50 protein-coding genes (2 of these 50 only partly in view) are annotated in these 56,911 nt (G+C 57.4%); 29 read left to right on the top strand and 21 right to left on the bottom strand.

Going from position 1 to position 56,911, the window contains the following annotated elements; translation table 11 throughout:
• The 11 genes from ffh to ACZ5K9_RS00365 all read left to right on the top strand — a co-directional run.
• Positions 1–831, top strand: the 3' portion of a protein-coding gene (gene ffh, locus ACZ5K9_RS00415) for a signal recognition particle protein (protein ID WP_464272468.1). It extends 519 nt beyond the left edge of the window; 831 of the gene's 1,350 nt are visible here — the last part of the coding sequence; the start codon falls outside the window, past its left edge; the stop codon is at positions 829–831.
• A 91-nt stretch (positions 832–922) separates the two neighbouring features.
• Positions 923–1,183, top strand: a complete 261-nt coding sequence (rpsP, locus tag ACZ5K9_RS00410; protein WP_464272467.1) for a 30S ribosomal protein S16 — start codon at positions 923–925, stop codon at positions 1,181–1,183.
• Positions 1,184–1,227: 44 nt separating this feature from the next.
• Entirely contained in the window at positions 1,228–1,461 is a 234-nt protein-coding gene (locus tag ACZ5K9_RS00405) for a KH domain-containing protein (protein ID WP_464272466.1), read from the top strand.
• A gap of 3 nt (positions 1,462–1,464) precedes the next feature.
• Positions 1,465–1,992 carry a ribosome maturation factor RimM gene (rimM, locus tag ACZ5K9_RS00400; RefSeq protein ID WP_464272465.1) on the top strand — a complete coding sequence of 176 codons (528 nt, stop codon included), beginning with the start codon at positions 1,465–1,467 and terminating at the stop codon, positions 1,990–1,992.
• Entirely contained in the window at positions 1,982–2,713 is a 732-nt protein-coding gene (gene trmD / locus ACZ5K9_RS00395; RefSeq protein ID WP_464272464.1) for a tRNA (guanosine(37)-N1)-methyltransferase TrmD, read from the top strand. The genes rimM and trmD overlap by 11 nt, the downstream gene beginning before the upstream one ends.
• On the top strand, positions 2,710–3,309 hold the full coding sequence (locus tag ACZ5K9_RS00390) for an RNA methyltransferase (RefSeq protein ID WP_464272463.1): 600 nt from the start codon (positions 2,710–2,712) through the stop codon (positions 3,307–3,309). Before trmD ends, ACZ5K9_RS00390 begins: the two co-directional genes overlap by 4 nt.
• A gap of 129 nt (positions 3,310–3,438) precedes the next feature.
• Positions 3,439–3,786: a 50S ribosomal protein L19 gene (gene rplS / locus ACZ5K9_RS00385; protein ID WP_464272462.1), complete on the top strand. Its 348-nt coding sequence runs from the start codon at positions 3,439–3,441 to the stop codon at positions 3,784–3,786.
• Positions 3,787–3,865: 79 nt separating this feature from the next.
• The gene (locus ACZ5K9_RS00380; RefSeq protein WP_464272461.1) at positions 3,866–4,537 is read left to right on the top strand and encodes a ribonuclease HII; all 672 of its coding nucleotides are present in this window, start codon (positions 3,866–3,868) and stop codon (positions 4,535–4,537) included.
• The gene (locus ACZ5K9_RS00375; protein ID WP_464272460.1) at positions 4,506–4,877 is read left to right on the top strand and encodes a YraN family protein; all 372 of its coding nucleotides are present in this window, start codon (positions 4,506–4,508) and stop codon (positions 4,875–4,877) included. The genes ACZ5K9_RS00380 and ACZ5K9_RS00375 overlap by 32 nt, the downstream gene beginning before the upstream one ends.
• 15 nt (positions 4,878–4,892) lie before the next feature.
• Positions 4,893–5,789, top strand: coding sequence for a 16S rRNA (cytidine(1402)-2'-O)-methyltransferase (gene rsmI, locus ACZ5K9_RS00370; protein WP_464272459.1), 897 nt, complete (start codon positions 4,893–4,895; stop codon positions 5,787–5,789).
• Positions 5,786–8,296 carry a DUF3536 domain-containing protein gene (locus tag ACZ5K9_RS00365; RefSeq protein WP_464272458.1) on the top strand — a complete coding sequence of 837 codons (2,511 nt, stop codon included), beginning with the start codon at positions 5,786–5,788 and terminating at the stop codon, positions 8,294–8,296. Before rsmI ends, ACZ5K9_RS00365 begins: the two co-directional genes overlap by 4 nt.
• Before the next feature lie 100 nt (positions 8,297–8,396).
• Here ACZ5K9_RS00365 and ACZ5K9_RS00360 read toward each other — a convergent pair whose 3' ends face one another.
• The 7 genes from ACZ5K9_RS00360 to ACZ5K9_RS00330 form a co-directional block, all read right to left on the bottom strand.
• On the bottom strand, positions 8,397–9,368 hold the full coding sequence (locus ACZ5K9_RS00360; RefSeq protein ID WP_464273914.1) for an ABC transporter ATP-binding protein: 972 nt from the start codon (positions 9,366–9,368) through the stop codon (positions 8,397–8,399).
• Positions 9,365–10,342 (bottom strand): ABC transporter ATP-binding protein, encoded by a 978-nt coding sequence (locus tag ACZ5K9_RS00355; RefSeq protein ID WP_464272457.1) that lies wholly within the window; start codon positions 10,340–10,342, stop codon positions 9,365–9,367. The genes ACZ5K9_RS00360 and ACZ5K9_RS00355 overlap by 4 nt, the downstream gene beginning before the upstream one ends.
• Positions 10,339–11,178, bottom strand: coding sequence for an ABC transporter permease (locus ACZ5K9_RS00350; protein WP_464272456.1), 840 nt, complete (start codon positions 11,176–11,178; stop codon positions 10,339–10,341). The genes ACZ5K9_RS00355 and ACZ5K9_RS00350 overlap by 4 nt, the downstream gene beginning before the upstream one ends.
• Entirely contained in the window at positions 11,171–12,181 is a 1,011-nt protein-coding gene (locus tag ACZ5K9_RS00345) for an ABC transporter permease (RefSeq protein WP_464272455.1), read from the bottom strand. The genes ACZ5K9_RS00350 and ACZ5K9_RS00345 overlap by 8 nt, the downstream gene beginning before the upstream one ends.
• Before the next feature lie 15 nt (positions 12,182–12,196).
• A complete protein-coding gene (locus ACZ5K9_RS00340) occupies positions 12,197–13,765 on the bottom strand; it encodes an ABC transporter substrate-binding protein (protein ID WP_464272454.1) in 1,569 nt (522 codons plus the stop codon).
• A 13-nt stretch (positions 13,766–13,778) separates the two neighbouring features.
• Positions 13,779–17,177 (bottom strand): M14 family metallopeptidase, encoded by a 3,399-nt coding sequence (locus tag ACZ5K9_RS00335; RefSeq protein ID WP_464272453.1) that lies wholly within the window; start codon positions 17,175–17,177, stop codon positions 13,779–13,781.
• 384 nt (positions 17,178–17,561) lie between these two features.
• The gene (locus ACZ5K9_RS00330) at positions 17,562–18,797 is read right to left on the bottom strand and encodes an MFS transporter (RefSeq protein WP_464272452.1); all 1,236 of its coding nucleotides are present in this window, start codon (positions 18,795–18,797) and stop codon (positions 17,562–17,564) included.
• Positions 18,798–20,040: 1,243 nt separating this feature from the next.
• Between ACZ5K9_RS00330 and ACZ5K9_RS00325 the strand changes: the two genes are divergently transcribed.
• Complete coding sequence (locus ACZ5K9_RS00325) at positions 20,041–21,447, top strand: hypothetical protein (RefSeq protein WP_464272451.1); 1,407 nt, start codon at positions 20,041–20,043, stop codon at positions 21,445–21,447.
• Between the two features lie 375 nt (positions 21,448–21,822).
• Here ACZ5K9_RS00325 and ACZ5K9_RS00320 read toward each other — a convergent pair whose 3' ends face one another.
• Positions 21,823–22,110: a hypothetical protein gene (locus tag ACZ5K9_RS00320; protein ID WP_464272450.1), complete on the bottom strand. Its 288-nt coding sequence runs from the start codon at positions 22,108–22,110 to the stop codon at positions 21,823–21,825.
• Between the two features lie 523 nt (positions 22,111–22,633).
• On the opposite strand from ACZ5K9_RS00320, the gene ACZ5K9_RS00315 reads away from it, so the two are divergent.
• From ACZ5K9_RS00315 to ACZ5K9_RS00305, 3 genes are read left to right on the top strand one after another with little or no spacing between them, the layout of a single operon-like run.
• Positions 22,634–23,701 (top strand): ABC transporter substrate-binding protein, encoded by a 1,068-nt coding sequence (locus ACZ5K9_RS00315; protein WP_464272449.1) that lies wholly within the window; start codon positions 22,634–22,636, stop codon positions 23,699–23,701.
• A 15-nt stretch (positions 23,702–23,716) separates the two neighbouring features.
• Positions 23,717–26,884: a response regulator gene (locus ACZ5K9_RS00310; RefSeq protein ID WP_464272448.1), complete on the top strand. Its 3,168-nt coding sequence runs from the start codon at positions 23,717–23,719 to the stop codon at positions 26,882–26,884.
• A 17-nt stretch (positions 26,885–26,901) separates the two neighbouring features.
• Positions 26,902–27,822, top strand: coding sequence for a GGDEF domain-containing protein (locus tag ACZ5K9_RS00305; protein WP_464272447.1), 921 nt, complete (start codon positions 26,902–26,904; stop codon positions 27,820–27,822).
• A 167-nt stretch (positions 27,823–27,989) separates the two neighbouring features.
• Here ACZ5K9_RS00305 and ACZ5K9_RS00300 read toward each other — a convergent pair whose 3' ends face one another.
• Together ACZ5K9_RS00300 and ACZ5K9_RS00295 are read right to left on the bottom strand one after the other, a co-directional pair.
• Positions 27,990–28,493, bottom strand: a complete 504-nt coding sequence (locus ACZ5K9_RS00300) for a hypothetical protein (RefSeq protein WP_464272446.1) — start codon at positions 28,491–28,493, stop codon at positions 27,990–27,992.
• An 84-nt stretch (positions 28,494–28,577) separates the two neighbouring features.
• Positions 28,578–29,357 (bottom strand): RNA methyltransferase, encoded by a 780-nt coding sequence (locus ACZ5K9_RS00295; protein ID WP_464272445.1) that lies wholly within the window; start codon positions 29,355–29,357, stop codon positions 28,578–28,580.
• A gap of 128 nt (positions 29,358–29,485) precedes the next feature.
• Here ACZ5K9_RS00295 and amrB point away from each other — a divergent pair, with 128 nt between their 5' ends.
• Together amrB and ACZ5K9_RS00285 are read left to right on the top strand one after the other, a co-directional pair.
• Positions 29,486–30,907, top strand: a complete 1,422-nt coding sequence (gene amrB, locus ACZ5K9_RS00290; protein ID WP_464272444.1) for an AmmeMemoRadiSam system protein B — start codon at positions 29,486–29,488, stop codon at positions 30,905–30,907.
• 89 nt (positions 30,908–30,996) lie between these two features.
• On the top strand, positions 30,997–31,533 hold the full coding sequence (locus ACZ5K9_RS00285; RefSeq protein ID WP_464272443.1) for a hypothetical protein: 537 nt from the start codon (positions 30,997–30,999) through the stop codon (positions 31,531–31,533).
• An 81-nt stretch (positions 31,534–31,614) separates the two neighbouring features.
• Here the strand turns inward: ACZ5K9_RS00285 and ACZ5K9_RS00280 are convergent, their stop codons facing one another.
• On the bottom strand, positions 31,615–32,904 hold the full coding sequence (locus ACZ5K9_RS00280) for an MFS transporter (protein ID WP_464272442.1): 1,290 nt from the start codon (positions 32,902–32,904) through the stop codon (positions 31,615–31,617).
• Between the two features lie 11 nt (positions 32,905–32,915).
• Between ACZ5K9_RS00280 and ACZ5K9_RS00275 the strand changes: the two genes are divergently transcribed.
• On the top strand, positions 32,916–33,755 hold the full coding sequence (locus ACZ5K9_RS00275) for a zinc dependent phospholipase C family protein (RefSeq protein ID WP_464272441.1): 840 nt from the start codon (positions 32,916–32,918) through the stop codon (positions 33,753–33,755).
• A gap of 123 nt (positions 33,756–33,878) precedes the next feature.
• Here the strand turns inward: ACZ5K9_RS00275 and ACZ5K9_RS00270 are convergent, their stop codons facing one another.
• Positions 33,879–34,763 (bottom strand): P-loop NTPase, encoded by an 885-nt coding sequence (locus tag ACZ5K9_RS00270; protein ID WP_464272440.1) that lies wholly within the window; start codon positions 34,761–34,763, stop codon positions 33,879–33,881.
• 123 nt (positions 34,764–34,886) lie between these two features.
• On the opposite strand from ACZ5K9_RS00270, the gene ACZ5K9_RS00265 reads away from it, so the two are divergent.
• Entirely contained in the window at positions 34,887–35,297 is a 411-nt protein-coding gene (locus tag ACZ5K9_RS00265; RefSeq protein ID WP_464272439.1) for a carboxymuconolactone decarboxylase family protein, read from the top strand.
• 324 nt (positions 35,298–35,621) lie between these two features.
• A complete protein-coding gene (locus ACZ5K9_RS00260; protein ID WP_464272438.1) occupies positions 35,622–35,819 on the top strand; it encodes an FmdB family zinc ribbon protein in 198 nt (65 codons plus the stop codon).
• A gap of 351 nt (positions 35,820–36,170) precedes the next feature.
• Here ACZ5K9_RS00260 and ACZ5K9_RS00255 read toward each other — a convergent pair whose 3' ends face one another.
• Positions 36,171–37,463, bottom strand: coding sequence for a D-alanyl-D-alanine carboxypeptidase family protein (locus ACZ5K9_RS00255; RefSeq protein WP_464272437.1), 1,293 nt, complete (start codon positions 37,461–37,463; stop codon positions 36,171–36,173).
• Between the two features lie 287 nt (positions 37,464–37,750).
• Positions 37,751–39,313, bottom strand: coding sequence for a 2-isopropylmalate synthase (locus ACZ5K9_RS00250; protein WP_464272436.1), 1,563 nt, complete (start codon positions 39,311–39,313; stop codon positions 37,751–37,753).
• 330 nt (positions 39,314–39,643) lie between these two features.
• On the opposite strand from ACZ5K9_RS00250, the gene speD reads away from it, so the two are divergent.
• From speD to ACZ5K9_RS00230, 4 genes are all read left to right on the top strand, one after another.
• Positions 39,644–40,024: an adenosylmethionine decarboxylase gene (speD, locus tag ACZ5K9_RS00245; protein WP_464272435.1), complete on the top strand. Its 381-nt coding sequence runs from the start codon at positions 39,644–39,646 to the stop codon at positions 40,022–40,024.
• Positions 40,024–40,941, top strand: coding sequence for a fused MFS/spermidine synthase (locus ACZ5K9_RS00240; protein WP_464272434.1), 918 nt, complete (start codon positions 40,024–40,026; stop codon positions 40,939–40,941). The genes speD and ACZ5K9_RS00240 overlap by 1 nt, the downstream gene beginning before the upstream one ends.
• 92 nt (positions 40,942–41,033) lie before the next feature.
• Entirely contained in the window at positions 41,034–41,414 is a 381-nt protein-coding gene (locus ACZ5K9_RS00235) for an FmdB family zinc ribbon protein (RefSeq protein WP_464272433.1), read from the top strand.
• The gene (locus tag ACZ5K9_RS00230) at positions 41,411–42,340 is read left to right on the top strand and encodes an RluA family pseudouridine synthase (protein WP_464272432.1); all 930 of its coding nucleotides are present in this window, start codon (positions 41,411–41,413) and stop codon (positions 42,338–42,340) included. The genes ACZ5K9_RS00235 and ACZ5K9_RS00230 overlap by 4 nt, the downstream gene beginning before the upstream one ends.
• On the opposite strand, the gene ACZ5K9_RS00225 is transcribed toward ACZ5K9_RS00230, so the two are convergent.
• The 3 genes from ACZ5K9_RS00225 to mutL form a co-directional block, all read right to left on the bottom strand.
• Positions 42,276–44,564, bottom strand: coding sequence for a dynamin family protein (locus tag ACZ5K9_RS00225; RefSeq protein WP_464272431.1), 2,289 nt, complete (start codon positions 44,562–44,564; stop codon positions 42,276–42,278). The two genes, ACZ5K9_RS00230 and ACZ5K9_RS00225, sit on opposite strands and share 65 nt — an antisense overlap.
• An 83-nt stretch (positions 44,565–44,647) precedes the next feature.
• Positions 44,648–45,619: a tRNA (adenosine(37)-N6)-dimethylallyltransferase MiaA gene (gene miaA, locus ACZ5K9_RS00220; RefSeq protein ID WP_464273913.1), complete on the bottom strand. Its 972-nt coding sequence runs from the start codon at positions 45,617–45,619 to the stop codon at positions 44,648–44,650.
• Positions 45,619–47,427 (bottom strand): DNA mismatch repair endonuclease MutL, encoded by a 1,809-nt coding sequence (gene mutL, locus ACZ5K9_RS00215; RefSeq protein ID WP_464272430.1) that lies wholly within the window; start codon positions 47,425–47,427, stop codon positions 45,619–45,621. The genes miaA and mutL overlap by 1 nt, the downstream gene beginning before the upstream one ends.
• Before the next feature lie 119 nt (positions 47,428–47,546).
• On the opposite strand from mutL, the gene ACZ5K9_RS00210 reads away from it, so the two are divergent.
• From ACZ5K9_RS00210 to ACZ5K9_RS00200, 3 genes are all read left to right on the top strand, one after another.
• Positions 47,547–49,019 carry a hypothetical protein gene (locus ACZ5K9_RS00210; RefSeq protein WP_464272429.1) on the top strand — a complete coding sequence of 491 codons (1,473 nt, stop codon included), beginning with the start codon at positions 47,547–47,549 and terminating at the stop codon, positions 49,017–49,019.
• Positions 49,020–49,101: 82 nt separating this feature from the next.
• Positions 49,102–50,124, top strand: a complete 1,023-nt coding sequence (mreB, locus tag ACZ5K9_RS00205) for a rod shape-determining protein MreB (RefSeq protein ID WP_464272428.1) — start codon at positions 49,102–49,104, stop codon at positions 50,122–50,124.
• Between the two features lie 14 nt (positions 50,125–50,138).
• On the top strand, positions 50,139–50,339 hold the full coding sequence (locus ACZ5K9_RS00200; protein WP_464272427.1) for a hypothetical protein: 201 nt from the start codon (positions 50,139–50,141) through the stop codon (positions 50,337–50,339).
• Between the two features lie 156 nt (positions 50,340–50,495).
• On the opposite strand, the gene ACZ5K9_RS00195 is transcribed toward ACZ5K9_RS00200, so the two are convergent.
• Complete coding sequence (locus ACZ5K9_RS00195; RefSeq protein WP_464272426.1) at positions 50,496–50,900, bottom strand: hypothetical protein; 405 nt, start codon at positions 50,898–50,900, stop codon at positions 50,496–50,498.
• A gap of 634 nt (positions 50,901–51,534) precedes the next feature.
• Here ACZ5K9_RS00195 and csx2 point away from each other — a divergent pair.
• Positions 51,535–52,773, top strand: coding sequence for a TIGR02221 family CRISPR-associated protein (csx2, locus tag ACZ5K9_RS00190; RefSeq protein WP_464272425.1), 1,239 nt, complete (start codon positions 51,535–51,537; stop codon positions 52,771–52,773).
• Positions 52,770–53,165 carry a CRISPR-associated protein Csx20 gene (csx20, locus tag ACZ5K9_RS00185; protein WP_464272424.1) on the top strand — a complete coding sequence of 132 codons (396 nt, stop codon included), beginning with the start codon at positions 52,770–52,772 and terminating at the stop codon, positions 53,163–53,165. The genes csx2 and csx20 overlap by 4 nt, the downstream gene beginning before the upstream one ends.
• Positions 53,166–53,441: 276 nt before the next feature.
• Here csx20 and ACZ5K9_RS00180 read toward each other — a convergent pair whose 3' ends face one another.
• The 3 genes in view from ACZ5K9_RS00180 to ACZ5K9_RS00170 are tightly spaced (at most 22 nt apart) and all read right to left on the bottom strand, a layout consistent with a single transcriptional unit that may run on beyond the window.
• Positions 53,442–55,574, bottom strand: a complete 2,133-nt coding sequence (locus ACZ5K9_RS00180) for a S16 family serine protease (protein ID WP_464272423.1) — start codon at positions 55,572–55,574, stop codon at positions 53,442–53,444.
• Positions 55,571–56,713: a hypothetical protein gene (locus ACZ5K9_RS00175; RefSeq protein ID WP_464272422.1), complete on the bottom strand. Its 1,143-nt coding sequence runs from the start codon at positions 56,711–56,713 to the stop codon at positions 55,571–55,573. The genes ACZ5K9_RS00180 and ACZ5K9_RS00175 overlap by 4 nt, the downstream gene beginning before the upstream one ends.
• Before the next feature lie 22 nt (positions 56,714–56,735).
• Positions 56,736–56,911: the 3' end of a hypothetical protein gene (locus ACZ5K9_RS00170; RefSeq protein ID WP_464272421.1), read on the bottom strand. It continues 934 nt past the right edge of the window; the window shows 176 of its 1,110 coding nt (coding positions 935–1,110); the start codon falls outside the window, past its right edge — the gene reads right to left on this strand; its stop codon occupies positions 56,736–56,738.

Genomic DNA, 56,911 nt, shown 5'->3' with positions numbered 1-56,911 from the left:
GCCATGCCTTTTGCCAAAGAACGCCAATGCGATGTGGTCCTGGTGGACACGGCGGGCCGTCTCCACATCGACGCCGACCTCATGGATGAGTTGAAAAGGCTCAAGGGGATTTTGAATCCGAAGGAGATCCTTTTGGTGGCCGATGCCATGACCGGCCAAGATGCTGTGCAGGTTGCCGGCGCTTTCCACGAAGCCATGGAATTGACCGGTGTCATTCTCACCAAACTGGATGGTGACGCTCGAGGGGGTGCGGCCTTATCCATCAAGGCGGTCACGGGATGTCCCATCAAGTTCGTCGGGGTCGGGGAGAAACTGGACGCTCTGGAGGTGTTTCATCCTGACCGGATGAGTTCGCGCATTTTGGGCATGGGCGACGTGCTCAGCATCATCGAAAAAGCCCAAGAAGCGTTCGACGAACAGGAAGCTCTGGATCTCGCCCGGAAGTTTCAGCAGGATTCCTTTACGTTGGAAGACTTTCGTCGGCAGTTGCGCCAAATCAAGAAACTCGGCTCCCTGGAATCCATCCTCAAGATGCTGCCGGGCATGGGGATGCTCAAAGAACTCAAGAAGATGCATATCGATGAAAAGGCTTTGGTGCGCACCGAGGCCATCATCAATTCCATGACCAAGGAGGAGCGCAACGATGCCTCCATCATCAACGCCAGCCGCAAGCGTCGGATCGCCATGGGCAGTGGGACGAGCGTTCAGGAAGTCAACCAGCTGTTGCGGAGTTACGAGGACGCTCGGCGCATGATGCGGCAGATGATGGGCGGGGGCAAAGTGGGCAAGAAGGCGAAGAAAAAGAAGGTCAAGGCATTTTTCTCTTTTTAAGGCTCACCTCTTAGTGTATAGGGCAACAATTTGTTTTGAGCCCGTGTGGGCCGTGAGGTAAAGTGACGAAAACAGGAGGTAGAAAATCATCATGCCGGTTCGTATCCGTTTGGCTCGTCGGGGCAGCAAGAAAAGACCCTTCTATTCCATTGTGGTGGCCCATTCGGAAGCCCCTCGTGACGGTCGGTTCATCGAACGCGTCGGAACTTACAATCCGTTGACCCAACCGGAAACGGTCACCTTTCATACAGAGCGCCTGCGATATTGGCTGGAACAGGGCGTGCAACCGACGAAGACGGTGATGAGCCTCATTCGCAAACATGCGGATCTGGGTGTGCCCAAGGCTTCCTGATGGACCTGAGGGCGGGCGGCGCTGAGTAAACGGGGGGGTGAACCATGCTGAAAGAACTCATTGAGTACATGGCGCGGGCGTTGGTTGATAAGCCGGAACTTGTCCGTGTTTCCGAAATCGAAGGGGAACAAACCTCCGTCATCGAGCTGCGAGTGGCCAAAGAGGACCTAGGGAAAGTCATCGGCAAACAAGGTCGTACAGCCCGAGCTATGCGCACGATCCTCAGTGCCGCATCCACGAAGATTCGCAAACGGGCGGTCTTGGAAATCATCGAATAGGTCATGGGCGCTCCCCGCTGGGTTCCCGTGGGAAAAATCGTCAGGACTCATGGGATTCACGGCGCCGTCGTCATCGCCCCGTATGGCGAAACCCTCAGCCGGCGGCAACCGGGAGAGCGGCTCTTTGTGCAAAATCCGGGGGGTGGACTGCCCCGGCTTTTGTGCATTGCAAAGAAACGGCCGCTGGGCGCCCTCTGGGCCCTGAGCTTTGAAGGGATCGGCGACCTCAATGCGGCGCAGGGTCTCGTGGGGTTGGAAGTTGGGGTGCCCGAAGGCGAGTTGCCTCCATTGCCCGAAGGCGAATACTATCATCATGAGCTGATCGGGCTCCACGTGGTCAAAGAAGACGGCACGATTCTCGGCCGTGTGGTGGGCGTGGTGGAAACAAAAGCCCACGATCTCTATGCGGTGGCCACGGATGCGGGTCACGAGGTGCTGCTGCCCGCCGTGGACGAGATCATCAAGAGGATCGATGTATCCCGCGGGGTCATGGTGGTGGATCCCCCGGAAGGTTTGTTGAATGATCTTTGACATCCTGACCATTTTTCCCGGCATGTTCAAGGGACCTCTCGATGAGAGCATTCTGGGGAAGGCGCAGGCTCGAGGTTTCATCACCCTGCGAGTCCACAACCTCCGAGACTTCGCAACGGATCGGCACCAGATGACCGACGACCGGCCTTTCGGCGGCGGGGAAGGCATGGTCATGAAACCGGAACCCATCGTCCGTGCTCTGGAAGCCCTCGCCCCATGGGGTCCGCCACCCCATGTGGTGTTGATGAGTCCGCAAGGGAAGCTGTTCGACCAAGCCACGGCGCGCCGTTACAGTACCCTGCCCCGCCTGGTGATCGTCTGCGGTCGTTACGAGGGTGTGGATGAACGGGTGGCTCAGCATTTCGTGGACGAAGAAGTCTCCATCGGGGACTACATCCTTACCGGTGGAGAGCTGGCCGCCATGGTTGTGGTCGATGCTGTTTCCCGGTTGATCCCCGGCGTTTTGGGAAATACCGCCTCGCCGGAAGCCGAGTCCTTTCAGGAACCCGTTTTAGAGTATCCCCAGTACACCAGGCCTCAAGAGTTTCGAGGCTACAGGGTCCCAGAAGTGCTCCTTTCCGGGGATCACCAGCGCATCGCCCGGTGGCGCCGTCGCCAGGCTCTCTTAAGAACTCGAGAAAGACGCCCGGATCTTTTCTCCAGGTTGCAACTTTCCGAAGAGGACCAGGCGCTGCTCCGGGAGGACGAGGAGGCGCCATGAGCGAGGCTGGGACGGGAAAGGCCCCAGTGCTTTATTTGGCTTTGGTGCACGCACCGGTGCGAAATCGGCGGGGCGAAGAAATTGCCGCCGCGGTGACAAATCTGGACCTGCATGATTTGGCGCGGCTCGCCTGCACGTATGAACTTCCGGCTTGTTATGTGGTGACACCCCTGAGAGATCAGCAGGATCTAGTCCACCGTCTGATTCATCATTGGCTCCACGGGATCGGAAGTCAACTGCATCCAGACCGGGAACGAGCTTTAAGGCGGCTTCGGATTGTGGCGACCTTGGAAGAGGCCATCGCTGATGTGGAGCGGGAACAGGGACGAGCGCCTTTTTTATGGGCGACATCCGCTCAGGGTACCGGTGCGGATGTCGATCCTGCGGAGGCTCGCGTGATTCTCGAGACCACAGGGCGTCCAGGGATGATGGTCCTTGGCACCGGATGGGGACTGGCCGAGAAGGTCTGGCGGCTCTGCCACGGCACTTTGCGTCCCGTGGAAGGCCGGGGCGATTACAATCATCTTTCGGTGCGATGCGCGGCGGCCATCTTGGTCGATCGGTTTTTTCGCGGGGAAGCTCCGTCGTCATTTTGATGTTTACGGACGGTCAACCTTTGGAGTATGTAAGCACTTTGCCCTTTCCAGGGAGGTACGAAAATCGTCCGCGGCCCAGTCGGCCGCATGATGAAGCTCTGCGAAGTGGAAGACGAGTGGAGGACGGCTATGGGGTTCAATGTGATCCAAAGTCTCGAACGTGATCTCATGCGGGTGGATATCCCGCAATTTCGGGTCGGTGACACGGTCAAGGTGCACGTCAAGATCCGCGAAGGCGACAAGGAGCGCATCCAGGTCTTCGAAGGTGTCGTGATCCGTCGCCATCGGGGCGGCGTGGGCGCGACCTTTACGGTACGGAAAGTCTCCTACGGCATTGGAGTGGAGCGCATTTTCCCGATCCATTCCCCGCAGATCGACAAGATCGAAGTGGTGCGCAAAGGCCGGGTGCGCCGCGCACGGCTCTATTACTTGCGGGAACGTTTGGGCAAGGCGGCCCGCATCAAGGAACGTCGATAATATCTTGTCGGTGCAATTTCCGGCGTGAGAGACCTTCAGCCGAGCCGAGACAAGGCGGCCTGCTTGGGACGGCCTGCGCATGCAAAGGACGTTGTTTGAGACCCCGCCGGCGGACGCGTTGGGTTTTGACCGGGAAATCCGCCGGCGGGGTTTTCGCCTTGTGGCAGGGGTGGATGAAGCGGGGAGGGGACCGCTGGCGGGTCCAGTGGTCGCCGCGGCCGTGATCCTTCCCGACGGCATGGACTTTCCCGGAGTGACGGATTCCAAGAAAGTGCCGCCTCATCGTCGTGAAGAGCTGGCGGCCGTGATCTCCCGACGAGCCGTTTCGGTGGGCATCGGTTGGGCGGACCCCGATGAAATCGACCGAACGAATATCCTTCGCGCCACATTGACGGCCATGGTCCGAGCCATCCATGGGCTTGATATTGCGCCGGATTTTGTGCTCATCGACGGCCCCTATAGACTTCCCATCACCATTCCGCACCGAGGTGTCATCAAAGGGGATGCTCGAAGCCTTTCCATTGCAGCCGCATCCATTGTGGCAAAAGTCCATCGCGATCGTCTTATGGAAGCCTACCATGAGCAGTATCCTGCCTACGGGTTTGACCGACACAAAGGCTACCCCACAGTCCAACATTTGGAGGCGCTTCGGCGTCTAGGTCCTTGTCCTATCCATCGCCGGTCGTTTCAGGGCGTGTGTCTTCCCAAGGATCCGGTCCATGGGCCAGCATCGGGTTCGAACAGGCCGTGACAGTGAAACCGTGGCCTCCGTCTACCTTCAAGAGCGCGGCCTAGAAATCATCGCCAAGAACGTGCGCTGCCCTCTGGGCGAGGTGGACCTTGTCGCTCGGGACGGCTCCATGTATGTCTTTGTGGAGATCCGATCCCATCGACGCGCCCCATGGGTCCCGGAGGAATCCATCACACGCCCTAAAAGGCTCCGGGTGGTGCGCGTCGCCTTGTGGTATCTCAAACGCCATGGCCTCGTGGGGGTTCCCGTTCGTTTTGATGTGGTGGCCGTGAGGTGGCGAGCGGATGAAGCGGAGATTCGCTGGATTCCCGGCGCATTTGACATCGAGGGAGAGCCCTGAACGGGATGGGAGAGAATGAAAGGAAAAGCGACCACATCAACGAAAGAGCCCTGCGGACATCTCTACGTGGTGGCGACTCCCATCGGTAACCTGTCGGATATCACCTTAAGGGCCCTTGAAATCTTGCGAAGCGTGGACGCCGTTGTGGCGGAAGACACCCGGCACACACTGAAGCTTTTGAGCGCGTATCAAATCCGTGTTCCCGTCCACAGCTGCCATGCCCATACGTCCAAAGAAGGTCTCAGAAAGATTGTGGATCTCCTCAAACGCGGCGCACATGTGGCCTTGGTCACCGACGCCGGCACCCCCGGCATCTCCGATCCCGGCGTGGCCTTGATTCAGGAAGCCTTGGCCCACGATGCCCCCGTGATACCGGTCCCGGGTCCGAGCGCTGTGATTACCGCTCTGAGCGTCTCGGGACTGCCGTCCCAGCCTTTTGCTTTCTTAGGCTTTCCGCCCCCAAGAGGCGGCCCCAGGAGCAAATTCTTTCAAGAATTTGGTGCCTTGGGGATGACCTGTGTGCTCTATGAGTCGCCTCGGCGTTTGCCTCGGACCCTGGAAGATATTCTCACGTATTGGGGGGATCGGCAGGTGGCCGTGGCCCGGGAACTCACCAAAGTGCATGAGGAAGTGTTTCGGGGAAAGGTTTCCGAAGCGCTGGAGGTTTACAGGGCGGGGACCCGGGGGGAAGTCACCCTGGTGGTGAGCGGTGCGCCGGCCCAGTCCGCCATGCAGCCGGAAGAGCCGTCATGGCAGGAGGCTCTTGTGACTTATTTGCAAGAGGGGAATTCGGTCAAAGATGCCGTGGAAAAAGTCCATCAGACCTACAAGGTCAGACGCCGAGAGGCCTATCGCACGGCCTTAAAGCTGACATCTCGGGACAACCCATTTCATCAGAGAGGGTCTTCATGAAAGAAAAGCCCAAAGGCGCCCTTCGCTGCATTTGCCTGCACGGGCACTTCTATCAACCGCCCAGAGAAAATCCATGGCTTGATGCCGTGCCCAGGGAGCCCAGTGCCGAACCGGACCACGACTGGAATAGGCGTATCACGAATGAATGTTATCGGCCGAACGCGGCGGCCCGCATTGTGGATCCTCAAAACCGTGTTGTGGCGTTACGGAACAATTACGAATGGCTCAGCTTTGATTTCGGCCCCACCTTGCTGAGCTGGATGGAAAGGCATGAACCGTGGGTGATCGGTCGCCTCGTCGAGGCCGATCGGCGGAGCGCCCAACGTGTGGCCGGGCAGGGGAATGCCATGGCCCATCCTTACAACCACATCATCCTTCCTTTGGCCAACCGCCGGGACAAAGAAACTCAGATCGCTTGGGGGATTGCAGAGTTTCGCCACCGCTATGGGCGCAGTCCTGACGGCATGTGGCTTCCCGAAACGGCTGTGGACAATGAAACCCTCGGCCTTCTGGCGGATGCCGGAATCCGATTTACGGTCCTTGCACCTCATCAGGCAGCGGCCTGGCGACCTGTTGGAGAAGAATCCACCGTGTGGCGACACGTCCGGGACGGCTCCATCCCTTGCGGACGGGCCTACCGGCATCGGTGCCCCAACGGCAAATGGATTCATCTGTTTTTTTATAACAGCCGGATTGCCCGAGGCATCGCCTTTGAGCGGCTTCTGGAACACAGCTCCCGGCTTCTCTCGGCCATACGGGAAGGTTTTGACGGCCCTGAGGTGCCCCCGGGGGAGGCATGGCTTGTCCATGCCGCTACCGACGGGGAATCTTACGGTCACCATTTCAAATTCGGAGACATGGCCCTGGCCGCCGCTTTCCTCGAATTGGAAAAAGATCCGACCGTAGAACTGGTAAATTACGCCACTTTCTTAAACCGATTCCCAGTCAGAGCCGAGGTGGAAATCGTCCCGGAAACGGCGTGGAGCTGTGCCCATGGGATCGGGCGGTGGCGCACCGACTGTGGTTGCCACAGCGGCGCGCACCCTGATTGGCACCAAAAGTGGCGGGAACCTCTCCGGGAAGCCTTGGATATGGTGAGGGATGCCCTGGCCCGGCACTTTGAAATCCAAGTTTCCGAGTGGTTCCGGGATCCATGGGCAGCGCGAAATGATTACATTGCCGTCATTTTGAGAGGGGCAGCGGAGAAAGAAGCGTTTTTCCGAAGACACCAACGCCGGACGCTTCCGTCCGAGGCGAGGCTGCGAATCCTCGAATTGATGGAAATGGAGCGGGAAGCCATGGCCATGTATGCGTCGTGCGGGTGGTTTTTCGATGACATCAGTGGACTGGAAACGCAGCTCATCCTTGCCCACGCCTGCCGCGCCATGGAACTGGCACGAAAGACCGGAGGTCCCGATTTAGAACAAGCCTTTATGAAACAATTGGAACGGGCACCGAGCAATCTGCCGGAAATAGGAGACGGCGCCAGAGTCTACAGACGGTTCGTGATGACCCAAAGGGTATCTCCGGAGCGGGTGTGCGCCGGAGTGACCATGGAAGCGCTGGCGCTTCGAAAGCCCCCGCGTGAACAGGCTCATGCTTTTATCATTCGCCCCCTTCAAGAACATTTTCTCTGTGAATATCCGGTGCCTTGTCAGGTGGGCACCATGGAAGTGGAAGAGGTCAGGACGGAAAGGCGGACAAGGCTCGGCTATGCGGCCATCCATCTTGGGGGGCTCGATCTTCGGGTTTCCGTTCAAGCTCTTGCGCAGGGGACCGATCTTGAGCCTTTGGTAAACAATCTGCGCTCGTGCGCCATGGAAGGAACGGCATCCATGCTGCGCTGTTTGGACGAGTTGCCCCACTGGGAGTCCTATTCCCTTAAAGATATTCCCGAAGATATGCGTATGGGGATCGCCTATAGACTCGCGCGCGACCATTTGCTCTTTTACACGGAATTTCAAAGACGTTTTTTCAATGCGCATCAGGGACTCTTGTGGTCGCTGCGTGAATGGGGCATCGCCTTGCCCGCCGATATCAAGGACTCTGTCCATCGCATCGTGGAACAAGAAATTCTCGAGATGCTGTCTCCCATCCTCATAGGCGGGGACGGCGGGGAAGTGCACTTACGGCAAAACGGGGCTGAGGGGAGCTTCCGACGGCAGACCCTCTTGGCGCGATTGCAGTTCTTGCGCTCATCCTTGGCATCCTGGGGTGTGTCCCAGGATCTTCCCGAAGTGCATCGGGCCTTAACCAGAGCGCTGCGAGGGGAAATGCACCGGATCCTCAGCACGGAGCGGAGCTCGTTGGACCGATTGTGTCTCCTGGTGGAAATCGCCGATGCGCTTCAGATCGCTTTCCGAGATTGGTGGATTCCGACCCTGTGGTGGGATTTGTGCTCCCGCTTGGAAACCACGGAAATATTGGACGGTCAGATGACCTGCCTTCGCACCCTGGAACGCTTGAGTGCCTGCCGCTTTCTTCCCGAAGCCCGTCAGGATTCTTGAGAGGGCTTCCGTACTCGTGCAATTTGTCTCCGTATAGGCTCTGCCTTGTTCATCCAAAGCACGAAACGGCGGCGAAAGGTCGTGCGACACAATTCCTTCATTAGCGTCGATGGCAGGCCACGTGCCGATCTGGGGCAATCTCTTTTAACACCGGCACCTCGTGGCTGCAGACAGCTCCCCTTTCCCGACATCGAGGATGAAACGGGCAGCCGCTGGGTGGTCGAATGGGGCTGGGGATATCCCCTTCTAAGAGGATCCGGTGTTTCCGACCGGCAGCCGTGGGATCAGGTACAGGAGCGGCCGACAACAGGGCTTGGGTATAGGGGTGCAAAGGTTCCTGGAAAAACGGTTCGTTGGGACCGATTTCCACCAGACGTCCCAAATACATGACCCCAATCCGGTGGGCCATATGTTCCACAACGCTGAGGTCGTGGGAGATGAAAAGATAGGTGAGCCCGAGCTGCTCCTGAAGCTCTTCCAAAAGATTGATGACTTGGGCCTGAATGGAAACGTCCAGGGCCGAGACAGGTTCGTCGGCCACCAAGAATACCGGGTTGAGCGCCAGGGCCCGGGCGATGACAATCCGCTGGCGTTGTCCTCCTGAAAATTCATGGGGATAGCGCTCGGCATCTTCGGGCCTCAACCCTACTTGGCAGAGCAAGGACGCGACCTTGTCGCGACGCTCGGCAGCCGAACCCATTTTGTGAATCACCAAAGGCTCTTCGATGAGTCGTCCGATTTTTTTCCGAGGATTCAAGGCCGAATAGGGATCCTGGTAAATGATCTGAGCGCGGCGTCGCAGCTGAAAGATCTGCCGGGAGTCTAAAGATTCCAAATCCTTTCCTTCGAAAAGAACGCGCCCGCTTGTCGGTTCTTCGAGGCGCAGCAGCAGACGGCCTAACGTGGATTTGCCACACCCGCTTTCCCCCACAAGGGCAAAGACCTCGCGACGAGCTATGGCAAAACTCACGCTCTCGACAGCTTTGACCACACCCACTGTGGAGCCGTACCCGACGCGCTGAAGGGGATAATGCTTGCTCAGGTTTTTCGCTTCGCAGATCACATCCTTCATGGCTGTATCACCGGATGCCAGCATCGCACGCGATGCCCCTTGGACAGTTCTGTCCAGTCTGGAACCTCGGTCAAGCACGGTCCTGAGGCTCGTGAGCAGCGATCTTGAAAGGCGCAGCCTGGGGGCAACCGATGCAGGCCGGGTACCGTGCCGGGAATGGGCGTAAGCTTTCCGCGTTGGCCACCGATTTTAGGGAGCGACGCAAAAAGGCCTCGAGTGTAAGGGTGGGCTGGCAAGCGAAAGAGGTCCATGACGCTCGCTTCTTCCACAGCCCTTCCTGCATACATGACCACCACGCGGCTGCACGTTTCGGCGACGACTCCCAGGTCATGGGTGATGAGCACCACGGCCATGTTGATTTCTTTTTTCAGTCGCTGGATCAGATCGAGGATTTGCGCTTGGATGGTCACATCCAGGGCTGTGGTGGGTTCGTCCGCAATGAGGATTTTCGGGCGGCAAGCCAGGGCCATGGCAATCATGGCACGCTGGCACATGCCGCCGGACAACTGGTGCGGGTAAGCATCCACTCTGGATTCAGGATCGGGAATACCCACGAGAGACAGGGCATGAATCGCTTCGCGGTGAGCCTCATCCTTGGTGAGTCCCCTGTGTTTGCGAAGCACCTCTCGAATTTGAAACCCCACCGTATAAACTGGATTCAACGACGTCATGGGCTCCTGGAAGATCATGGAAATCTCGTTTCCTCGAATACGCCTTAGGGCGCTTTCGGGAAGCGACAGGAGGTCAATCCCTTTATACAGCACTTGCCCAGAGGTGATCCTCCCCTGAGGCTTGGGAACAAGCCTCAAGATGGACAGCGCCGTCACACTCTTGCCGCACCCGCTTTCCCCCACGATCCCCAAGGTCTCGCCGTGGTGCAGCTCGAGGTCCAGTCCGTCTACGGCGCGCACGACGCCGCGGCGTGTCACGAATTCGGTACACAGCCCTTGAATTTTCATAAGAACGGCCGTCATCGCGACCTCAAGGACGGATCGAGCACATCGCGCAGCCCGTCTCCGAAGAGATTGAACCCAAGGACCAGCAGCAAGATGGCCAAGCCGGGAAATGCGGCTACGTGGGGCGCCGTTTGGATGTATTGGCGTCCTTCACTGAGCATGGCTCCCCATTCGGGCTGCGGCGGTTGGGCTCCAAGGCCCAGAAAGCCCAGGGCAGCCGCCTGAAGGACGGCGGTTCCCATGCCCAGCGTGGCGTAGACGATGATGGGCGCAAAAGTGTTGGGCAGCACATGCAAGAAAAGCACACGGCCATGGCTTCCGCCGAGATGGCGAATGGCCTGGACGAAAAGCTGTTGTTTGAGAGACAGGACGTTGGAACGCACGATTCTGGCATAATGGGGAATATAGACAAGCCCCACGGCGATCATGGTGTTGGGAAGGCTGGGGCCGAGAACGGCTGTAATGACGATGGCCAAAAGCACGGCGGGGAACGCGAGAAGAACGTCCATGATGCGCATGATGACACTGTCCAACGGGTTTCCGAAATAGCCCGCGACAAGCCCCAAGAAGGTTCCCGGGATGAGGGAGATGCTCACCGAGATCACCCCGATCATGAGGGAGATGCGGCTGCCGTAAATGACCCGGCTCAGAATGTCCCTGCCCAGGCTGTCGGTGCCGAAAAGATGTTTTGACCCGGGCGGTTGCAGTCGTTCCAAGGGGGCCGGCATCAGAGGGTTATAGGGGGCCAAGAGAGGGCCGAACACGGCGAGGATCACGATGCCGGTAATGAGGCATAGGCCGATGGCGGCCGTTCGATGGCGTAAGAGGTCGCTGAGTAGTTCCGGGCTATTCATGGATGCGAATCCTGGGATCCAAAACCACATAGATGAGATCGACCACAAGATTGATCAACGTCATGATGACCGCAAAGATGAGCACGCAGCTCTGGACCGCAGCATAGTCTCGTCCCATGAGAGAATCCACCACGTAACGACCCAGCCCGGGCCAAGAAAAGATGGTCTCCGTCAGAACTGCCCCACTGAGCAACAGTCCCAAGTTCAGGCCAAGCACCGTGATCACGGGAAGCATGGCATTGCGGAGGGCATGGCGGAGAACGACCACCCATTCGTCCATCCCCTTGGCCCGCGCTGTTCGAATGTAGTCTTTGTGGAGAACCTCCAGCATGCTGGATCGGGTGATTCGGGCGACCACGGCCATCGGGATTGTGGCCAAAGTCAATGCGGGCAGGATTAAGTGATGAAGACCGTCCCAAAAAACATTCCAGCGCATGGCAAGTAAAGCGTCCACAAGGATCAAGCCCGTGATGGAGGGGGCGTCCAAGCCCATTGCAAGCCTGCCCATCATGGGGAAAAGGGGGTATTTGACGGCGAAAAAGTAAATGAGCATGAGGCCCAGCCAAAAGATGGGCATGGAAACTCCCACTAAGGCCAAAAACATGGTGGTGTAGTCCAACAGGGAGTATTGACGCACGGCAGAGACCACCCCGGCAGCCATCCCGAAAAGTGTGGCCAGGAACATCGCCGCCAAGGACAGTTCCACAGTGGCGAGGAGTCGAGGGGTGATTTCCTTGAGAACGGGCGTGCCGGTGCGCACAGACATGCCCAAATCGCCTTGCACGGCGGACTTCACGTAAAGCCAGTACTGGACCGCCAAGGAGCGGTCCAGACCCAGCTTATGGCGAAGCCGTGCCAGTTCCTCGGGTGAGGCGTACTCGCCCACGAGGAGCTGCGCGGGGTCGCCCGGGATGAGGCGCAACATGAGAAACACCAACAGCGAAACCCCGAACAAGATCACAACCAGCTGCAGCAGGCGCCGTCCCACGTAGCTCCAAGGCATGACCGGACGCTCCTCCTATTTTTCCTTCCAGACCATCTCGAAGGAATTCAACCCGTTAGGTCGAAGCGGCACGTCGTGCAATTTTTTACTGTAACAGCGGACGATGGTGGAGTGAGCCAGAGGGACCCAAGGGGCTTCCCGATGAAAGATCTCTTGGGCTTTCATGTAAAGCTTGGCGCGCTCCTCTTTGTTAAAGACTTTTTGAGCCTGTTTCACCAGCTCCGTGAATTCGGCATTTTTCCAAAGGGCCACGTTGGCCGCCCCCGGCGTCACCGCCGTATCCGCCGAAAGAAGGCCGTAAAGGAAGTTGTCAGGATCGGCATTGCCCCCGAGCCAGCCCAGCATGCACATGTCATGTTCACCATTGCTGGTGTTTTTGAGGTAGGTGCCCCAGTCGTAGCGGACAATTTTGGCCTTCACGCCAACCGCCGCGAGATAGGCTTGAATCAGTTCGGCGGTCTTGACCGGTTCCGGCATGTAGGCCCGCGATACGGGCATGGCCCACAGTTCCAGTTCCCTGTTGAAATCGAACCCGGCTTCCTGCAGCATCTTTTTGGCTTTTTCCGGGTTGTATTCATAAGGCTGAATACTGTCATTGTAACTCCAGATGGTGGGCGGAAAAGGATTCTTGGCTGGAATGGCCAGTCCCTGAAAGATGGCCTTGATGAGGGTGTCCTTGTCGATGGCATGGCTGATGGCTTGGCGGACACGTGGGTCTTTCAAAGCGGGCTTCTCGGTGTTGAATGCGAGATAGCCCACGTTGATACTCGGCCGCTCGATCACCTTCAGGTTTGGGTCCTTTCTGACTAAAGTGATGGAATCGGGATCGAGATCGTCCGCGATGTCCACAGTGCCCGACTGGAGGGCCATAAGCCGGGCGGAAGGTTCTGGGATGGACTTCAAGATGATCCGGTCCACTTTGGCCTTGTTGCCCCAGTAGTGCTCATTTCGCTCCAGAATGATCTGATCGTCCTTCACCCAGTTGACAAATTTAAACGGACCCGTCCCCACCGGATGCAGGCCGATCTGATCCTTGTATTCGGCCAGAGCCTTCGGGGAGACGATGGGGCAGAGCCACAGGGCGAGGTTGTTGAGGAGCGGTGCGTAGGGCTTTTTGGTGATGAGCTGCACGGTGTACTCATCCACCACCTTGACCTGACCCACCATCCCCAAGGACAGGTTCAGATAGGCCCATTTGCCGTAGCCGTGAAACGGATGGTTCGCATCGATCACGCGGGCAAAAGAATCGTAGACAGCCTGGGCATTGAAGGGGGTCCCGTCGTGGAAGGTCACGCCTTTGCGCAGGTGAAACGTCCACGTCAAGCCGTCCTCGCTCACCTCCCAGGAGGTGGCCAATTGAGGCTCGATGTCCATGGAGTTGTCCCCGAACTTCACCAGGTTTTCATAGATCTGGATGCCTGCCTTGATGGATTCTCCGTCGGTCGCCTGGGCTAAATCCAATGAGACGGAATCCCCGCCTCGGCCCCAAATCAGAGTGCCGCCGGAAACAGCTTGATCCGCCGCTGTGCCCAAACCTGGAAAGAGGAGTACCAAAAAAGCCAAAAGCACCAAGCCCTTCCGCATCGCTTCCTCCTTGTCATTTCGGGTTTGTGGACGGGTATCTCCAGCAAAACCGCACCGTGCGGCCGGAGATTTCCGCTGTTTTGATAACTTCTTGGGCGTTTGACTGCAAGAACTCCAGCAGAGCCGTGAACACTGCCAAATGGCCTCGGACACAGAGGTCAAGCCAGGGTCCCTCCGCCACCTCGTCCGCCACTTCCGTGACCACTTCCAGGCAGGTGATATCCGGCCGTTGGGCGCTGTAGTTGAGTTGGGCCACCCGGGCCACGGGGGGGAGCACGGCCACGGGCCCGTGACCCACAGGAGGGAATATCTCTGGGTTCCAGCTTTCGGCGTATCGTTGATAGCGTCTGCGTATGTCCTCGTTTCTTCGCACAAGTTCCGGGTCGTTCCGCACATGTCTTTCGATGCGCCGAGCAATCTCGAGGGCGAGATGGTGGCGGGGATGGGTGGGTTCGTCGAGGTAAGGGAGATAGACGTACAGGAAGGCTCGAGGAATCCAATGCTCGGCGAAATTTCCGGGGAGGTAGCCGGAAAAGGGTTGGTCCCATTCATGACTGGGAACCCCATGCCCGTCCAAGACCATCTGCGGAAGCCACCGCTCCCAGACGCGGCGCTTGGCTAGGGCTTCAGGAAATCTGGGCCTTTTTGCAAAGTAGTCCTCATAAAACTCGCAGCCCAAGGCGTTGTAACGTGCTGCGTGCAACTTGTGGCCCGGGGCCGTGGGATAAAGACGTTCAAAGGCGGCGATTCCGTCCGCGTTTTCCGCAGGGATCCAGACGAGATTGACCTTGCGCAGGAGCGCTTGTCCCTCTTCTGTGGCCGCCACTGTCCAAGCGAAAAACAAAGCCGCCTCCGTGCTGGACACTTCGTTGGCGTGATGTCGCGCATTGAAGAGTATCGTCGGCTTTAAAAGACGCAGCCGGGCCTGTGAGACGCTCTCCGAAGGATACGGCAGAGTGGCTTCAAGGGACCAAACGGGTCGAGCGTGAAAAGTCCGAGAGGCCTGCCACACCTGCAACGCCGGTGCCTGAGCCAGTCTGTGCGCCCATCGAGTGACCTCTGGAAGGCGCAGAATCCTGTCTGTCGGTGGGGGTTCCGACAGTTCACGCTCGAGGTTCTTTCGTGAAGAACGTTGTCGTCGTGGCGCGGGAAATCGCAAAACGAGCTCCTCGTCGGGGGGGGCGCCTCGATCTCGATCTGGAGATAGGAGCTTTCCTGGAAGGTTTTGGGCAGGGTGGACGTTCGTCGACGGCGAAAAGCTCAACCCCACGTCCCAGTGCTTGGGATGACACCGCAGCCATCGAATGCGGGGTTGATTATCATCGGCTTTGTCGTCGCCCCGGGACGACTCAGGGTTTTGGACCGGTTCATCCGTCCACGATTCCGTAAGCGGGCCGGCGACAAGGCGGGCGTGTGGATTTCGGGCCCGTTTTTTCCACGTCACAAACGGCATCACCTGTCCCAACTGGACAGATCTGGGAAGCCCATGATGCTCGGCAAAATCTTTGAAGGCCTCAAGGAGTGTAAAATAGATGTCTTCGTGGAGCGCCTCCATGGGAGAAAGCCTCTCTTGATCGAGACCCAGAGGGCATTCGGTTTCCTCGATGGCGGCAGTGATGCGAATCTCTTCCCAAAAAGCCCGGAGCTGTGGCCTCTCTCCGAGAGGCAGGCGTCTTTTCATCGCCCGAAACAGTGCCGGCAGCCACCTTCTGCCAAACACCTTCCAGAACACTTCCCGGTCTGTGGGAATGGAATGGTCCAGGAGCACGCGAGACCGGTGAAGCAGGAGGACGCCCGCCGTCGTGGGATGGACCTTTGCGGATGTTGAGATCCGACCGAAATAGGGAAGCGCCGTCCAACGCGGCGTCAGAGCCTCGTCCAAAAGGAGGTCACCCCGGCGGTTCCAGATGCGGATGCGATAGACGCTCTGCTGTTCAGAGTCCAGGCGCACATGAACCTGAGAGACATCCAGTCCCAAGTTCTTGGCCAGAAGATCAGGCCCTGGATAAATTTCCTGGAGCCAACGGGTGCGGGTTTCCATCGCCTCCGGCGTGCCCACAAAGGGCGAGAAGGAAAGCTCTACCCCCTCCACCGGTGAGGTGTTTTCCTTGAGGGCCATGGCGGCGGCAGGAAGCACTTTTTCCAGGAGCCAACAGAGGCCGGGTTTGTAGGCATTATAGACTTCGAGTTGAGGCTCGTAGCCTTTGGCCCTCAGGATTTTTTCCAGGCGCCCTTTGAGCCGCCGGCGAACCGCCGCGGGTTTACTGACAAAGAGGATCCCGGAAAGAGGACCCTGGCCCGCGGGGACTTTCGTCAGCAGTTTTTCCAGGCGGATATGTTCGGCGTTCCACCGACACTCTTTAAGGACTGGGGGGAAAGCGGTCATTTCGCCTGTGGAGGCGGAACAGGTCTTCCGATATGTGACGCGCTGCACCTGGTCACGCAAGGCGACGATGGGTTCGGCTCCGGGACCCGGCTCACGAACCGCCCAGAGCAGCCAGCCAAGAAGAGCCTTTTCCAGAGCCGTTTCAGAACCTTGAAGGATGATATGCCGACCGTTTTCTCCCGTTGTCTCAATACAGGCCGAGGGACATCCGGGGTCTTCCCGAATTTCCAGAACGACTCCGTCATGGCGCATGGGACCGACAAAGATGAAAGGAATCTGGATTTGGGTGGCATGGAGAGAGATACGGGAAAGGGCATGGCAAAGACTTCGCCCGACTCGAGGGGAAAGTCTTTGGGAGGGCAGAACGACGGCCAGACGAAACGAGCGGTGCCTCGGGTCTTCAGGGGAGGTTTCCAAAAACCCGTGGGCGGCGGAAAGGTGCAACAGGTCCGGGGCGTCTTTCGGGGCCGTAGCCTGTGGCCGCATTTCGAAAGGGCAGCAAAGGTCAAGCAGGACGGCTTTGGCTGAAGCGATTCGGTGCGAAAAAAACGGTTGCGTCCCGCCCCCGCGGTTCCACACCTTGAGAAGGGCCGGAGGGGCGGGAATCCATTCCAAAACGGACCAGTCTTCGGGAAGCCTTGGTAGATCGAGCACGTCCGACAGCGCCAAAAGGCGCAAAAAGGATGCCGTCGCTGCCGGTGAACTGGCGACGGCGAGGACGTGCAAGGGAGCTTTCCGAAAAAGGCGGACCGTCGCGACGGGCCGTTTTCCGTCTTTGTCTTGGCGTCCTTGGAGGCGGACCTCCAAGAAAGCTTGTCCTTTTGATGGCTTGCGAAGGCGGACCAAAGGAGCGTCCAAGCGCACCGTCTCAAAAGCCCAGCGGCACGCCAAATGTGCCGCCTCCGCCCACACTGCGCTCCAGCAAAGGTTCCGAGCCAGGACCAGACTGGCAGACACACGGTCGATCAAGCCGTCCCCGTCCGTGTCTTGATAAATGTGCTGTCCTGAAAAAAGCTCTTCCAGCATTTCCAACCTGTGCCGAAAAAAGCGCCTCGAGCGGGAAGGTCCCTTTCCTTTTACCGGACCCGGCTTGCCAAGATCAATGCACCACTCAAAGAACCTACGGGGTCCTGGAGAAGACCCTCGCCGGGGAAGAGAGGGAGAGCGGCTGAACGGACGAGAAAGCGGCTGGTGTGCTCGGAAAACATCTTGGGACCGTCAAAGGAGCCCGTGACGAATCGGTGGAGAAGTTTCCGTGAATTTCGCCTATTGACCATTGTGTGGCCGAAAGTTTGAAAGTGATGCGCCGCGCCCTTGCTTGCCGCCTTGCTCGTCGGCATCCTCACGCGGATGCTGCGGCCGGGAGCAAGTCCAGAGAAGACCCTTGGTGGGGAGCGTTGCGGCACGGATTCAGGTCTCGTCACGGCGCAGGCGCGTCAAATCCACCGTGCCCAGAGCCATGAGGGCGGCGGACAACCCGAACGCAAAAATCGGGGAGACCACCGTCCACAGGATGCCGACCATGGCACTGGAGATAAATTTGGCCGTGCCGTTAACCGTTCCCAGGGATCCGTAACTGAGTCCCAACTGTTCGGAACGGACCATATCCGCCGTCACCGATGGTTCAAGCGCTTCCTGAACCGCCATGTACAGGCCGGCGATGATAAAGATAGCGGCAAGAAACACCGGACTGTTCAGGTGCATCCAGAAAGCTGTCGCGGTCATGACAGCCGTCAAAACGCCGAGGACATAGCCGAAAACCAAGACGGCAAGAGACCCATAGCGGTCCGCAAAGGCTCCGATGGGATAGGAAGCGGCGACTTGAACCACATTGCGCAGCACATAAAAAGATGCGGCCGCCTGGGCGGCGCGCACCGTTCCCATGGAAGGGGTGAGCAACTGCGTGGCCGCCAGAATCAGCAGGCTATGAGAAAAATCGCCGATGCCGAAAATCCCGACGGCTCTCAAGTACCGCTTGAACTTTGGGGGAAGATCTGCCAGTGCCGAGAAAAATCTGAGCTTGGGATTGGGTGATTGTTGCGGGTCCTTGACCAGAACCAGGAAGGAAAGCACCGCCAGGGCTCCGGGAACCAAGGTCCACCAGAAAACGAGACGAAAGGGGTCAGCCGAATCCGTTCCCTTCAAGCCTTGGGCCCAGCCAAGCAAGGCCACCCCTGAGATCGGCCCCACCACAGCGCCTATGGTGTCCATGGCCCGGTGAAATCCAAAGGCCCGGCCTCGCGTTTCCGGAGCAATGGCTTGCGCCACGATGGCATCCCGAAGAGGCCCCCGCAGTCCCTTTCCGAACCAGGAAAGCACCCGACCGGTCAGAATCAGGTACCACCCGCCGGCCAGGGCGATCAAAGCTTGCCCGAAAGGTGTCAGGCCGTAGCCGACGAGCACGAGAAGTTTCCGATGACCCAGCTTATCTGCGATGTATCCTGAGGCCATCTTCGTGAAACTTGCTACGGCATCGGCGATGCCTTCTATGGTTCCCAAAAATGCGGCGGGCAGTCCAAGGACTGCGAAAAAACCTGGGAGAATCACTGTGGTCGTTTCATAGCAAAAGTCGCCCAAGGCGCTGGTCAGACCTGCGCCGCCGACGGTGCGATTGAGCCATGAACGGGCTTGTCTTTGAGATGACACGGCGCTCTCCTGCAAGGCGGTAATTTGAGGGGGAGAATCTTTCCTTATGCGGTTTTTCATCATCCGGGTCGAGTCACAGGCGAGGCGTGCGCGTGGAGCACGCCCTCGGCCTGTAGCAAACCTCAGAACGGATTCCTGACCAGGTCGGCATTCTAGAAAAGAATTTTTTGCCAGCGTGAGCCTCCACCTCAAGCGGGTTTTCCCGGCACTCGTTGCCAACCTTGGTGCACGCCCAACAGCACAAGGCCTCTAGCGCAATTCGCTCATCAGGGGAACAACGACGCTCATGTGACCACATTTGTGTCCCATTGACTCTAGCTTGGCGAACCCCGAAGGCACCTTTGATGTCCTTCCCAATAGCTGGCGTTTCTTTTCCGACCAGGACATTTCGGCTTTCCAGGAAAAAGAAGTCGGCTTGAAAGCCGCTTAATCTGGTCTTTGGCCATGGAGCCCCGATGGCCTACACTCTTGGAGCGATCTGTGGGAGGATAGCCCCGAATGCGGGGGAAAGCCAGGTTCATTGTTTTTGGGCGGGAGGGGGTTCATGCCCTCAGCCTGATTGACGAAGCTTTGCAGATCCGCCGGGAAAGACTTCTCGAGCGCCCTTGGTCTCGTAGGGGATGCGCAGGCGTGGATGCCACCACCACATGGACCTGCATCTGTCCAGAAGGGACGTGCCCCGGCATTTTCGCACAGTCTGTAGGTTATTTGTCCCATAACGGCAATGTTTGCAAGGCTGAAGGGGCAAGAATCGCTGAAGACTCTCGAGGATGTCATAACAATCGTCATGTGAACATTTCTTTTGAGATCACGAGGTGATAAAAATTAAACGTTTATGCTGCACAACCCACAGGTCTCCGACCGGAGAAAGTGAATTGTGTGTTTTCTCCTGAATCCGTGCGATCGCGTCGATCCGTGAAACTGTCTTTACGAAGATCTCGTGGGCCGTTCTTCCGACATCGCAACCGATGCCCCTTCCAGGTGAAAATGTGATGGGAGATCCTACGGTATAAAGGAGACGTAAACTCCACATGAAATCTTTGGTGACATGGTTTTGTGCTTAGATTCACTCACACGGATTAAGAAAAATTGGCAAAAAGTGATATGAAAAGGAGGGATGTTCGGTTCAAGATCTTTCAGCCAGGCCTGGTACCAGATGAATGAACCAAGTCGCTGTGTCGCATAAGTGAAATGGAGTCGAAAAGACCGACGGTGACAATCGGAAATAAAGGAGGCGGATATAATGAATTCTGGACAGCATAGTAGTCTCTCACCTTTATTCCGTTCAGTTATTTTCATACTATCTCTGTTTTTCTTTGTCTGTAAACCTATGTTAGGCAATGGGAGCACGGTGTTGCCTCTTTCACAATGTGCAAATATATCCAAGGAAGATATCTGGAGCCCTAAGCTCGCCGGCGACGAATTTCAATTCGGCGGCACTGACCGGCATGCCGTTTATTGGCGGCTTGCGTTGCCGGTTATCGACCCAAGTCAATATCCAGACGCTTATTTCGAGCTCAGGGGCGAGTTCCCTCACGCCTCATATTTTTCTTTTCACGTCAACGCCCGAAACACGAAGTTTATCGATAAATTGACCGACTTCGAAATCGTCCCTGAGCCTGGCTCTAAAAATCCGTTTCAAGGGGACGGTCAATACAGACCTGGAAATGTTTACAGGGTAAAGATAGTGAACAAACAAATGCCAGGACAGGGAAGAGAAATCAATACACTTTATCTGAAGAGCTCTCAGATACAGGAAGAAAAGTATGTTATAATTATGTATCGCATTTATGAACCTGTCGATAACAAAGATGGGACATTTTCACTGCCAGAAGTTTTTTTTATATGGCCTCAGCAGACGCAAGATTCTATACCTTCAGACGTCTGTGGCCACTTTCAACCTAGAGGAGCGGTACCGGAGTTTCTTTTTTCTCTGGAGAAACGACTCGACAAAAGGTCTCAAAGGCTGGAACAACGCACAGGTCGCTCGACCCCCTTTTACCGTCCCCCCAACCCTGTAGAGTTTATTGTTGGGGATAATTATTTGGGCATGATTCGCCACGCATTCCCCATAGTTCCTGATTTTCTTGCGAAGGAACATCCAACGGGGGCAAATATGGATACCCGGTATCTGGCGGGTTTTCTGGATCCCTCCTTTGAGGCAGCGGTTTTGCGCTTTCGGCCCCCGACTGTAAAGGAGCAGGTGCGTTATTGGTCTGTGGGAATTTACCAGCCTTTTAACGGTCTGATGTACGCGCGGGCGGTTGTGAGTCATAAGGAGTTACAACGAGATCCTGACGGCTATATCACCATTGTTTTCACCGCAGAAAAGGACAAACGGGCATCACTTTTCGATCCCATTTCCCGGCAACCCTCAGGCGGAAAATATAATTGGCTTCCCTATGGGGGGAGTTATCCTCTTGTGTGGTTCAGGTACCTTGTACCGACTCCAAGCTTCGAAGAATCCCTTCTCAATTATAAAGGCCCTCCTTATGATGCGCTTGCTGTGTGCCGCCACATGAAAAGTTACTACCCGTCGGTCCGCTACATGACCTTAAAAGAGTTGGACGCTCATCTACGGTCTGAAACCCTTTCAATTGCGGTCCCCAAGGAAAGCTGCAATTACCGTTCTGAACAGAGGACACCTTGATGCCGGTTTGGACGAGAAAGGGGTCGACGCTCACAGGGATGCCGCTGTCTTGGGACGTGTGATCTCCTTGAAATAGAGCCGCTTCTGTGAAGGCTCCATGGCGTGGAGTCATTTTTCAATGAGAGCCTGACTTATGGTTCGGATCTCGTGGGCTTGTTTCAATAAGGCCGGTTGGGGAGCGGGTTCCGTCGTTTCTGGAGACAGAGGTGTCCATGGCACGTGGCCCCATTCAGATGGAGAATGGAATTGTGATACTCCTTAAACCATGAGATTACGTCGATGCATGAAACTGTCTTACCGAAGATATCATTTTGAATTGACGTTTTTTAAAGCTGGAGGTCTGCCACCAAATTTTCATCTGGCAGGGGCAACGACTCAGATGTTGGAAGGTCGGCCTACGCCGTTTCGATCTACGGATTCAGGTTGATCGTGATGCCACACCCCATCCGCCGCAGTGTTGTCCTCGTCGGGGCGGCCCCGTGGTCGTCCTGATACCGGGCTGAGCCCCAATCCCATGAACCGCACCGACCCCGGGCAGCCACGGGGGACTGCCTTTACGGGGTTGTCGTCGAGGCCGGTATCGCTACCCCAATATGACCCCAAAACAACAGAGCAATAGTGGGAAGGGCACGGATTCAAGATACTTTCAATGATCCGGCCCATCTCCCAACTCCTTGAAGAAACAGGGATAACATCTCCATTTTGTTTCAGAAAGTTATGCGCCAATGGCCGCCGTGAGAATTCTCTCGAGAAACAGCGTCGACGGACGAACGAGAGCAACTCAACAGAGAGTTCGGGGAGGAGAGGGGTTTCGATAGGGGCAGGTACCCGTTGTGGCGTCACTGAGAAAGGCCCAGCAACCAGTGGTTTAGAGAGCATCGGCTGGGAGTGACGTGGAGGGATTATCGAGTAAACGGGTTCGGCGTATGGAAGATGCACTTTCATCGGGATAAACACCGTTTGTCGAATACGGCTTCTAAAAATAACAGAACACGGATAGAGGAAGATGGTCAAAAAAGTAAAGTATTTTGCCAAATTTGCCGATTGATTAACCAACCCGGGAAAATGAAACAAACCCGTTTGGTAAGATCAGGATGAGGGGGAAAAACACCGCCGTGGAAAGGTTGTGCGGCCGATGGCGCTCTTAAAGAGGCCAGCATTTTTCTTAGCGGTGCTAGGAGTTTGTTTGGCGCTTCAGGGTTGTCCCTCTGAGGACCCTGTTCGATTGGGTTTTGTGGGGCCCTTGACCGGGCGGTTTTCAGAGCTCGGGGTTCATGGGAGAAACGGGGCCATTCTGGCTTTGGAAACGGTCAATGCGAATGGGGGGGTGAATGGGCGGCGTGTGGACCTCGTTGTTGAAAACGATCAAGGCACCGTCAACGGCGCTCTGGACGCGGTTAGACGACTGATAGCACAGGATATCCATGTTTTTCTCGGGCCCATGACGAGTACGCAGGCCGCGGCGGTGCTCCCAGCCGTAGAGGAGGCGGGAGGGGTGTGCGTCAGTCCCACGGCGTCCTCCCAGACGCTCGATGGCAAAAAAGACGCTCTGTATCGTCTAGCGCCATCAGACCGTTTTCAGGCTGAGGTGTTGGCGAAACGCATGGTTTCGGACCGGCGCATCAAGACGTTATTGATCCTCTGGGACGAGGACAACGAAGCTTTCTCCAAGGTGTACGCGGAGAGCGTCGCCCAGGCCTTCAGCCGTCAAGGGGGTATTGTTGTCGGACAATATGCGTTTCGATCTTCATCTCAGGGCTTCTGGAATCGACTGACGGTGCCTATCGGCCACATCGGCCCGGATGGGCTGCTGGTGGTGGCGTCGGCAAAGGATACCGCGTCCTGGTGCCAGAGCCTGGCCAGGCAGGGTGTGCGAGTGGCGGTGTTTGCTTCCTTTTGGGCCCGATCACCTGACCTGCTCCTCTATGGCGGTCGCACTGTGGAGGGCGTGGAAGTGGTCGGGCCCATGGATTTCGGTGCGGTGTCACCGATGATGCAAAATTTTGTGGAGGCGTATCGCCGACGGTTCGGAAAAGATCCCAATCACGCTGCCGTGTTCGCCTATGAAGCGGTACTCCTGATCCAGCACGCTCTGGCCCAATCCCTCGCCTCCCATCGTCCCCTTCGGGACACCCTCATTGCAGATTACAACATTGTCGGCCCCACGGGGCCGTTGAAACTGACCGACTGCGGAGATCGAATCCTTCCGTGCGTTGTGGAGACAGTTTCAGGAGGCCGCTTTGTCGCTGAATGACGCAGGAGCAAGGGGATGAAAAGCGCACCATTGGCGTCTATTGTCCGATCGCAGATGGGTCCCAAGATCTTTGGCTTAGGCCTCACAGTGGTCTTCATCGGAGCCCTAATAGTGGCCTCACAGCAGATCCAGACAGTCCGTCATCACCACCGGCAGATGATTCGTCCATTCATGTCCTCGTTTGCGGCTTATCTTAATCACGCAACAGTTATTTTGAACATTTTCGCATCCGTGGATTTTTGGAAGCCACGCCACGGACCCGGTTTTTCCCTCCCGGTGCAGCAGTCTATATCCCCTTACTTCGATCGCATAGTCATTGCCGATGCCACGGGCCTTGTCGTGGCATCTTTTCCCCATGGGGCCGAAGGGACGGATATTTCTGGATTCCTCACCGGCATGTTGGCTGATCCGTCCCGGCGCATGGAGGTTTTCGGCCCGTATGTGTCGGGAGAGTCGGGAAAGACAACCATACACATTGCAGTCAGGGTACCGTCCGGCGGCTACGCGTTGGGAGAATTAGACCCTTCGGAGCTTCAGCGCTATGTGGATTCCTTGGTAGATGCGGACGGTTCCCAAGACTTGGCTTTCGTCCTCGACCGTTACGGCAACGTGCTGGCTCATCCGGAACGGGATCTCATGGCCCAGCAGGCCAACGTGGGACATCTCGACTTCGTGCGCCGGGTTGTGTCGGACAAAAAGAACGTTGTGACGGTGATGCGGCTCGGGATGACGTGGCATCTACTTACGGCGGGGTTTATGGAAGATCAAGGTTGGATCGTCTGTGTCGCCACTCCCATGGAGCGCATCCTGGCTCCCGTGGCTCGGACGTCGGCGGTCGCCGTGGCACTGCTTTTTCTTTCTGTGCTCATCATGCTCTCATCGGCCAGAAAACAGGTGGATCGGGTGGTGAGGAAACCCCTGGAACGGTTCTCTCAGGCCTTGGAACAAGTTGCCAGTGGCCAAGAGGCCGCCGTGAACCGCTTGGAGCCGTGTGGTGTGGCCGAACTGGATGGTGTGATCGGGGCCATGAAACAGATGGCCGATACCGTGGCCGCGCGAGAACAGGAACTGCGCGTGGCCTTACAGGCTCTTGAGCAAAGCAACGAGCAGTTGGAGGAAGCCATTGCGCAGGCGAATCGGTTGGCCATGGAGGCTGAAGTGGCGAACCAAGCCAAAAGCTTGTTTCTCGCGAACATGAGCCATGAAATCCGCACGCCCATGAACGGCATCTTGGGAATGAACCGCCTCCTTCAGGACACTCCTTTGAATCCCATCCAAAGAGAATATGTGGAAATCGTTCAAAAGAGCGCCGAAGCCTTGCTTGCGCTTCTCAATGATATTTTGGATTTTTCGAAAATCGAAGCGGGGAAGATAGAGCTTGAGCACGTCGATTTCGATCTTCGGGCTACGGTCGAGAGCGTTGTGGAAACCTTGGCGGTGAAAGCCCATGAAAAGGGCTTGGAACTGGCGTGCTTGGTGGATCACCGCGTTCCGCGGCACCTTCGGGGCGACCCCACCCGGTTGCGTCAGATCCTCCTGAACCTTGTGGGGAACGCCTTAAAGTTCACGGAAAAAGGCGAAGTGTTTTTAACTGTCGTTCAGGCTGACTTTCCCAAGGCTTCATCGGGGAAGGTCACCGTGCGTTTCGCTGTTCGGGACACGGGGATAGGGATTCCCAAAGATCGGCTTGATTCCGTTTTCCAGTCCTTCTCCCAGGGGGATTCATCCATCACGAGAAAGTACGGCGGGACCGGGCTTGGCTTGACCATTTCCAAGAGGCTTGTGGAAATGATGGGAGGAGTCATGGGGGTGGAAAGCGAGCTGGGCAAAGGATCCACGTTTTGGTTGACCGTACCCCTGCAAGTGGGTGAGGAAAAATCCCTGGAAACGAAGCCTCGCCTGGACCAAGCCCTATTGAGTCGAGTGCATACAACACGAGTTTTGGTCGTTGACGACAACGCCACCAACCGGTTCGTCGTCACGGAGATGCTGCGGCTGTGGGGCTACAGTTATGACGAAGCCTGTGACGGACCATCGGCCTTGCAGAAGCTCAAGACGGCCCGCAAGGCCGGTGCACCTTTTTCGGTGGTTGTTTTGGACATGCAGATGCCCGGAATGGACGGAGAGACCGTGGCCCGGGAAATTCATGACGATCCCGAACTGTCTGAGACCCGATGCCTTCTGCTGACCTCAATGGTGTCGCCGGGCTTGCTGGAAAGACTGAAAAAAGAGGGACTCTTTCAAAAAATCTTGACCAAACCCGTTCGCTATTCCAAACTTTATAACACCTTGTTGTCTTGTCTCGAACTTGGTGACATTGACGCTCCCGAGCGGCCCGAAACGACGGAATCGATCGAGCCATCGGCACATGGAGTGCAACTGAAGGTTCTTTTGGCCGAAGACAACCCGGTCAATCAAAAAGTCGCAGTGGGCTGCCTTTCCAAACTGGGCTGCGACGTCGATGTTGTCGGGACGGGCAAAGAGGCGCTTGAGGCGCTCCAGCGGCAATCTTACGACCTGGTGTTCATGGACGTCCAGATGCCCGTTCTGGACGGGCTGGAAGCGACCCGGATGATCCGAAAAGGCCTTGTCCAGGTGCAAAATCCTCATGTGCCCATCATCGCCATGACGGCCCATGCGCTCCAAGGTGATCGACAAATGTGCCTCAGTGCGGGCATGGACGACTATGTCTCCAAACCGATCCGCTTGGAAGACCTCCAAGCCGTGATCCAACGACAGCTCCATTGCCGCGACCGAGGGGAATTTGCCCCCGATCCCCAAGCCGCCCTTGCACCTTCCGGCGTGGCCGCGTGCGGAAACGCCGAACGCGATGTCTTTGATTGGGACGAACTCGTGGACCGTTTAGCGGGCGACATGGATCTTTCGTGGGAGGTTCTCTCCGAATTTGTTGAGGAGCTGCCGCGGCGCCTTGCGGAAATCGAAGAGTCTTTATGCGCGGGGGACTGGGCTTTAACGAGGCGTTTGGCCCACACTTTAAAAGGGGCTGCAGCTAACCTCTCGGCCCATCGCCTCAGTGAATCGGCTCTGGCCTTGGAGCGGGCTGCGCAGGACGGCAATACAAAAGAGATCGAAGAACTTTATGCCGTCTTGAGAGAACAAGCGGACCGACTGGCCGCAGCTGTGCATGGCGTAGGGGCATCCTCCGAGGCGGTAAGCTTCTAGATGGAGGGAAAGGGGGCATGAGGGTCTTGGTCGCGGATGATGACATGACCACTCGCAAAATGTTGGCGGCCATGTTGTGCAAATGGGGATACGACGTTTTGGCGGTGGATTCCGGAACCGCCGCATGGGAAGCCCTTCAAAGAGACGATTCACCACGGCTGGCTGTGCTTGATTGGGTCATGCCCGGAATGGACGGAGTGGAAATCTGCCAGAAGGTGCGTCAGGTCATTCCCAAGGACCGCTACCTTTACTTAATCCTGCTGACGGCCAAGACCAGCCGCCAAGAGATCGTCTCGGGTTTGGAGGCTGGCGCTGACGATTATATGATCAAGCCGTTTGATCCCAGCGAGCTCCAAGTCCGCGTGGGGATCGGACGACGCATTATCTCTCTCCATGAGGAACTCGTGGCAGCGCGGGAAGCCCTGCGTTTTCAGGCGACGCGGGATCCCTTGACTGGGGCGTTGAACCGCGGCGCTGTTCTCCAAAGGTTGTCGGAGGAATTGGACAGGGCCTCAAGAGATGAGCACCCAGTGAGTCTGCTCATGATGGATATCGACCACTTCAAGAAAATCAATGACACTTATGGACACCTCGTGGGGGATAAAGTCCTGAAAGAAACGGTCAGACGCATTCAGGGCGTGATTCGATCCTATGACATCGTCGGGCGATTTGGGGGAGAGGAGTTCCTGGTGGTCTTGCCACACGCGGGCGAAGAGATCGGCGTGAGCGTGGCGGAAAGAATTCGGGCGGCCGTTTCCGCGGAACCCATTATGGATGGAGCGGCATGCGTTTCCGTGACCCTGAGTGCGGGCGTGGCGACAGCCCCTAAGACCAAGGCCGTGGATATTCTCATCCAAGCCGCCGATGAGGCTCTTTACCAAGCCAAGCGAACGGGACGAAACCGGGTGTGTACGGCTTCGGTTCTGCAAGCTGCCTGATTAGGGGTCGCGCCGACGGGGGCTTGGCGTCCAACAAGGATTTTCTGTGTTGAAGACGGAACTGTGAGCCCCCCGGCGGATGGCCGCAACTCGCGGGAAAGAAAAAAACCCGGGCCGAGCCGTCGGCGCCGGGTTTTTTCTTTCCCGATTTTCGAGAGAAATCGCGATCAGTGGCCGGAAGGGCTTTTCCCGCCTCCTTCAACAACGGTCATCCATTTTTCCATCGCCTCAACGCGGGCGTCGTATCCTTGAATGCCCAAGAGTCGAGCGCCCTGGAAATTGGGGAGCACGGTTTTGTAAACTCCCGCCAGTTCCTTTTCCTTTTGAGCCACGGCGGCCACGCCTTCCCGGGCGGCTGTTTCCAGAATGGGCCGAAGGGCGTTCAGGGCTTCTTCCGGACTAGTGAAAGGTTTTCCGACCAAAGCGCGGGCGCCGTCAGCGTTAGCGGGGATAAAGCCGTAGCCCGGCACGGCCGAGCCGATAAAACCCCACAACCGGCCCTGACAAAGCCCCAGGCCGCCTTTTTCCGCCCGAAAATAATAGCGAGACGGGGTCGCAAACAAGACGAGTGAACCGACAATGAGAATTCCAACGAGGATCGCGAAGCCTTTGAAGAGGAGATTGCGGTTGATTCCAGAGACTACAATGCGCTTGTCGCCCGTGCCCTGCATAGCCGTCCTCCGTGTTCTGAGCCTTACCGCCATAATGGATGGAGCCGAAAACGCAAGCCAATCTAGTCAAGGTGCCAGGTCCAGTCAAACACTTTGTCCCGCTCCCATCGTTTTTCTTAAAGCTTCCGAGGCCATCTTTTCGCCGTACCAATCGATTTGTCGGCAGATGCCTCGGATGATCTTCACCTCACGAGCCTGCAGGCCGATGCGGCTGAAAAATCGGCGCAGGCTCCGCATCCAATAATCGGGATTTTCCGGGTTAACGAAGTGGATCTTGGCCAGCGTCTCGCGCAAATGCTCGTACATGGCTTCCAGTTCATAGCTCGTCGCCAGTTTAGGCGTAAAAGTCGCCGGGGGTTCTTCGAGAGCGCGGAAGATTTCATAAGCCATGATCATGACGGCTTGAGCCAGGTTAAGGGATGCAAAATCCTTTGATGTGGGAATGGTGACCAGCGCATGGCAGAATTTCAATTCCCGGTTGGCGAGCCCGCGATTTTCAGGGCCGAAGAGAATGGCCGTTTGGTTGTGCCGGCTGATCTCAACGACTTTGCGGGCCATTTCCCGGGGATCCATCACCGTAGGTCGGTGTGAACCTGTTCTGGCCGTGGTTCCGATGATATATTGAAACGGCGCCAGCGCCTCACGCAAATCTTCATAAACCTCCATGTCCGCCACCACATCCTCGGCGGCATGAGTGGCCATCTTGAGGATCCTGGTGAGGTCGCAGTCCAGCGGGTCGACGACGATGAGGCGGCGGATCCCCATGTTTTTTGCCGCTCGAGCGGCGGCCCCGATGTTTTCCGGAAAATGGGGGCGGTGCAAGACGACGGCGATATTGTCTAATACGGCGCGCGAGGGTTCCATAGTTTGGTGCTTCGCTCCCCTTGCAACGGAAAAGGATTTGAAAAGGGTTTTCTCAAACGAAATCCCATTATAAGTTTTCGGCGCGAGGATGCAAATGCGCTATGGGTCCATCCACGAAGGGGGAGGCCATGGGATCGGGAAAAATACGGGAGTCCGTGATTGCCGGGACTTGGTATCCTGCCAACGCTGACAAGCTTCGCAAGGAAATCCAAGGATATTTGAAGAATGCGTCCGTCACCGCATTGTCGGGTCGTCTGGTGGGATTGGTCGCCCCGCATGCGGGCTACATGTATTCAGGGCCCGTTGCGGCCTATGCCTACAAGATGTTGGAAGGCAAGTCCGTCAAGCGCGTTCTGATCATGGCGCCGAGCCACCGAGCCTATTTCAACGGCGCAAGCGTGGACGATGTGGGAGGTTATCGGACGCCTTTGGGTGTGGTGCCGGTGGATCGACCTCTGGCAGAGCGGCTCATGGCCCATACGGACGTTTTTTCCCATGTCCCCCAAGCTCACGCGCAGGAGCATTCTCTGGAAATCCAGCTTCCGTTCCTCCAAGTGGTCCTTGGGGACTTTCACCTGACCCCCGTGCTGATTGGGGATACCAGTCTCGACGGATGCCGGACCATTGCCCGAATCGTCGCGGAAGCCATTGGAGAGGACCAGGTTTTATTGATCGCCAGCACAGATCTTTCCCATTACTACGCCTACCAAGAAGCGAAGAAGTTGGATGCTCGGGTGATCGAACTCGTGGACCGATTCGATCCCGAAGGACTCTTCGACGCATTACGCCGGCGCGAATGCGAAGCATGCGGCGGGGGGCCGTTGGTGACCACGCTGCTTGCCGCTCGACAATTGGGGGCGACCACCGCTCGGGTGCTGCACTATGCCAACTCGGGGGACGTCACGGGGGATGTGCGCGGCGTGGTGGGCTACATGGCGGCCGCCCTGGTCGATAACCCCGGAAAGACCCAAAAGGAGATCCAGGGGAGAGCCACTGAGCAGAAAAGTGGGGAGGTGAGCCTTTCCGAGGAGCATAAGACGATCCTGCGCAATATCGCTCTCCAAGCCATCCGGTGGAAGCTCTTGGGGACCCCGGAGCCGGTCTATGAGGGGGAGGCGCCCGAACTATGGGAAAAGCGGGGGGCTTTCGTCACGCTGCACAAGCAGGGAACGCTTCGGGGCTGCATCGGCTATGTGGAACCCATCAAACCGCTCTGGGAAACCGTCAAAGACGCCGCTGTGCAGGCCGCCTTTTCCGACCCGCGGTTCCCCCCGCTTCGTGCCGATGAGCTGGATGCGCTCCATTTGGAGATTTCAGCATTAAGTCCCTTAGAGCGGATTCAAGATCCCATGGACTTTACCATCGGCCGCCATGGCCTTGTGGTGCGCAAAAGCTACCACAGCGGATTGCTCTTACCCCAAGTCGCCTCGGAACACGGTTGGAGTAAGGAAGAGTTTTTAAATTGGACATGTAAAAAAGCCGGCCTGGCCCCTAAAAGTTGGAAGCAGCGGGAAGTGGAAGTCTATCGATTTTCCGCTGAAGTGTTTTAGAAAGGCGTTTTTTCTCTCGGAGATGACCTCCATATCCAGCATGATCGTGGGAGGGTCCTGAGGGAAATCAGCGGTGAAAGGAGGTGGCTGTGGGGGAGGTTATCGCGCTGCATGAAAGGCGGCGCAGAATTCGAGCTCGTCGTGCCTTTTCTCTCTGGGAAAAGCATTTCCATCGACTCTTCGATGAGAGTACGGCGGTGCGGGATTTGCCGGATGCGGTTTTGGCCGTCCTGATTCAGCCGGGAGAACAATCTACCCGACTGTTGCAGTCCTTGGTGGTGAAGATTTTAACAGGGGATGAAGCGGCAGATTTGGAGGGACTGCCTCCGAGCCGGAAAATTCAGGCCATCGACGTGACCCTGCTTCTGGTAGATCAAATTCGCTTTGAATGCATGCGAAGGTTGGGATGGGTGGAGTCGGATCCTCGTGCGGAGATTCCCATTGTCGATCTTTTGGATCAGTATGTGAGCGGCGAAGTTACCGGTCCGCAGTTCACGCCCGGAATCCACCCCCATCACCCCTTGTATGCCGAATATCAAAAGACCTTCGCCGGCGACCAAGGAGCTTTCGTGAGAAAACTGATTCCTCGGGCCATTGAAGAATTCTTCCGGCGAACCAAGAGTTGAAAGGATGTCCATTAGGGAGCTCGGCACCCAACGTTTTCGCCCTAAAAGGACGTCACGGCTTTCAACATGATCGATCATGGGCTAATGGCCTTCGGGTTTTAGGGCGAGCAGAATGGCGGCGCCGATGAGGAAAAAAAGGAGCAAGGAAAGAATGGCGGGCCGCGGTGTGCCGAAAAAATCCCTCAACACTCCGAAAACAAAGGGACCGAGGATCGCCGAGAATTTCCCTCCAATGGCGAAGAATCCGAAAAATTCCGCACTCTTTTCCTTCGGGATCATCCGGGCAAAAAGAGAGCGGCTGAGGGACTGGCTGCCCCCGAGGACAAAACCGACAACCCCGGCGAGGATCCAAAAATGGGCAGCCGATCGCATCCAGTAGGCGAAGAGCACGACGCCGCACCAGATGAGCAGACTGTGGACAAGGACGCGTCGCGTGCCGAACTTTTCAGCGGCTCTGGCCAGGAGGGCGGCCCCTGGGAACGCAATCCACTGGGTGAGGAGGAAAGCGCCGGTCAGGGACGGTGTGGACAAGCCGAGCTCCGTCGCGCCGTAGACGGAGGCCATGGTGATCACCGTTTGGATGCCGTTGTTGTAAAAGAAGTAAGCGATCACCATTGCCGCCGCTCGGCCGTGGGAACGGAGATCCCTCCACAGGGCCATGGTGGATGGCTGCCTCAGGGGCTCGACCTCTGGGGCGCGGGGGGGATTGGACGGGAGCCACAGGACACAGGGCAGCGTAAAGACGGCCCACCACAGGCCCACGGTAAAGAAGGCAAACCGGACGACCGGCTCGGTGGCGTCCAGGCCGATCCACCGAGGCTGGTGAAGCCACACCAAGTGGACGGCCAGCAACAGTCCGCCTCCCACATAGCCGTAGGCATAACCCAGGCCGGAGAGCCAATCTTGCTGATGTTCGGGAACGATGTGAGGAAGAAAAGCGTTGTAGAAAATTTCGCTTGCTGAAAAGCAGGCATAGGCCACGATAAACACAAGAAGAGCCCGGAAGACGGTGCCGGGCCGGGCGGAAGCCAACACAGTTGTTGCCGCGGCTCCGCAGAATGCCAAAACAAGGAAAAACGGCTTTCGCTTTCCATGCATGTCCGCCCATCGACCAATCCACGGTGCGATGACGGCAACACAAAGAAGGGACGTGGAGACGGTATAACCCCACAGGGAGGCCGCCTGGGTTTGCCAACGAAAAGGCCCGACACCGATGGGTATCCCGTCGGGGGGCATGACAACCTTGGCGAAGTAGACGGGGAAAAGCACGGCAAGGATACTTGTGGCGAAAGCGGAATTGGCCCAGTCGTATAGACACCAGGCGCCTTGCGCCTTGGTTTCGGGAAGCAGTCGCCGCATCAGCGTTTTCAAGGAAGGCCCTCATGCCCAAAGAACGTTTTCACATGCTTCTCGCCAGGGAAGCCGCCCGCCTTGTTTGTTCACAAGACCCGCTGAATCTGGACGGTGAATCCTACCTGCTGGGATCCATCATGCCGGACACCCTGTTCTACGACGTGCCTCATATGCGGCTGTCGCGATTAGGCCGGCGGCTTCACCGGTTCCAGGGCGATCCCGGGGCGTTGGCGTGTCGTCGATTCCTGGATCAACTCGATCCGCAAGATACGAAAGCCCGCTCTTGGACCCTAGGCATGTTAACACATTTCATCGCCGATGCCTTCTGGCATGGATTGGTGAACCATTACAGCGTGCCGCCGTTTTGGCCGTGCCGGTACTACCGGCTCAAGGCTAGTTCCTGCCATTTCTGGCTGGAAAGCCAATTGGAAGCCCATTGGATTCCTCTCGTGGGCACGCGGGACGGTTTCCGCAAGATCCTCCACCGAATCCGCACCGTGCTCTGGCGCCGGCATCCCGGGCCGGTTCTCTTCAAGAACTTCGTTCAATCGACCTTGGACGTCGCTGGACCGTCGGAAAAAGCCCTCAGAAAATGCCTCTTTTGGCAGGCAACTTTGCTGGGTCTCTTTTCGGATCCGCCGGGTGACGGGCTCCATGAGCGATTGCTCCACAGCCGCTGGGGACGTCCCTTGGGGGCGCTCCTTGTGCCCAGGGCGTCACGTCTCCCGGAACTTATGGCAACGGCGCCGGACCTTCCCGAGTTCCATTTGGGATTGCATCCCTTTGATGGAAAACTCCTTGCACGGTCCGTGTTCGCCATCGCGGTCAACCTCAGGGATGCCCGTCGAGCGGACGCTCTGGGGACCTGAAGTCTTGGAGGGTATTTCTGAGAGAGGGCCCGCGTGGCTCAGGCCCGGCCGGCGGCTTCGTGGCCCGCCCTTTGGCGGTGTTGTCTCGAGTGACCTACGGGCGGGCCCGTCGAGGACGGTGTCCTAATGAACGGCCTGGCTGTCGGCATGGACGCTCTCTATCGGCTCGAACCGGGCAATCAACCGATCGACCACGGCCTGAACCGCCTTGATGAACGGTGATGCCGCTTGGGGGTCTTCCATCACCGGCTTGCCTTGGTCGCCCCCGGAAACCACCGCCGGGTCGAAAGGCAAAGATCCCAAAAACTCGATGCCCATGAGTTCGGCGGTTTTCTTGCCGCCGCCCGTGCTGAAGATGGGGATGAACTGCCGGCAATGGGGGCAGTAGAGCCCGGACATGTTCTCTACCAAGCCGGCGATCTCCAGCTGGACCTTCTTGCAGAAATTGATGGATTTCCGAACATCGGCTAAAGCGACCTCCTGCGGCGTGGTGACAATCACAGCTTTGGCATCGGGGATGATTCGAGCGATGCTCAACGGTTCGTCGCCCGTGCCCGGAGGGCAGTCCACCACGAGAAAATCCAGATCGTTCCAGGTGCAGTCACTGATGAACTGCTGGATCACACCATGTTTCAGTGGCCCACGCCAGATGACGGCGGAATCTGTGTCTTCCAGCATGGACTCGATGGAGACGACCTTCAAATTGGGGCTGTATTCGTGGGGGAGGATTTCCTGGTCCTGCGAAACCCGAAGGAGCCCGTGGAGTCCCAACATCTTGGGGATACTCGGTCCGTGGAGGTCGATGTCCATCAAACCCACTTGATAACCTTTGTGAGACAAAGCCAGGGCGAGGTAGACGGCCACACTGCTCTTGCCCACACCCCCTTTGCCGCTCATGACAATGATTTTGTTCTTGATCCGTGCGAGCTTGCACGCCAGGATCTCGTCTTTGGAGCTCTTCTTTCGGCTTTCGCACGTGGAACAGGATTTGCCATCGCACGTACCCATAGCGTATTCTCCTTATTTGCAAGGGATCTGGAAACCGGCGCTAAAGTAAAGTGAGCCGTCGGGATTGTCAACGCACACGGAGGACCCCGCGGGGATTCCCCGCAATAAGAAGGAGGCACCACAATGTTGGAAAAAACTTTGGTGGAACAAACCAAGCAAACGGCGGCGAAACTGTTTTCCGGGCCGGTGCGGCTGAAAGTTCCTTATGAATTGTGGAAGGAATTCGATCCGGGACTGGCCAGAGATCTTTCCCTTTTCATCACCGGCAACTTGTATTCCCGAACCGTCCTGTCCCTCCCCGAAAGACAAATGGTGGCGGTGGCCGCTTTAGCCGCACTGCAAAAGCCCGACGAACTGCGCATCCACCTCCACGGAGCGCTCAACGTGGGGGTGAAACCACGCCAATTGGCGGAGGCCATCTTCCAAGTTGGGGTTTATGCCGGATTTCCCGCGGTCAATGCAGCCCTTGCTGTGCTCAAAGATGTGCTGCTGGAACGGGGTCAATGGCCCTCGACTTCCGGTGAGAACTCCTGAGATGGGCTTCTGGAGTTTGTCCCGTGCTTGAGGCCCAAGGCACGAGTGATGCCGGTCCTTGGGGAACCTGAACACACGGTTCTTCTGAACATCCGGTCTGGCGTGTCACCTCGCCCGCTCACAGGGTGTACGGCCCGACGGCCCAAGAAAGGCGGGTCCGGGCGATCATCGGAGCGGCGAGGGTGGAAAGTGAGCAGCGCCGGACGACTGTTCGCGGGCACATTCTCAGGACGCTCGGTTGCATCATCGTTTTGAATGACTACATTACGCGCGGTCGTCCTCACCATGAGGAAAAGATTTCGAGTTCCAGTGGAGGTTGTTCTCATGCCGATTTACGAATACCGATGTGAGCAGTGCCGGTACGAATTTGAAAGCTTTGTGTGGTCGCGGAACGATGAAGACGGAATCACATGTCCTCGGTGTGGATCCCGGGACATCAAAAAGCTGCTCTCCTCCTTTGCCAGCAAATCGCCGCTTTCCAGCGTATTGGGGAGCGGATGCGGTACCGGGGGATTCAGCTGAGCACAGTAATTCGGGCCGGTAGGTTATCGGTCGAACGAAACGCTCCCACCGGAAACAAAAGGTGGGGAAAGGTGATTCCATGGACACTGATCTCTTGTGGGTAGCCGGTGCTTTCGTCCTTTGGATCGTCCTCAACAAATGGATTTTGCCGAAATTTGGCATCCAGACGTGAATGTCGGATGCTTGCGAGATAGGTCAATCTCGCACGAAAGAAAAAGAGAACTCGGGCCCGTAGGGGAGGCGCAGCGGAAGACGCTGTCAACGCAAGGGGCCGGTGACAATCCATAACCCTATGAAATCCCGGACAAAGTTAGTCCAGTCTGCTGAGCGCCACGCTCCCGCGGTTTTGTGTCAGCCAAGGGAGCGACGTTTTTTGCTGAGGTTTTTCAGGCGCAGGATCCCAGCCGCAACGGCAAGGCACCCGACGAGCCCACCCAACACGTAGGCGAAGGGTTTCCAAATTTGATGCCACGGGTATTCAGCCAACAGCAAGATGGAGTGCCAGACGCGGACAAAGAAATTGGCTTGGGGAATATCCGTGTTGCTCACAAGATCCACGACCGCCAGGGTCGTCTCCCCTGCCTTCAGGAAGGCGCGTCCGAGAGGCTGTCCCTTTTCGATCGGGGCGGTGATTGCCGCAGGGACGTCCATGACCCACTGCACCCCTTGGGCTTTCTCCTTTTTGACCACTACCGGGGTGGTTTCCTTGAAATAGAGGGAAGCTTGCCGGACAGCCCCTTTCCACACCTTGACCACCGCCGCCGGTTGGTTCGGATTGGGTGGGGGGATAAAAGCGTAAAGCCTATAGCCGTGATTCAGCAGCGCGAGCGCCTCTTTTTCCCTGACGCCGGGATTCGGTGCCCCCATGACCACGGCAAGTAACCTGAGTCCGTTGCGCTGTGCCGTGGCCATGAGATGGTAGCCGGCGTCGGCCACGAAACCTGTTTTCAGCCCGTCAACGGAGGTGTCTTTGAGAAGGAGGCGGTTTCGATTGGGCTGGGTGATGTCGTGGTAGGTGTATTCCGTCATGGAATGGAAGCGGAGGCTCTGGGGAAATCGGCGCAAATACGCCGTGGCCAGGGCGGCCATATCCCGCGCTGTGGTCACCTGTCCCGCAGCAGGCAACCCGTGGGGATTGAGAAAACGGGAGCGGGTCATTCCCAGTTCGTGAGCTTTTTGGTTCATGGCGCCGACAAAGGCCTCTAACGAGCCATAGATGTGTTCGGCAACCGCCACGCAGGCATCGTTTCCGGAAACGACCGCGATGCCTTTGATAAGCTCTTCGAGAGGAATCTTATTGCCCAATTCTACAAACATCTTGGACCCGCCGGTCTGCCAGGCCGATTTGCTGATATAGACGGGGTCGGTCAGCTTGACATCGCCTTTCTCTAGGGCCTCGAAAACCAAGTAAAGGGTCAGGACCTTGGTGAAGGAAGCCGGAGCGATGGGAGCGTCGGGATTCTGTTCCAGAAGGGTTTCTCCGTGAGTGACATCGACGAGCATGGCCGAAGTGGCGTTGACGGTCAGAGGAGAGTCCCCGGCGCTGAACGCCGAGGTGGCGGCGACGAAAACGGACACAAGGATCCAGACCAAAAAGCCAGGGTGGATGGCCTTGAGAGAACGCACAGGGCCGTTTGGCATCATGAGCAATGTCTCCTCCTCGAGATCCATTGGATTCGGCGAGTCTTCGGTAGAGCGTCGTGAGCCGCGACACTCTTAGCAGTCCGAAGGGTCAAATTCAAGGGGCAGGGGGCAAAGCTTTCTGGAGATGCTCAAAAGTTTGTCCCAGAACTCCACGTCCTGGCTTAACCACAGCAAATCGTGTTCAACGGCGTTAGCGGAGGCTCCACGACAAGAGGTGCCGCCCGGGTTTTTGCCCGGGCGGGTGTATCTTCGGCTATGGACAATCCGATAGGCTGGTCAGGACGGACCTACAGGCGGGGTTGCCAACTTTCCAGGTCGGTAAATTCGGACACCGAAGGTTCTTTCGGTTTTTGCTCCAACTTGTTCAAAGCGCTGATAAAGGCTTTGGCGCTGGCCAAAACAATGTCTGTGGCCACTCCTCGGCCTTGAACCATTTGCCCGCTTTCTTCCAGGTGCACGTTCACTTCGCCCAACGCGTCTGTTCCCGACGTGACCGCATTGACTTCGTAACGGACCAGCTTGGGAAGCCGCTGCGTCATCTTGCAAATGGTCTTGAAGGCGGCATCCACGGGTCCCTGACCGAATCCGGCGTCTTGGCGCACCTGGCCGTCGATTTCCAGTTGGACCGTGGCGTTGGGCACCGAGATGGACCCAGCCGAAACGTTCAGGTACAGCAGCCGGTACCTTTGCGGCGGGGCGAGGAGCGTTTCATCCAGGAGGTTCTCGAGGTCCGACATGTAGAGATGCTCTTTGCGTTCGGCCAGCTCCATGTACGCCTGATGACATTGCCGGATGGCGTCATCGTCCACCGCTAGTCCCATCTGATGGAGCCGTTGGCGGAAGGCTTCCAAAGGCATGTCTTTGGCGATGGGTTGAGCTGCCTCCTCCAATCCAAGCTGACAAGGATCCATAATCTGATATGGAGGTTGGGCGGATTCGTCACCGAGCTGGGGTACAGTCGTCTCATAGATGAAGGCATGGGCACCTACCACCGGCTTATGCACCTGAAGAGTAATGCCGGTGAGACGTTTGACCAAACGGCACGTGGGGCCAATCTGTGTCGTATCCGCTGAGATCTCCAAGGGATATTGGTCTTGCCGCGTTTTGAGGATCGCGATGAGTTCCTCGAGTGGCGTATTACCGGCGCGTTCGCCGATGCCGTTGATCGTCCCGTGGATTTGTGTCGCACCGGCTTCAATCGCCGCTAAGGAATTGGCCAACGCAAGCCCGAGGTCGTTGTGGCAGTGAATGCTCAACTCGATTTCAGACTGGTCGCCGAGGGCCGCTTTCACAGACCGGAAGAGTTTTGCGACTTCAGACGGCGTGGCATAGCCGACCGTATCTGCAATGTTGATCACCGTGGCCCCGGCATCCGCGGCGGCTTTGACCATGGCGATGACATCCTCCGTGGAGGCACGGAAAGCGTCCACCAAGGAGAATTCAACTTCTGCGGACTTCTCTTTGGCCAAACGCACGGCCTTGTGGGCGAGCTCTAAGGAGGCCTGGAAGTCCCGCTTGAGGTAATGCTTGCGATAAAAGGGCGATACTGGAACGAAGGTATGAAGCCGAGGCCGTGCACATGAGTCGAGGGCACGCATGGCGACATCGAAATCCACCGGATTCGTCGCCCGGGCTAAGGCGGCAACAACCGGTCCGGAAACCGTTTGCCCCACCTTCCGAACCGCTTCAAACTGCGCTTCTGACGCCGCAGGAAAACCGGCTTCGATGACATCCACACCCAGTCGAGCCAATTGGACGGCCAAGCGAACCTTTTCGGGAACGGTGAGCATGGTTCCGGGTGATTTTTCCCCATCGCGCAAGGTCGTGTCAAACAGGCGAATGGCGGGCATCGGTTTCCTCCTCATCCAGATGGTGGGTGGCCTCCTTGTGCAGGTCACATGTCATAGCTCGACCGATAGTGGCAGCCCCAGAGCGCTTTTGTCAACATGTTTGCGAACATGAAAAAATGTTACTCCGGGAATGGTTGGCGCACTAGATTTCGGTTGCATTTGGAAATTATGTGTGTATAGTGTGCGCGTTTAACGCGCCTCCGTTTATGGCGTTTGGCTGGAAGCATGCGGTTAAGAGCCGAGTGCGGTTCCCCCCCATGAATTGGAGGTTTTTTGTTTTGTTAACCCTCAACAAAGGGATTCCCATGACGTGAGGAAGCGAAAAAGAAAATGAAATCACTCGGAAAACACCTCATCGTGGAGCTCTATGACTGCGACTTTGACCTCATCAACGATGTCTCCCAGGTGGAGAAAATCTTGGTTGAGGCGGTCGCCATCTCTAAGGCCACCATTGTTCAACCCGTTTTTCATCAGTTTTCGCCACACGGTGTGAGCGGCGTGGTTGTGATCGCCGAGTCGCATTTCACCATTCACACGTGGCCCGAGTACGGCTATTGTGCTTTGGACATCTTCACGTGCGGCGAGCTGATCGACTCGGATGCTTCCTTAAACTACCTGCAGAAGGCATTCAAGGCAGGCAGCCTCTCCGTCATGGAGATTAAGCGAGGGGTGTTGAATCTGCCGGCGGATCGATTGAGACACAAGCCGTGATGGAAAAACATCAGGGCCGTTTGTGGTTTCGCGAACTGGCAAGCAGCGGGGAGGAAACCGCCTATGCGTGCCGGGGAGTGCTCTACCACGGGCGGTCCCGATATCAGCAGATCGACATCGTCGACACGGAGATGCACGGCGTTGTCCTCTTTCTTGACGGGGTGGTGCAGTCGGCACAGAAGGACGAGTTCATCTATCATGAGGTGCTTGTGCATCCCGCCGTGTGGAGCCACCCTGCGCCCCGAAGCGTGCTCATTATCGGGGGAGGCGAAGGGGCCACGTTACGTGAGGTGTGTCGCCATAAAGAAGTCCAGCGCGTTGTGATGGTCGAAATTGATGGGGAGCTGGTGGACATCTGCAAACGCCTGCTTCCCCAATGGCATCAGGGCGCCTTTGACGATCCTCGGGTCGAGTTGGTCATTGGCGATGGCAGGGCCTTTGTGGATGACGCTGAGGAACTCTTCGACGTCGCGGTGCTGGATCTCAGCGATCCCATGGATCAGAGTCCGGCGGCCCTGTTGTTTACCAAGGAATTTTACGAGAAGGTGGCCGCCCGATTGACTCCTTTGGGATGTCTCGCTGTGCAAGGGGAATGCATCAGCCCGCAAAAGGTGGCTGCGCACGCCCGCATTGTCAACACACTCAAGCGCGTTTTTCCTGTCGTCCATCCGTGTCCCTACAGCCTCCACAGTTTTCATCGGCCCGATGCCCACATCTTCGCCACGAAAAACCCTCGATGGTCCATCGCCGCCGTGGTCGAACGAGCCCGATCCACCGGGCTGGCGCTGCGATATCTAAGTCCGACCATGATCGAAACCCTTTTTGCCGTTCCTCCCTATCTTGAAGAGGCCTACGCCGTTCATTGTGAACCGTTGACGGACGCCGGACACCACCTGAGCACCGAAGACCTCTTGTAGAAGACGACTCAGCCCGGTCGTGGCCTCTGAGGAATCCCGGGGAGACACCTCCCCCGGGACAAGGCTCAATGCAGGATGGAAGGAGGACTCTGATGCCTATTTACGAGTATGTGTGTTTACGCTGCGGAAAGAAAACCGAGGTGATCACCTTCCGCGTCTCCGAAGAGATCCACGCCCGGTGCCGCCATTGCGACGCCGAAGAGCTGAAACGCATACCGTCCCGGGTGCGGGTACGCCTTTCGGAAGAAACGCGATTGGAACGGCTTGCGGACCCTTCCAGATTCGGGGCTTTGGATGAGAACGATCCCAAGAGTATGGCCAAGTTCATGAAGGCCATGACCCACGAGATGGGCGATGATTTTGATGAGGATGTGGACGCCCTGATGGAAGAGGCTATGGAAGAGGAAGCTTCCTCCAAGGAAGAATCCGCCGGGGAGTCCTCCGGCGACGCCGCTGATGAAGACGGTCTGTGACCCCTCGTATGCCCGCGATCCGAGCCCCCACATACTGGAACACTGTGGTTTTGTCCCATCAAGACGGGTGGAGTCTCTTGGAATTGATCCACCATGAATGTCTCATGGAGGCTCGGGAGGCTCGGGATTTGGTGGAGTTTGGATCGGTCCATGTGGGGGGACGGGTGGTCCGCAACCCGGCTCATCCGGTGCGGATCGGCGATGAGGTCCGCATATACTGGCCATGGTCTGGGATTCGTCGGTTTTACGAACTGGATCCCGCCCGCATCCTTTTCCGGGATGCGTGGATCCTGGCTTATGACAAAGAAGCCGGGATTCCCACCCAACCCATGCCTGCCGATGCATACAACAACGTGTTTGAAGCGGCCAAGCGCTGGCTGGCCAAAGAAGGGGCCGAGGATCCCTATGTGGGGCTTCACCATCGGCTGGACCGGGAAACCAGCGGGGTCTTGGTGATGACGATTTCCCGCGGAGCCAACAAAGCCCTCGGCCGCGCCTTTTCGGAGCATCGGGTGGAAAAGGACTACCTGGCTTGGGTTCTTGGAGTGCCCGAATGGGATGAGAAGCTCGTGCGTGCGGCCATCGGACGGGGGCAGGGAAAATATCGCGCGTCGTCACATGTTCCGGGAAAGTCCGCCGAAACACTCATCAGGGTTGTATATCGCAGCTCGGATCGCAGTCTCGTGCATGCCGTACCGCGCACAGGACGCACTCACCAAATCCGGCTTCACCTCGCCCATGTGGGTTTTCCCATTCTGGGCGACCGCATTTATGGCGGGCCGAATGCCGCCGGTGCCGCCCCTCGACTCCTTTTGCACGCATGGCAGTTGAAATTTCCCCATCCCAACACCGGACAATGGATCAATCTTCAAGCCCCTCTTCCCGACGGGTGGCCTCCTGGGCCGGATCCAGCCATTCCAGGCTAAGCGCCCGCCGCAAGTCCTCGATTTCGGCGAGTTGGCCTTCCGCGGATGCAGCAATGTGCTCCAGCAGCGCGAGAGCGCGGCTGCGCTTGTCTTCCTCCATTTTGCCTTGCTGTAAGAGGTGTCGAAAATCCATGTGAGCCATGCGTGCTCTGACGTGAAAGCCTTCAAAAAGCTGGGCGAGGGCGACATCCAACAACTTGTGGAGGTACTGGTAGCGGAAGTTCTGACGGTAATCGCGAAAGGCATAGATCAGTTCGGCTCGTGTTTCCTCTTTCACCACCTTGACGGCTTCCAGAAACGTCTCGCTGTGGTCTTCCAAAGTCTCCTGGACGTGCCTTCTTCCCAGGCGTTTTTTCAAGGAGGAAAGGAATCGATTCAGGCGCCCCAGCCCGAACTTCATGAGAAGCACACCTCGACCCAGGGCGTTCTCATCCAAAAAGCCGCTGAACGCGGGAGGGGAAATATGCTCCCACTGAATCCATTCTTGCTTTGGGCTTTCGCCCGACTCAGGCACCGTGACACCCAGCGTCTGCAGGGACCGGTGATATTCTTCCAGGGCACTCAAGAACAAGGACCAAAAAGCTTGCGAGGCTTCATGGAGCCGTTGTTTGAGATAGCTTTCCTGTTCTTTGGCGAATCGGATCGTTTCCACGTTGATTCGATCCACGAGAAACACGGAAAGGGAGCGGCGAAACTCCATATAAAAACTGTGGAGCTGGCGGACGACCTTGCGAGGATCCCCCAAGTCTTTGGCAGAAGAAGGCTCCACCGGGTAGTGGTCCACCAGGCGCAGGGTCTCCTGCACCACCGGCCCCGAGGAGAGGTCAAAAAATGTTCCGACCGCTTTGTCCAAGTCGCTTTTCAGACTTTCTCGCAATCCCCCGATGGCGTTTTCCAGTGTGCTCAAGGTCCCGATGAGCTCTTCCTGCCTGCGCTGAAGGTGTTTTGCGGATTGTTCCAGATGGTTCAGATCTTTTCCGAGAAGCTGCTTTTTCGTCCGGCATGTTTCCCCCAGGGTTTGCGCGACGACGGCCAATCGGCCGACTCCCGTGCTGAAAAGGACCCGGGTGCGTTGCGCTCCCACGCGTTCGGCGAGTTCTCTTTTTAAGTCGTCAAAGCCCAGAGCGTGCGGGAACCGAAGAGAACCATCCTCCCGCCACATCTGCAAACGCAGGGCTTCCCGGGAAGACGGCTGAGGCGGGTCCTCCTCCAAGAGGTGATACAAAGCTGAGAAGGCATACACGCGAGGGTTTGGGACGGTCCAACTCAGTTCCTTGGAGAATCGATCGACGGACGCGTGAATGTCGTCCTTATCGCGGTGCGTGTCCAGGTCGAGGTTGAGCACGAACAATGTCTGGGGGATCATGCGCAGGGTTTTGATAAACTCCAGGAGTTTCAGATCCGCGTGCCGAAGTCCTGTGCGGCTGCTGACCACGTACACGATGAGATGGCTTTTCAGAAGGTACTGCTGGAGGAGCGCGAAGTGGAGAGGATTTGGGGAGTCGCTCCCCTGACAATCGGCGATTTCCACGTGGTCACCGATCCACGGCGCCGGGAAGTGGATTTCCACGTCCTTGAGATAGACCGCGCAGGATTCCACACCCACGAAATCTTGATGCCGATCCACGGAATTCTCGTCGAAGGTGAGTCTTCGGGGCTGGTCCCTCAAAAGGTCCCGGACCTTGGGAAACCCCTCCAGGTAGGCGTGTGCCATGATAAAGGGAGCATTTAACGAACCACGGTTGGACTGCAATTCTCTCTGGACTTCCGCCAGTTTTTTTCGAAGACGATCTCTATGGGCTTTTTTCGTGAGATCCCAGCTGGTGGTGAGCGAATGATCGCCTTCTGTCATGGGCAGCATGGATACGGCCCCGGTGATTTCCTGGTGGACTTCGCCCCAACTCTTGAATTCGATCCAGCCGCCTCGAACTTCGTTGGATCGGATGCGGGTGATGAACGATGTGATGATCCCCGCGCCCCTTTTCAACAGATCCCCCCCCAACAGGGCGTTGATCAGGGTGCTTTTTCCGGACTTGACGGATCCGGCGACGGCGATGCGCACGAGAGGGTCTTGCAAGGCCCGGCGGACAAGATCCAAATGATCCCGCCAAAGGTTCTCTTGAGCCGTGTCGGTCAGTCCTGCCTCCGCCAGTCCGTCCACGGCCTGGCGAAGCGTATGCTCCCTCAGTTCAATGCTTTTCTTGAATGCTTGATAATCGTTCATGGGACTCCAAGGTCGTTTGCCAAAAGCTTGAATCTCTTCATGGGCGCGGTAGGCCAAGGCCGCGGCATGCTAGCCCATTTCGCTTACAGCGTAAACCGTCTTCTGGCGTCCTCCAGCGCTCTAAGGATCTCCTGGATGATTTTTCCGCCGTCTTGTGCCGGAAACCATCGAAACTCAGGATCTCCCTGAAACCAGGTGATCTGCCTCTTGGCATAGCGGCGTGTGTCTCTTTGCATGAGCCGGACCGCCTCATGGAGAGGCACTGCGCCCGAGAGGTACAGACACATGTGCCGATATCCCAAGGACTGCATGGATTTCAGAGAGCAGGAGTAGCCCTGAGACAAAAGCCATTGGACCTCGTCGAGAAGACCGTGATCCATCATCTCAAGCACGCGCCGATCGATGCGGGCATAAAGATCGGTGCGTTCTCGGATAAGGGCGATCTTGAGGGTTCGATACACGCAGGTCTGAAATCCGTGACGGGCCTGCCAGTGGGATAGGGGGACACCCGTGGTGCGGAACACCTCCAAGGCCCGAAGAATCCGTTGGCGGTCGTTGGGGTGGATCCGCGCGGCGCCGCGGGGATCCACCCGGAGGAGCTCGGCGTAAAGATACGGCAGTCCGTGGTTTTCCAGCTCTTGCGCAAGGGTCTTCCGAACTTCCGGGTCCGCCGACGGACCGGCGCAGAGTCCCCGGGTGAGGGCCTTCATGTAGAGCCCCGTGCCGCCCACCACCAGGGGGATTTTCCCTTGACGGTGGAGGTCATCGATAATGGGTCTCGCCTGATCCGCGAAGATGGCCGCGTCGTAGTGTTCGTCGGGATCCACCACGTCGAGCAGATGATGGCGGATGCGGGCGCGTTCTTCGGCGGACGGCTTGGCCGTGCCGATGTCCATATACCGGTAAACTTGCATGGAGTCGGCGTTGATGATTTCGGTCCGCAGTCTTTCGGCAAGATCCAGAGACAGAGCCGTTTTCCCGACTGCCGTGGGACCGGCGATCAAGATAAGTGGTGGACCCGTATGAGGCGGCGAGGATTCCGGTGGGCTGGGCATCATCGGTGAAAGCAGCGCCGGATTTGATCCAAGGTGATTTTCCACCACAAGGGTCTGCCGTGAGGGCACGTGGCGGAAAGACGGAGGGTGTCCAATTCGGCAAGGAGTTGTCGAATCTCTTCCAGGCTCAGCCGTTGTCCCGCGCGGACCGAGGAGTGGCAGGCGGCCGTATGGGCCAGATGTTCCAAGAGTTCAAGCCGTGGCGACCGTTCCTCATTGGGGGTCTTTTCCGCAAGACGGCGGAGCAGGGCGACGGGATCCGTGTGCTGGAGCGTGGAAGGCATGGCATGAATGACGAAGGACCCGGAGCCGGACAGGGCCACGTCGAAGCCCAGGGACCGGAGCTCGGGCAGCCACTGCTTTAGGGCATCCGCCTCGAGCGGCGGAAGGTCCAAAGCCACCGGTGGGGCGAGCCTTTGCGATTCGTGGGATCGACTGCGGGATGCCAACCGCTCGAAACAGATGCGTTCGTGGGCCGCATGCTGGTCAATGAGGATTAAACCATCAGGAGCTTCGAGGAGGATATAGGTGCATGCGAGTTGCCCCAAGACCTTCAGGGAAGCAAAACCGGCGAGCCCCGAAGAGTGCGGATGGGTTTCTGGGAACGGCGGCTCCTGAGTGCCGAAACGCTCCGGAGAGCTTTGCGGCCAAACCCGCTGGACCGGCTCCCATCGCTCTTGGGGCGCCGGGGTCTCGGATGGTGTGTCCTCTTGGAGAGGCTGTAACCCGGAGAGGCCTTCCCGAGCATAAGCGGTTTTGTCCGAAGAGCGAGGGGCTGCGTCCGGGACGAAAAAGGCCCGGCTCCAGGAGGCCTTTTTCATCGCCGATGCCAAAGCCTGCGACGTGGCTTCCCGGACGAGTTCGAGAACCAGTGAGGGGTCCCGGAATCGCACCTCTCGTTTTGTGGGATGGACGTTGACGTCCACAAGGCGAGGAGGCACATCGAGAAAAAGGACCACAAAGGGGTAAGTCCCTTTGGGCAGCAGGGTGTCATAGGCGCTCAGGACACCGTGGGTGAGCAGCGCGTCTTTGACGGGTCTTTTGTTGACGAAAAGGAAAAGGCTTCTCGTGTTCGCCCGCTGAAGCTCGGGAGGACCCACAAGGCCGCGCACCGCTCCGTGTCCGGTGGGATAATCCACCGGGATCAGCGTCTTGGCCAGGGGAGCGCCGAAGACTTGGTAGGTGCGCTCGTGCAGGGAGCCGGCTTTAGGAAATTCGTGCACCGTGCGCTCGTGATGGACGAGCTGCCATGAGATTTCCGGGTGCGCCAATGCCAATCGAAGAAACATGTCGGAGATGTGCGCGGCTTCGGTTTCCACGGTCCGAAGGAACTTTCTTCTCGCCGGCACGTTGTAGAAGAGATCGCGAACGGTGACTCCGGTTCCCACAGGACACCCGGTTTCTTCCACCGAGCGGACGATGCCTCCTTCCACAACAATGCGCGTCCCTAAATCCGCCCCCTTTTCCCGTGTGGTCATTTCGAAGCGGCTGACGGCGGCGATGCTGGGAAGCGCCTCGCCGCGAAAACCCATTGACTGCACGCTCATGAGATCTTCCAGTGAGGCGATCTTGCTTGTGGCGTGCTTTTCCAAAGCCAGCAGCGCATCGTCGGGGCTCATCCCTTCCCCGTCGTCCACCACCCGCACGAGGGATCGTCCTCCCTTGTGAAGCGCGACACGGATGCGTGTGGAACCCGCATCCAGGCTGTTTTCCACCAGTTCTTTCACCACGGCGGCCGGCCGTTCCACGACCTCGCCTGCGGCGATCTGATTACACACATGGTCGGAAAGCACTCTGATCTTGCCCATACCCATTGCCGTATTGACAGAGGAATGACGTTTCCTCCAGTATGAACGTCGCCGCGACGGATCGATTCGGTGCGTCGGGTCACAGGAGGGATCCCATCCACGATGAAAGGGCCTTGGCGATGATGCCCATCTTCCAGTCGGTGGTCAACTGGCTCAGCAACGTGCTGGATGCCTACACGGTGGCGTTTTTCGTGCTCGATCCGCTCAAGAACAGCTTCAGGCTGGCGACGTGCCAGTCCTTGAGCAAGCACCTCCAAAGAACCCTGAGTCTGCCCAAAGACGGCAGCGGTATCCTCTCGCAAGTGCACAAGGTCGGACATACAGTGCATTTGGGCAAGGTGGAAGTGGAGGGACTTGCCGGATCACTTCCTTTTTATCGTGAGGGCGAAGAAGGGATCAAGGGGCTTTTCGTGACGCCGGTCGCCGGCGAAGAGGGACTGCTCTATGTCGACACCAAGCGTCACTGGGGCTTTAACGACAAACAGCAAAAGTGGATCCACGAAGCGGCTCTGATTTTGGAGCAGCTGCTGGACCAACACCACCGGCTCCAGGAAAGGGAGAGCTTTTCCCGGATCTTGACCCTGTGGCACGAGTTGACGGAAGCCTGGGAGAAGGCGCAAAGCCGCAGCGAAGCGGCTCAAGCGCTGGTGCAGGGCTGCGCGTCGTACACTCGTGCGGATTTCGCCTTTCTTGTCTCTCGGGGGTGCATGGACAAAGGCTATCGCATTCACGCCGCGGCCGGCAAAGTCCCTCAGCGGCTCATGCAAACCATAATCCCTCGGGAGAGTCGAGGCCTGGTCATCGAAGCTCTGGAAGGCTCCACGCCACTGTTCATTCCCGTCTTGAACCCAGACTCCCCTGACCATTACCTCTTTTTCCCCGAGGAGCACCTCCCGCATCAAGGATCTTTGTGGGTGCTCCAGGGCGGGACGCCCGAATTGGGCCTTCGAGGGTTGGCCGTCCTCACCAAAAAACGGCTTACTCTGACCCAAGATGACAGGGTCGCTGTGGAAAAAAGCTTCCGGATCTTCGAGGCTTTTGACGAGCGGTGGCAGTACCGACAGAGCTACGAAGAGTGGACGTGCAGGGACGGGTCGAGCGGCTTCTTGCGGCGTCAAGCGTTCATGGAGCAGGTCAAGGAGGCGGTGGACCTGGCGGTGCACAACAGCGACCCCCTCTCTTTGGTGATTATGCAATATGAGCCGTGGCAATACGCTCAGGCGGTCATTCCCCCGTCAGAGATGGACGTGTGGGAAAAAGCTTTGATGGACAGCCTAAGGGTCCATGTGCCGCCGGGCATTCTCGTGGGCCGCTTGGCTCAGAACCGGTGCGGCCTGATGGCTCTCGGGTGGGAACTCCGCGATCTGCTCACCCTGGCGGGAACCCTTGAGCAAGTGTGCCGCCGCTTACCCGGCCCGAAAAGAAAGAAATTGCAGCTGAAAACGTTTATCGGGGCGTCCCAGATGCCTCAAGACGGGGTCAGCTTTGACGAGCTGTGGATGGTTGCCTGCCGCCGGCTCTTTGAAACCCTGCACGGCACCCCGAAAGAGCCGTCCCCATCTTCGGCATCTCAGGAGAAAATTTCAAATTGACCTGCCTAAACCTTATGACTAGACTCGAGGCAGTGGTCGCGACGGTGAAGATCAGAACTGCCGGAGTCGAGAAAGGGCATTGATGCTGGAAAGGCTTCTGGGTTTTCTCTCCAAAGACCTCGCCATGGATTTGGGGACCGCCAACACGCTCATTTACCTCAGAGGCAAAGGGATCGTACTGAATGAACCTTCTGTGGTGGCCATTGACAGGGACAACCACAGGGTGGTGGCCGTCGGCAAAGAAGCCAAAGGACTCATGGGGAGAACCTCCGAAAAGGTGCTGGCCATCCGGCCGTTGAAAGACGGCGTCATCGCCGATTTCGAAGTGACCAGCGTCATGATCAAAACCTTTCTCTCCCGGGTGCTTTCGCGCCGGCCCTTGGTCAAACCCAAATTGGTGGTGGCCGTGCCTACGGGAATCACCTCGGTGGAGAAAAGGGCGGTCATCGAGGCGGCGGAACAGGCGGGGGCAGGGCGGGTCAATCTCATTGAAGAACCCATGGCGGCGGCCATCGGGACGGGGCTTCCTGTGGATCAGCCCGTCGGGAGCATGGTGGTGGACATCGGGGGCGGCACCACGGAAGTGGCGGTGATTTCCATGTTTGCCGTGGCCTACAGCGAATCGGTGCGCGTGGCCGGTGACGAAGCCAACGAAGCCATCGTGCGCTACGTCCAGCGGGAAAGGCAGATGATCATCAGCGAGGTGTTGGCCGAGAACATCAAGATCCAAATCGGTTCGGCCATTCCTTTAGAAAAGCCCATGAAGCTGGAAATTCCCGGGAAGGACCTGGTTTCGGGGATTCCCAAGACCTTCACGCTGACCGATGAAGAAGTCCGATTTGCCATTCAAGAGCCGATCCACGCCATCGTGGAGTCGGTTCGCCGCGCTTTGGAAAAGACACCGCCGGAACTCGCCGCAGACATCGGCCAAAGTGGGATCTGGTTGGCGGGCGGTGGGGCGCTCATCAAAGGGTTAGACCGTCTTCTGGAACAGGAAACCGGACTGAAAGTGAACATCTCCGACGATCCCTTGACCGCGGTGGTGCGCGGTGCGGGGTCGGTCATCGAACACTTCGGGTATTTCCGTGATGTCTTCGTGAACTAAAAGGAGCATCTTTCATGGAAAGAGTGTTCACGGCATCGGAAGTTCAAGACAAGATGGACTGTTACGGAGAGTTCAACCGGAATGACAAGATCTGTGTCGGATATTGTGCTTTGAACGTCACCTGCGCCATTCTCAAAGCCCGTGGAACAGACACCATCGGCGTGCGGTTAGTGGACGGTGCCCAGATGCCGGGATGCCGGTCGGAATTGCCTTAAGGTTCCAGCTTTCCTCAACCTTTCTGGCGACCTTTCACTCCGAATCCTTTGCCACGGCCCCCTTGAGGCCGCCTCCGGCATGCGTGCTTTCCCACAGGAGGGGCCGAAAGACTCTTTGGGGCTCACGGACCAAGCCTTGCCCAAGGCGAAGCGGCTTCACGCATTGTTCGTGGGGTCGGGCGGCCGGACAAGGCGCAGATGAGGTTTTTTCTCCTCTTCGGCCAACATTTCAAGAAGATCCCTCAGGGATTGCCGGGCTTCTCGAACGGATTCAAGATAGAGGGCCCGCTTGCGGTGGTGTTCGGCCTCTTCTTTTTTTAGCTCTGAGCGCACGCGTCGAAGCTTGTGGTAGGGAAGCAGCGTTTTCCAGAAAGAGACATTGAGGGGCCGCCCGTAGATTTCTTCCAGCTGCACGCAGAGTTCTTCGGCGCCTCGGTCTTTGAGGAAACGTTCCAAGTCGAAAAGTTCATCCTCGGGAACATAGTAAGGGGACGCCTCCCAGGCCGCCACCTCTTCCTGCAGGGCTTTGAATAAACTCGATGCGTCGTGCTTCTCATTCATGGGGGTTTCCTTTCCCCGACCGTGATTCTGGACTCGGCCCGTTTGCGGGCCAAACGACCTGCCACGGTTAATTTAAGAAACCAGAAGGGAAAAATCGACCCGGGCATAGAATGCCGCTTGTGGAAATATGAAGGAACATCAACCTGTGCGGCGGCTCCGGGGCGGCGGCTCAGCTCGATCGGCCGTTTATGCTCTCTGGTGATCTTTGCGTTCCCGCTTTTCCAATCGTTTTTCTCACTCGACGGAGTTCACGTCCTTCGAGAAGCTGCATTTCCCCCCGGGTGAAGCTCTTCTCGGGATCGAACCAAGACCGTCCGATCATTCCGGGCCCATTTTCAGACGGACGTTCTATGCAGGGTCAGCTTGATGCAGGTCGCCGAAAACACTGGGATAAAGTCCACAGTTTGTAAAAATGGTTCCGGGTGCCGTAGTGTCTTGCTAGACCGGGTTGGGTGGGTGGGATTTGAATCACGCTGTGTCGGACAACGAAATCACGGGCCACAGTAAAAACCGAGGGAGGTTTTATGGCGAGGGTTTTCATCAGTGCTTTGGGCACCAACAGGTATGTTCCGTGCTTTTACGTCATTGATGAAAAAAATCGGAAAGCCCGGTGCCCTTCATCCAGGAGGCGCTTTTGGCGCAATGGTGTGTTTCCTGGACCGCGGAAGATCGAGTGGTCATCTTGTGCACGGCGCATGCGGAAAAGAAAAACTGGCTCGACGGCGACAACTTCGAAAAGGGCCTGCGCTCCCGCATCGAGGCACTGAACCTTCCTGCGTCCGTGACGATGCAAAGCATCCCCGAAGGGCAAAACGAAAAGGAAATCATGGATATTTTCATGATTTCCATGGATGTCCTTCGTCCCGGCGACCGCGTCTTTCTGGACGTGACCCATTCCTTTCGATCTCTTCCGCTGCTTCAGACGGTGATTCTCAACTATGCCAAAGTGCTCAAGGACATCCGTGTGGAACGTATTGTCTACGGCGCCTTTGAAGCTTTGGGAACCGTGAAAGAAGTGGAACAGAAGCCGGAGGAAGATCGAGTCGCCCCGGTCTTCGACCTCACTCCTTATGATGTCCTTCTGGATTGGGCTCGGGCGGTGGATATTTTTCAGAAAGCCGGCCGCCCGCAGGAAATCAAGCGGCTGATCGGACGGAATCTGGGCGCGGTGTTCAGCAAACGGGAAAACAACGACGAACGAGACCTGGCAACCGCCTTGTCCGCCTTGAACAGTCGGCTTGAGAGCCTTTGCCTTGATTTGGCCGCTGCCCGAGGGCCCAACCTCCTTAAACCCCGGAATCTTGATGAAGAACTGTATGTGCTCACAAACCAGCGGCTGATTCCACCACTCACACCTCTTCTGGAAATCCTCCGCCGTAAGCTTCAAAGGTTGAACAGTCCCGACCCGACGACCAAGGGATTTGAAGCGGCGGCGTGGTTCGTGGAACACGAACTGATCCCCCAGGCGTATGTCTTGATCAGGGAAAACATCCTCAGCGCCCTCTGTCGGTGGGCGGGCCATGACCCACTGGATGAAAAAATGCGGGAAAACTTCTGGAGCGCCCTTTTGCATGTGCTGGCCACAGGGAAATCTGAAGAAAGCTGGGAAGGTCGGCTGGCCGAACGGCGGGACGAAGCCCGTCGTGTCATCGAAGTCGGTGGGGAGCCCCTGAAGACGCTCGCTAAGGAATTTGATAGGCTGAGGAATCACAGGAACGACCTGATGCATGCAGGCTGGAAAAAGAGCGCGTCATCAGCACCCAGGCTTCTCGGATTCCTTAAAGACAATGGGCTGAAATCCCTCCGCGATGCATGGGAAGCTTTCAAGGCCCACGCCCCTTCAAACCCTTTCGGTGAGAGGACAAGGCCATGAGGCGGCAAGCCTTTCTTCTTCTCTCACACAATCTCACACTCGATCAAGAAGACGAGTTAACGCGGATTTGGCACGCTTCCCAAGTGTGCGGGATGCCCGAACCAGTGAGAAAGCGCTGGAAAGAGGTTCCACCTGAAACGGACTCCGTTCGGGAATGGATTCGGCCTGTGCTGGAATGGCTGGAAAGCGAAGCCGCTTCGGGCGACCTCGTGATTGTCCAAGGGGACTACGGTGCCACGTGCCTTGTCGTTTCGTGGGCTTTCCGCAAGGGGCTTGTTCCCGTGTATGCCACGACCAACCGGGTGATGGAAGAAACGGTGCAACCGGACGGGAGCGTGGTCCAAAAACGGATTTTTCGACACGTGAGATTTCGGCGTTATGAGTTCGTGTAGCGTCCATTGGTCACCGTGTCCGGCCATCGGCGGTCCCACGCTTTTGGTGATGCGGAACGCAGCGTTCATTGAAATGACGAAGCGGCGTCTTTTGCTGTTTCCACCCGATTTTTCAACGAATAGTTCGCGACAGGAGGCCTCAGAAACCGCCATCATTCGGATATCTTCTTGGAATTCTTATATAGTCATCCAGACTCCGGCGATGCCGCAATGGACGAATTCGCCCATATTCCACGGGCGATTCAACGGGGGACGGTAGTTCCTTAGGCTTTGCCCTCAGCGATAGGTGAAAGGAAACCACCGGGCCGGATGGGCGGCGATGCTTTCCAGAACCGCCTGCCAGGTCGTTTTCGAAAAAAGGTCCGCAAAATGCGGCATGTGGAGGCGGCTTCCGGAGATTTCTGCCAGGACGTCTTGAACGACCTCGTCCAGGACCGTGGAGGCGGCGAGTCCTTCACGGAACAGCCAGGCGGCATGGAGTAAGGCCATGGGGCGAGCCGTCAGGCCCAGCCTCCGGCACAATGCAAGGCCTTTGTGCCAGGCATCCCTCTTGGCTTCATTTTCCGGAAGCCGGCGGCCCACGTTCCACAGCCAGAGCTGCCATGGGTGTTCCGTAAGTGATCGCTTGAGGTGGTTGCGGCACCAAGCCTCGTAGTGCGGCAAGCGAAGATCCGTGTCGGCCAGAAACCGAGCCAGCGCCGCGTGTTGATACCGGTTCAGCGCGGCAGGGTTCACCTCTTCTAGGGGTGATCCGAGATAATTTTCAAGCGCCGCCTGCGCCTCGTCGGCCTTGTCGGCATCCAGAAAGGCGCAGACCAGGTAATGGTACTGTCGACGACAATCTTTTTCCAGTTCGGGCACCTTCAATCCCCCAAAGGCTTCCTTGGCCGACGACACCGAACGTTGACACTCCTCAAGGTACATGGGACCGCAGAAGCCGTAATTTTGGGCGATGGTTCCGTAGAGCTTTCCCAAACTGGGTCGAGCCGGCTTGATGCCGTTGATGGCCTGGGTCTCCCGGACGGACTCCAATTTGTCTCGCATTTCCGTGAGCCATTCCGGGAGCTCCGGACAAAAGCGATACAGGGCGTGGTATTCTGTCACGAAGCGCCGATTGCAGAAATCGGCGATGCGGTCGATGCCTTCCGGATAAGCCGAGAGGCGTTCCATGGGGTAGCTTCGGCAATAGTCGGCCCAACGGAGAGCTTCATCGGCGTCTCCTTTTTGGACAGCCACAGCCCAGCGCAGGTGAGCCAGTCGAAACGAAGTGAAGAACGCCTGTCCGGCCATCTCCTGAAGTTCCTTCGGGCCGATGGGGGCAAGCAGGGTCTCCATCCAGCCCAGATCCACGGAGGCCCCGGAAAAAAGCCGCTCCATGGATTCCGTGAACCTTTCGGCATCTCGCGGATTTTGCATCACCTTCCGCACCGTTCGGGCATAGGTGTCGGGAAAACCGCTCCAGCCCCGAAGACGCGGGTCCAGAGAACGCAATCCCGCGGCCAAATCTTCGGGCGACCGCAACCGCTCCAAATCTCTCAAGGATGCTTTTTCTGCTCCTGTTTCTTCCAGTTCCCAGAGAAATTCCGCCGCTTGAAGGTCTTTAACCTCAAGGAGTTGCAGTCCGGCAGACGGCGGACACGTGTCTGCCGATCCCCACGGGCAGAACATCACCCGAAAGCCCGCTCTCGCGGCCGCTTTGGCTTTTTCCTTGACGAAACCTACGGGAAGAATGTTCCCTTCATGATCCACATCCCCCGTGGCCGCCACACGGCGGGTCCTTTGGGGCGCAGGATTTCCTAAATGAGCCTCCCAGGCTCCAAGATAGGCCGGCAAGGCCCAGGAAGGCCCCTGAATGGAGACGTTCGGTGGGAGCGGCGGCACAAGAGCCAAAAAAGCCATGGCCTTCTGCGTTCTTTCCCGAAAGAGCCTGTGGGCTCTTTCCAAAGCCGCCCGTGCCGTCGGTTCCAGGGTTGCCACCGGCGAAAAGGCCGCATGGAATGAGGGGCTGTCAGGAATGGCGCCGATCAGAGCCCAGAAAATGTGCGCCTTTGGTCCTCGGGCCGTCGGGAGAGCCGCCAGAGCCCAGCCGGCCCGTCGGACGTGTTCCCAATCCAAATCAAAGCCCAATTCGGAGAGCGTCACGAACCGTTGGACAAGGTCCAAAAAGTCCTCGGCTCCCGGTTCCCATTTTCGGCCCAGTGCCGCCGACACGGCGGCCTTCAGTAAACACCGCCACAAAGGGGGATCCAGGCGCCTTTGCAGCCCTGTCAGGACGGCTTCGGCGTCGTTCAGGTTTTGGGGGAACCGGAAAGCCCACGGATTTTGCCACTGGGACGTCCGTTCTTGGAGATGTCCCCACTGGTGCCAGACCCACATTTCCTGTAAAGACCAGGAAGATGGAACACTCATCGATCCGCCACGAGAATGTGAAGACCTTTTAGGGAATCTGGAGATTTCCGGAATCTCGGGAAAAGCAGCCGGAAATAACCGGTCTTTGTGTCCAGCGACGTTTCCTGAGGCCAGATGTCCCGGCCTGAAATCATCCATACGGCGTGAATCTCCGCGGCATCGGAAAGGTCCTTGTGCACCTTTCCTCCCACAAGAAATCCCTGCGCCGTGCGCTGGAATACGGTAATTTCCGCGGTGGCGGCTTCAAGGACGGGGGGGGCTTCGCCAAAACGCACTATCCTCAAGGGAAAGGTTTCCTCGGCGGCGGCCGCCAGGGGCAGGTGGTCCTCGGTCCACGGTGCAGTAAGGAGCGTTTTTAAGGAGGGTTCGGCTCGAGAATCCAACTGAAGCCATCGGGCGAAGGCTTGATGAAAAACTTGAGGATCGCCGAGAAAGGATTCCAGACCCGATCGTTCGGAATCCCCCTGAAAAACCATGAGGTCTTCCAGGGCGCGCTGGGCAAAATAAGAGGCGACTTCCACTTCAAGGCGGCGAAACGCCGAGATGAATGACGCTTCCGGGCTTTGATCCGGAATGCCCGCCGGAAACGATGCGGGCCAAGCCCCGGAATTGTGCTTCACGAGATGAAACACCCGTTCCGGCACCGTAAGGATGCGACGACCCATGTGGCTGCGATGGCAAGCGAAAGTGTTCCATGATTCGGCGAAGACACCGGGCGCCACTTCCACATCCCCAGGACCGGCAAGGTCGGGAAAGTCGTGGACAAGCGCGACCCGAAAGGCCGACGAGGATTCTTCCAAAGACTCTAGGACAACAACGGGCGGGGCGTTGTAAAAACGTCCTTTGGGGCCCCAGTCGGAAAGATCGGACCGGAGGAGGACCAAATCCCCTGGTTTTGGGATTTCTGAAACCTCGACGGCGGCCGACATGGAAAGTGCCCGAAGCTCAGGGATCGGCGAGCCGGCCGCCTTGAGGGCTTCACGCTCATCGGGGCACCAGGGGCATGTCTGGAGGTGGCGGGCGAGCGTTTCCGGGATGGGGTCATTGAGGAGCAAGGCTTCGGGAGGGCAGCCCCGCACCCGAAGAGCCTCCTCCCAGGCGAGGCGCAAGGTTGCTATGTCGTGGAGACTTTGGGACATGGACACTTTCCCTTTATGAGGGTCAATCTGATTTGGCGGAACCTTTCAATAAATGTTTACGGCTTTCCCAGTCGGATTTACAGGCGTGCAAGAGTTCGTAAAGGAAATCCGCGGCGAGGTCACGATCTTCATCCCAGGAAGGCAAGCCTGACCAAAGCAGGCAAAAATCGTGAATTCTGAGGGTGAGCTGTTCCAGAA

It is taken from the genome of Desulfosoma profundi (assembly GCF_055387865.1).
Note: the sequence above shows the minus strand (reverse complement) of the source record. Positions and strands in the feature narration are given on the sequence as shown.

What these genes read in the sequence shown, in the direction of transcription:
- rpsP (WP_464272467.1), top strand. Translation starts at nt 923, where the DNA reads ATGCCGGTTCGTATCCGTTTGGCTCGTCGGGGCAGCAAGAAAAGACCC.
- ACZ5K9_RS00405 (WP_464272466.1), top strand. Translation starts at nt 1,228, where the DNA reads ATGCTGAAAGAACTCATTGAGTACATGGCGCGGGCGTTGGTTGATAAG.
- rimM (WP_464272465.1), top strand. Translation starts at nt 1,465, where the DNA reads ATGGGCGCTCCCCGCTGGGTTCCCGTGGGAAAAATCGTCAGGACTCAT.
- trmD (WP_464272464.1), top strand. Translation starts at nt 1,982, where the DNA reads ATGATCTTTGACATCCTGACCATTTTTCCCGGCATGTTCAAGGGACCT.
- ACZ5K9_RS00390 (WP_464272463.1), top strand. Translation starts at nt 2,710, where the DNA reads ATGAGCGAGGCTGGGACGGGAAAGGCCCCAGTGCTTTATTTGGCTTTG.
- rplS (WP_464272462.1), top strand. Translation starts at nt 3,439, where the DNA reads ATGGGGTTCAATGTGATCCAAAGTCTCGAACGTGATCTCATGCGGGTG.
- ACZ5K9_RS00380 (WP_464272461.1), top strand. Translation starts at nt 3,866, where the DNA reads ATGCAAAGGACGTTGTTTGAGACCCCGCCGGCGGACGCGTTGGGTTTT.
- ACZ5K9_RS00375 (WP_464272460.1), top strand. Translation starts at nt 4,506, where the DNA reads ATGGGCCAGCATCGGGTTCGAACAGGCCGTGACAGTGAAACCGTGGCC.
- rsmI (WP_464272459.1), top strand. Translation starts at nt 4,893, where the DNA reads ATGAAAGGAAAAGCGACCACATCAACGAAAGAGCCCTGCGGACATCTC.
- ACZ5K9_RS00365 (WP_464272458.1), top strand. Translation starts at nt 5,786, where the DNA reads ATGAAAGAAAAGCCCAAAGGCGCCCTTCGCTGCATTTGCCTGCACGGG.
- ACZ5K9_RS00360 (WP_464273914.1), bottom strand. Translation starts at nt 9,368, where the DNA reads ATGAAGGATGTGATCTGCGAAGCGAAAAACCTGAGCAAGCATTATCCC.
- ACZ5K9_RS00355 (WP_464272457.1), bottom strand. Translation starts at nt 10,342, where the DNA reads ATGACGGCCGTTCTTATGAAAATTCAAGGGCTGTGTACCGAATTCGTG.
- ACZ5K9_RS00350 (WP_464272456.1), bottom strand. Translation starts at nt 11,178, where the DNA reads ATGAATAGCCCGGAACTACTCAGCGACCTCTTACGCCATCGAACGGCC.
- ACZ5K9_RS00345 (WP_464272455.1), bottom strand. Translation starts at nt 12,181, where the DNA reads ATGCCTTGGAGCTACGTGGGACGGCGCCTGCTGCAGCTGGTTGTGATC.
- ACZ5K9_RS00340 (WP_464272454.1), bottom strand. Translation starts at nt 13,765, where the DNA reads ATGCGGAAGGGCTTGGTGCTTTTGGCTTTTTTGGTACTCCTCTTTCCA.
- ACZ5K9_RS00335 (WP_464272453.1), bottom strand. Translation starts at nt 17,177, where the DNA reads ATGCTGGAAGAGCTTTTTTCAGGACAGCACATTTATCAAGACACGGAC.
- ACZ5K9_RS00325 (WP_464272451.1), top strand. Translation starts at nt 20,041, where the DNA reads ATGAATTCTGGACAGCATAGTAGTCTCTCACCTTTATTCCGTTCAGTT.
- ACZ5K9_RS00320 (WP_464272450.1), bottom strand. Translation starts at nt 22,110, where the DNA reads ATGGGCCGGATCATTGAAAGTATCTTGAATCCGTGCCCTTCCCACTAT.
- ACZ5K9_RS00310 (WP_464272448.1), top strand. Translation starts at nt 23,717, where the DNA reads ATGAAAAGCGCACCATTGGCGTCTATTGTCCGATCGCAGATGGGTCCC.
- ACZ5K9_RS00305 (WP_464272447.1), top strand. Translation starts at nt 26,902, where the DNA reads ATGAGGGTCTTGGTCGCGGATGATGACATGACCACTCGCAAAATGTTG.
- ACZ5K9_RS00300 (WP_464272446.1), bottom strand. Translation starts at nt 28,493, where the DNA reads ATGCAGGGCACGGGCGACAAGCGCATTGTAGTCTCTGGAATCAACCGC.
- ACZ5K9_RS00295 (WP_464272445.1), bottom strand. Translation starts at nt 29,357, where the DNA reads ATGGAACCCTCGCGCGCCGTATTAGACAATATCGCCGTCGTCTTGCAC.
- amrB (WP_464272444.1), top strand. Translation starts at nt 29,486, where the DNA reads ATGGGATCGGGAAAAATACGGGAGTCCGTGATTGCCGGGACTTGGTAT.
- ACZ5K9_RS00275 (WP_464272441.1), top strand. Translation starts at nt 32,916, where the DNA reads ATGCCCAAAGAACGTTTTCACATGCTTCTCGCCAGGGAAGCCGCCCGC.
- ACZ5K9_RS00270 (WP_464272440.1), bottom strand. Translation starts at nt 34,763, where the DNA reads ATGGGTACGTGCGATGGCAAATCCTGTTCCACGTGCGAAAGCCGAAAG.
- ACZ5K9_RS00265 (WP_464272439.1), top strand. Translation starts at nt 34,887, where the DNA reads ATGTTGGAAAAAACTTTGGTGGAACAAACCAAGCAAACGGCGGCGAAA.
- ACZ5K9_RS00260 (WP_464272438.1), top strand. Translation starts at nt 35,622, where the DNA reads ATGCCGATTTACGAATACCGATGTGAGCAGTGCCGGTACGAATTTGAA.
- ACZ5K9_RS00255 (WP_464272437.1), bottom strand. Translation starts at nt 37,463, where the DNA reads ATGATGCCAAACGGCCCTGTGCGTTCTCTCAAGGCCATCCACCCTGGC.
- ACZ5K9_RS00250 (WP_464272436.1), bottom strand. Translation starts at nt 39,313, where the DNA reads ATGCCCGCCATTCGCCTGTTTGACACGACCTTGCGCGATGGGGAAAAA.
- speD (WP_464272435.1), top strand. Translation starts at nt 39,644, where the DNA reads ATGAAATCACTCGGAAAACACCTCATCGTGGAGCTCTATGACTGCGAC.
- ACZ5K9_RS00240 (WP_464272434.1), top strand. Translation starts at nt 40,024, where the DNA reads ATGGAAAAACATCAGGGCCGTTTGTGGTTTCGCGAACTGGCAAGCAGC.
- ACZ5K9_RS00235 (WP_464272433.1), top strand. Translation starts at nt 41,034, where the DNA reads ATGCCTATTTACGAGTATGTGTGTTTACGCTGCGGAAAGAAAACCGAG.
- ACZ5K9_RS00225 (WP_464272431.1), bottom strand. Translation starts at nt 44,564, where the DNA reads ATGAACGATTATCAAGCATTCAAGAAAAGCATTGAACTGAGGGAGCAT.
- miaA (WP_464273913.1), bottom strand. Translation starts at nt 45,619, where the DNA reads ATGCCCAGCCCACCGGAATCCTCGCCGCCTCATACGGGTCCACCACTT.
- mutL (WP_464272430.1), bottom strand. Translation starts at nt 47,427, where the DNA reads ATGGGCAAGATCAGAGTGCTTTCCGACCATGTGTGTAATCAGATCGCC.
- ACZ5K9_RS00210 (WP_464272429.1), top strand. Translation starts at nt 47,547, where the DNA reads ATGATGCCCATCTTCCAGTCGGTGGTCAACTGGCTCAGCAACGTGCTG.
- mreB (WP_464272428.1), top strand. Translation starts at nt 49,102, where the DNA reads ATGCTGGAAAGGCTTCTGGGTTTTCTCTCCAAAGACCTCGCCATGGAT.
- ACZ5K9_RS00200 (WP_464272427.1), top strand. Translation starts at nt 50,139, where the DNA reads ATGGAAAGAGTGTTCACGGCATCGGAAGTTCAAGACAAGATGGACTGT.
- ACZ5K9_RS00195 (WP_464272426.1), bottom strand. Translation starts at nt 50,900, where the DNA reads ATGAATGAGAAGCACGACGCATCGAGTTTATTCAAAGCCCTGCAGGAA.
- csx20 (WP_464272424.1), top strand. Translation starts at nt 52,770, where the DNA reads ATGAGGCGGCAAGCCTTTCTTCTTCTCTCACACAATCTCACACTCGAT.
- ACZ5K9_RS00180 (WP_464272423.1), bottom strand. Translation starts at nt 55,574, where the DNA reads ATGAGTGTTCCATCTTCCTGGTCTTTACAGGAAATGTGGGTCTGGCAC.
- ACZ5K9_RS00175 (WP_464272422.1), bottom strand. Translation starts at nt 56,713, where the DNA reads ATGTCCCAAAGTCTCCACGACATAGCAACCTTGCGCCTCGCCTGGGAG.